This is a genomic window from Streptomyces viridosporus T7A (genome assembly GCF_008704515.1).
In the GTDB taxonomy this organism is placed as follows: Bacteria; Actinomycetota; Actinomycetes; order Streptomycetales; family Streptomycetaceae; genus Streptomyces; species Streptomyces viridosporus.
Map to the genome: position 1 here is coordinate 1939631 of NZ_CP023700.1, position 56481 is coordinate 1996111.

At 71.9% G+C, this 56481-nt stretch carries 52 protein-coding genes, 1 tRNA gene and 1 pseudogene (2 of these 54 only partly in view); 19 read left to right on the plus strand and 35 right to left on the minus strand.

Annotation, left to right across the window (positions count from 1 at the left end):
- The 10 genes from tatC to CP969_RS09165 all read right to left on the minus strand — a co-directional run.
- Nucleotides 1-120, minus strand: the beginning of a protein-coding gene (tatC, locus tag CP969_RS09120) for a twin-arginine translocase subunit TatC (RefSeq protein ID WP_016827004.1). The gene continues 750 nt to the left of window position 1, outside the view; the window shows 120 of its 870 coding nt (coding positions 1-120); the start codon lies at nucleotides 118-120; the stop codon falls past the left edge of the window.
- Between the two features lie 92 nt (nucleotides 121-212).
- Nucleotides 213-494, minus strand: a complete 282-nt coding sequence (gene tatA, locus CP969_RS09125; RefSeq protein WP_004990318.1) for a Sec-independent protein translocase subunit TatA — start codon at nucleotides 492-494, stop codon at nucleotides 213-215.
- Between the two features lie 235 nt (nucleotides 495-729).
- Nucleotides 730-924 (minus strand): hypothetical protein, encoded by a 195-nt coding sequence (locus CP969_RS09130; RefSeq protein ID WP_016827003.1) that lies wholly within the window; start codon nucleotides 922-924, stop codon nucleotides 730-732.
- A 64-nt stretch (nucleotides 925-988) separates the two neighbouring features.
- Nucleotides 989-1282, minus strand: coding sequence for a hypothetical protein (locus tag CP969_RS09135; RefSeq protein ID WP_026085316.1), 294 nt, complete (start codon nucleotides 1280-1282; stop codon nucleotides 989-991).
- Between the two features lie 74 nt (nucleotides 1283-1356).
- Nucleotides 1357-2349: a helix-turn-helix transcriptional regulator gene (locus tag CP969_RS09140; protein ID WP_078495442.1), complete on the minus strand. Its 993-nt coding sequence runs from the start codon at nucleotides 2347-2349 to the stop codon at nucleotides 1357-1359.
- Between the two features lie 17 nt (nucleotides 2350-2366).
- Nucleotides 2367-3320, minus strand: coding sequence for a helix-turn-helix transcriptional regulator (locus tag CP969_RS09145; protein ID WP_016827000.1), 954 nt, complete (start codon nucleotides 3318-3320; stop codon nucleotides 2367-2369).
- A gap of 129 nt (nucleotides 3321-3449) precedes the next feature.
- On the minus strand, nucleotides 3450-3821 hold the full coding sequence (locus tag CP969_RS09150; RefSeq protein WP_004990310.1) for an FKBP-type peptidyl-prolyl cis-trans isomerase: 372 nt from the start codon (nucleotides 3819-3821) through the stop codon (nucleotides 3450-3452).
- Between the two features lie 55 nt (nucleotides 3822-3876).
- A complete protein-coding gene (locus tag CP969_RS09155) occupies nucleotides 3877-4857 on the minus strand; it encodes an FKBP-type peptidyl-prolyl cis-trans isomerase (RefSeq protein WP_004990309.1) in 981 nt (326 codons plus the stop codon).
- A gap of 200 nt (nucleotides 4858-5057) precedes the next feature.
- Nucleotides 5058-6419 (minus strand): Pup--protein ligase, encoded by a 1362-nt coding sequence (pafA, locus tag CP969_RS09160; RefSeq protein ID WP_004990300.1) that lies wholly within the window; start codon nucleotides 6417-6419, stop codon nucleotides 5058-5060.
- Between the two features lie 9 nt (nucleotides 6420-6428).
- Nucleotides 6429-7688: an MFS transporter gene (locus tag CP969_RS09165; RefSeq protein WP_016826997.1), complete on the minus strand. Its 1260-nt coding sequence runs from the start codon at nucleotides 7686-7688 to the stop codon at nucleotides 6429-6431.
- Nucleotides 7689-7752: 64 nt separating this feature from the next.
- On the opposite strand from CP969_RS09165, the gene CP969_RS09170 reads away from it, so the two are divergent.
- Complete coding sequence (locus CP969_RS09170) at nucleotides 7753-8808, plus strand: LacI family DNA-binding transcriptional regulator (protein ID WP_078495441.1); 1056 nt, start codon at nucleotides 7753-7755, stop codon at nucleotides 8806-8808.
- Nucleotides 8809-8925: 117 nt separating this feature from the next.
- Here CP969_RS09170 and prcA read toward each other — a convergent pair whose 3' ends face one another.
- From prcA to arc, 6 genes and pseudogenes are all read right to left on the minus strand, one after another.
- Nucleotides 8926-9690: a proteasome subunit alpha gene (prcA, locus tag CP969_RS09175; protein ID WP_004990295.1), complete on the minus strand. Its 765-nt coding sequence runs from the start codon at nucleotides 9688-9690 to the stop codon at nucleotides 8926-8928.
- A gap of 74 nt (nucleotides 9691-9764) precedes the next feature.
- Nucleotides 9765-10610 (minus strand): proteasome subunit beta, encoded by an 846-nt coding sequence (gene prcB, locus CP969_RS09180; RefSeq protein ID WP_004990293.1) that lies wholly within the window; start codon nucleotides 10608-10610, stop codon nucleotides 9765-9767.
- Nucleotides 10562-10753: pseudogene (locus CP969_RS09185) on the minus strand (endonuclease domain-containing protein); the annotation flags it as partial. The pseudogene CP969_RS09185 and the gene prcB, both read right to left, overlap by 49 nt.
- A 170-nt stretch (nucleotides 10754-10923) precedes the next feature.
- A complete protein-coding gene (locus CP969_RS09190; protein WP_016826993.1) occupies nucleotides 10924-11142 on the minus strand; it encodes a ubiquitin-like protein Pup in 219 nt (72 codons plus the stop codon).
- A 190-nt stretch (nucleotides 11143-11332) separates the two neighbouring features.
- The gene (gene dop / locus CP969_RS09195) at nucleotides 11333-12844 is read right to left on the minus strand and encodes a depupylase/deamidase Dop (protein WP_341865927.1); all 1512 of its coding nucleotides are present in this window, start codon (nucleotides 12842-12844) and stop codon (nucleotides 11333-11335) included.
- 232 nt (nucleotides 12845-13076) lie between these two features.
- Nucleotides 13077-14843 carry a proteasome ATPase gene (arc, locus tag CP969_RS09200; protein WP_004990287.1) on the minus strand — a complete coding sequence of 589 codons (1767 nt, stop codon included), beginning with the start codon at nucleotides 14841-14843 and terminating at the stop codon, nucleotides 13077-13079.
- A 245-nt stretch (nucleotides 14844-15088) separates the two neighbouring features.
- On the opposite strand from arc, the gene CP969_RS09210 reads away from it, so the two are divergent.
- Nucleotides 15089-15394, plus strand: a complete 306-nt coding sequence (locus CP969_RS09210; protein WP_004990281.1) for a ferredoxin — start codon at nucleotides 15089-15091, stop codon at nucleotides 15392-15394.
- Between the two features lie 79 nt (nucleotides 15395-15473).
- Here the strand turns inward: CP969_RS09210 and CP969_RS09215 are convergent, their stop codons facing one another.
- From CP969_RS09215 to CP969_RS09225, 3 genes are all read right to left on the minus strand, one after another.
- On the minus strand, nucleotides 15474-16055 hold the full coding sequence (locus CP969_RS09215; protein ID WP_016826990.1) for a hypothetical protein: 582 nt from the start codon (nucleotides 16053-16055) through the stop codon (nucleotides 15474-15476).
- 220 nt (nucleotides 16056-16275) lie between these two features.
- Entirely contained in the window at nucleotides 16276-17178 is a 903-nt protein-coding gene (locus CP969_RS09220) for a tRNA (adenine-N1)-methyltransferase (RefSeq protein ID WP_004990264.1), read from the minus strand.
- 58 nt (nucleotides 17179-17236) lie between these two features.
- On the minus strand, nucleotides 17237-18937 hold the full coding sequence (locus CP969_RS09225) for a site-2 protease family protein (protein WP_150474910.1): 1701 nt from the start codon (nucleotides 18935-18937) through the stop codon (nucleotides 17237-17239).
- A gap of 279 nt (nucleotides 18938-19216) precedes the next feature.
- Here CP969_RS09225 and CP969_RS09230 point away from each other — a divergent pair, with 279 nt between their 5' ends.
- Together CP969_RS09230 and CP969_RS09235 are read left to right on the plus strand one after the other, a co-directional pair.
- Nucleotides 19217-20188, plus strand: coding sequence for a RecB family exonuclease (locus CP969_RS09230; protein WP_016826988.1), 972 nt, complete (start codon nucleotides 19217-19219; stop codon nucleotides 20186-20188).
- A gap of 157 nt (nucleotides 20189-20345) precedes the next feature.
- A complete protein-coding gene (locus tag CP969_RS09235; protein ID WP_004990257.1) occupies nucleotides 20346-21017 on the plus strand; it encodes a response regulator in 672 nt (223 codons plus the stop codon).
- Between the two features lie 392 nt (nucleotides 21018-21409).
- Here CP969_RS09235 and CP969_RS09240 read toward each other — a convergent pair whose 3' ends face one another.
- The 3 genes from CP969_RS09240 to metH form a co-directional block, all read right to left on the minus strand.
- A complete protein-coding gene (locus CP969_RS09240) occupies nucleotides 21410-23014 on the minus strand; it encodes an ABC transporter substrate-binding protein (protein WP_004990255.1) in 1605 nt (534 codons plus the stop codon).
- A 441-nt stretch (nucleotides 23015-23455) separates the two neighbouring features.
- Complete coding sequence (locus CP969_RS09245) at nucleotides 23456-24196, minus strand: HAD family hydrolase (protein WP_004990252.1); 741 nt, start codon at nucleotides 24194-24196, stop codon at nucleotides 23456-23458.
- A gap of 137 nt (nucleotides 24197-24333) precedes the next feature.
- On the minus strand, nucleotides 24334-27846 hold the full coding sequence (gene metH / locus CP969_RS09250; RefSeq protein ID WP_004990250.1) for a methionine synthase: 3513 nt from the start codon (nucleotides 27844-27846) through the stop codon (nucleotides 24334-24336).
- A gap of 298 nt (nucleotides 27847-28144) precedes the next feature.
- Between metH and CP969_RS09255 the strand changes: the two genes are divergently transcribed.
- The 5 genes from CP969_RS09255 (at nucleotide 28145) to CP969_RS09275 (ending at nucleotide 34555) form a co-directional block, all read left to right on the plus strand.
- Entirely contained in the window at nucleotides 28145-28909 is a 765-nt protein-coding gene (locus CP969_RS09255; RefSeq protein WP_004990246.1) for an IclR family transcriptional regulator, read from the plus strand.
- 348 nt (nucleotides 28910-29257) lie between these two features.
- The gene (locus CP969_RS09260; RefSeq protein ID WP_016826985.1) at nucleotides 29258-30052 is read left to right on the plus strand and encodes an MIP/aquaporin family protein; all 795 of its coding nucleotides are present in this window, start codon (nucleotides 29258-29260) and stop codon (nucleotides 30050-30052) included.
- Nucleotides 30053-30133: 81 nt separating this feature from the next.
- Nucleotides 30134-31672, plus strand: a complete 1539-nt coding sequence (gene glpK / locus CP969_RS09265) for a glycerol kinase GlpK (RefSeq protein ID WP_004990242.1) — start codon at nucleotides 30134-30136, stop codon at nucleotides 31670-31672.
- Nucleotides 31673-31680: 8 nt separating this feature from the next.
- Nucleotides 31681-33297 (plus strand): glycerol-3-phosphate dehydrogenase/oxidase, encoded by a 1617-nt coding sequence (locus CP969_RS09270; RefSeq protein ID WP_016826984.1) that lies wholly within the window; start codon nucleotides 31681-31683, stop codon nucleotides 33295-33297.
- A 259-nt stretch (nucleotides 33298-33556) separates the two neighbouring features.
- Nucleotides 33557-34555, plus strand: a complete 999-nt coding sequence (locus tag CP969_RS09275) for a PAC2 family protein (RefSeq protein WP_004990238.1) — start codon at nucleotides 33557-33559, stop codon at nucleotides 34553-34555.
- Between the two features lie 84 nt (nucleotides 34556-34639).
- On the opposite strand, the gene mshC is transcribed toward CP969_RS09275, so the two are convergent.
- The 4 genes from mshC to CP969_RS09295 form a co-directional block, all read right to left on the minus strand.
- Nucleotides 34640-35869, minus strand: coding sequence for a cysteine--1-D-myo-inosityl 2-amino-2-deoxy-alpha-D-glucopyranoside ligase (mshC, locus tag CP969_RS09280; RefSeq protein WP_004990235.1), 1230 nt, complete (start codon nucleotides 35867-35869; stop codon nucleotides 34640-34642).
- Between the two features lie 104 nt (nucleotides 35870-35973).
- Nucleotides 35974-36807, minus strand: a complete 834-nt coding sequence (locus CP969_RS09285; RefSeq protein WP_078495439.1) for an SCO1664 family protein — start codon at nucleotides 36805-36807, stop codon at nucleotides 35974-35976.
- Nucleotides 36771-37361, minus strand: a complete 591-nt coding sequence (locus CP969_RS09290; protein WP_004990228.1) for a DUF3090 domain-containing protein — start codon at nucleotides 37359-37361, stop codon at nucleotides 36771-36773. Before CP969_RS09290 ends, CP969_RS09285 begins: the two co-directional genes overlap by 37 nt.
- 87 nt (nucleotides 37362-37448) lie before the next feature.
- Nucleotides 37449-38135 carry a histidine phosphatase family protein gene (locus tag CP969_RS09295; protein ID WP_004990226.1) on the minus strand — a complete coding sequence of 229 codons (687 nt, stop codon included), beginning with the start codon at nucleotides 38133-38135 and terminating at the stop codon, nucleotides 37449-37451.
- A gap of 62 nt (nucleotides 38136-38197) precedes the next feature.
- On the opposite strand from CP969_RS09295, the gene corA reads away from it, so the two are divergent.
- A complete protein-coding gene (gene corA, locus CP969_RS09300; RefSeq protein WP_016826981.1) occupies nucleotides 38198-39193 on the plus strand; it encodes a magnesium/cobalt transporter CorA in 996 nt (331 codons plus the stop codon).
- Between the two features lie 24 nt (nucleotides 39194-39217).
- Here corA and CP969_RS09305 read toward each other — a convergent pair whose 3' ends face one another.
- Nucleotides 39218-40006, minus strand: coding sequence for a hypothetical protein (locus tag CP969_RS09305; protein ID WP_004990221.1), 789 nt, complete (start codon nucleotides 40004-40006; stop codon nucleotides 39218-39220).
- Nucleotides 40007-40247: 241 nt separating this feature from the next.
- Nucleotides 40248-41306, minus strand: a complete 1059-nt coding sequence (locus CP969_RS09310) for an LLM class F420-dependent oxidoreductase (protein ID WP_004990220.1) — start codon at nucleotides 41304-41306, stop codon at nucleotides 40248-40250.
- 225 nt (nucleotides 41307-41531) lie between these two features.
- On the opposite strand from CP969_RS09310, the gene CP969_RS09315 reads away from it, so the two are divergent.
- Complete coding sequence (locus CP969_RS09315; RefSeq protein WP_016826980.1) at nucleotides 41532-42518, plus strand: aldo/keto reductase; 987 nt, start codon at nucleotides 41532-41534, stop codon at nucleotides 42516-42518.
- On the plus strand, nucleotides 42515-44608 hold the full coding sequence (locus CP969_RS09320; protein WP_016826979.1) for a helix-hairpin-helix domain-containing protein: 2094 nt from the start codon (nucleotides 42515-42517) through the stop codon (nucleotides 44606-44608). Before CP969_RS09315 ends, CP969_RS09320 begins: the two co-directional genes overlap by 4 nt.
- 59 nt (nucleotides 44609-44667) lie before the next feature.
- Here CP969_RS09320 and CP969_RS09325 read toward each other — a convergent pair whose 3' ends face one another.
- A complete protein-coding gene (locus CP969_RS09325; protein WP_016826978.1) occupies nucleotides 44668-45357 on the minus strand; it encodes a hypothetical protein in 690 nt (229 codons plus the stop codon).
- A 47-nt stretch (nucleotides 45358-45404) separates the two neighbouring features.
- Here CP969_RS09325 and CP969_RS09330 point away from each other — a divergent pair, with 47 nt between their 5' ends.
- A complete protein-coding gene (locus CP969_RS09330; protein ID WP_026085313.1) occupies nucleotides 45405-45593 on the plus strand; it encodes a DUF5703 family protein in 189 nt (62 codons plus the stop codon).
- 74 nt (nucleotides 45594-45667) lie between these two features.
- Here the strand turns inward: CP969_RS09330 and CP969_RS34435 are convergent, their stop codons facing one another.
- The 3 genes from CP969_RS34435 to CP969_RS09345 all read right to left on the minus strand — a co-directional run bounded on the left by CP969_RS34435 (nucleotide 45668) and on the right by CP969_RS09345 (nucleotide 48297).
- Nucleotides 45668-46420 (minus strand): chaplin, encoded by a 753-nt coding sequence (locus CP969_RS34435; RefSeq protein WP_016826976.1) that lies wholly within the window; start codon nucleotides 46418-46420, stop codon nucleotides 45668-45670.
- Nucleotides 46421-46586: 166 nt separating this feature from the next.
- Nucleotides 46587-46820: a chaplin gene (locus CP969_RS09340; RefSeq protein ID WP_004990211.1), complete on the minus strand. Its 234-nt coding sequence runs from the start codon at nucleotides 46818-46820 to the stop codon at nucleotides 46587-46589.
- A 151-nt stretch (nucleotides 46821-46971) separates the two neighbouring features.
- Nucleotides 46972-48297 (minus strand): M20/M25/M40 family metallo-hydrolase, encoded by a 1326-nt coding sequence (locus CP969_RS09345; RefSeq protein WP_004990208.1) that lies wholly within the window; start codon nucleotides 48295-48297, stop codon nucleotides 46972-46974.
- A gap of 195 nt (nucleotides 48298-48492) precedes the next feature.
- Between CP969_RS09345 and CP969_RS09350 the strand changes: the two genes are divergently transcribed.
- Both CP969_RS09350 and CP969_RS09355 read left to right on the plus strand, forming a co-directional pair.
- Nucleotides 48493-48577 (plus strand) — tRNA-Leu (locus tag CP969_RS09350).
- 63 nt (nucleotides 48578-48640) lie between these two features.
- Nucleotides 48641-49033: a YchJ family protein gene (locus CP969_RS09355; protein WP_016826975.1), complete on the plus strand. Its 393-nt coding sequence runs from the start codon at nucleotides 48641-48643 to the stop codon at nucleotides 49031-49033.
- Nucleotides 49034-49039: 6 nt separating this feature from the next.
- Here the strand turns inward: CP969_RS09355 and CP969_RS09360 are convergent, their stop codons facing one another.
- A complete protein-coding gene (locus CP969_RS09360; protein ID WP_004990203.1) occupies nucleotides 49040-49753 on the minus strand; it encodes a FadR/GntR family transcriptional regulator in 714 nt (237 codons plus the stop codon).
- Nucleotides 49754-49889: 136 nt separating this feature from the next.
- Here CP969_RS09360 and CP969_RS09365 point away from each other — a divergent pair, with 136 nt between their 5' ends.
- From CP969_RS09365 to CP969_RS09380, 4 genes are all read left to right on the plus strand, one after another.
- The gene (locus CP969_RS09365; RefSeq protein WP_016826974.1) at nucleotides 49890-50408 is read left to right on the plus strand and encodes a gluconokinase; all 519 of its coding nucleotides are present in this window, start codon (nucleotides 49890-49892) and stop codon (nucleotides 50406-50408) included.
- 171 nt (nucleotides 50409-50579) lie between these two features.
- The gene (locus tag CP969_RS09370) at nucleotides 50580-51977 is read left to right on the plus strand and encodes a GntT/GntP/DsdX family permease (protein WP_004990197.1); all 1398 of its coding nucleotides are present in this window, start codon (nucleotides 50580-50582) and stop codon (nucleotides 51975-51977) included.
- A gap of 12 nt (nucleotides 51978-51989) precedes the next feature.
- The gene (locus CP969_RS09375; protein WP_016826973.1) at nucleotides 51990-52751 is read left to right on the plus strand and encodes an SDR family oxidoreductase; all 762 of its coding nucleotides are present in this window, start codon (nucleotides 51990-51992) and stop codon (nucleotides 52749-52751) included.
- A gap of 14 nt (nucleotides 52752-52765) precedes the next feature.
- Complete coding sequence (locus CP969_RS09380; protein WP_026085312.1) at nucleotides 52766-53791, plus strand: L-idonate 5-dehydrogenase; 1026 nt, start codon at nucleotides 52766-52768, stop codon at nucleotides 53789-53791.
- Nucleotides 53792-53975: 184 nt separating this feature from the next.
- Here the strand turns inward: CP969_RS09380 and CP969_RS09385 are convergent, their stop codons facing one another.
- Both CP969_RS09385 and CP969_RS09390 read right to left on the minus strand, forming a co-directional pair.
- Nucleotides 53976-55517 carry an APC family permease gene (locus CP969_RS09385; protein WP_016826971.1) on the minus strand — a complete coding sequence of 514 codons (1542 nt, stop codon included), beginning with the start codon at nucleotides 55515-55517 and terminating at the stop codon, nucleotides 53976-53978.
- Nucleotides 55518-55581: 64 nt separating this feature from the next.
- On the minus strand, nucleotides 55582-56481 hold the 3' portion of the coding sequence (locus tag CP969_RS09390; RefSeq protein WP_016826970.1) for a hypothetical protein. The gene runs 51 nt beyond the window's last position; the window shows 900 of its 951 coding nt (coding positions 52-951); the start codon falls outside the window, past its right edge — the gene reads right to left on this strand; it ends in the stop codon at nucleotides 55582-55584.

The window sequence follows — 56481 nt, forward strand, 5'->3', positions numbered from 1 at the left end:
CGCGAGGAACTGCATGAGCTGCTCGCTGTAGAACGCGGCCACGATCATCACCAGGACGATCACGACGACGGATTTGGCGAGCCGATTACGCAGTTCACGCAGGTGTTCCACCAGGGGCATCCGCCCCTCGGGATCCTTCTCCTGCTTGCGGGCAGACTTGAGCAACCCACGTTCCCATCTCGTGCGGCGGGCCGGAGATCACCGGCCCTGCGTCAGCGCTTGGTCGTGTCCGTCGGCTCCGTGACCGGGCGGGAGCTGGTCACGTCGCCGGGGGCCGCCTGGATGGTGCGCTGCGCCGGGGGCTGCTCGCCGCCGGCCGGCGGGTCGGCCGGGGCGGAGGACTTGTTCTCCTCCTTCATCGCCTTGGCCTCGCTCTTGAGGATGCGGGCCGACTTGCCGAGCGAGCGCGCCATGTCCGGGAGCTTCTTGGCGCCGAACAACAGGATGATGACGACGAGGATCAGAATGATCTCGGTGGGTCCGAGCCGTCCCATAAGTCTTTACCTTCTCACCGAGGCGGGTGGGTGGGTGGCTGTCCGACCGGTCGGACACGTGCCCGAACGACGGCGCTGGCAGCGATCGTAACGCTCAGAGGTGAACCTCCGGCAATCCCCGTGCGTACTCCCGTCCGCGGTCCGGGCCTCGTTCTCCGGTCCGCCTTGAGCAGCGTACCCGCCGGTTCCGACAACCCGACAGGGCGCAGCGGCGAACCGCCGCCGGGAGGGGTACTCAGAGCGCTTCGGCGGAACGGGCCGCACCGGCCGCCGCGCGCTCCAGGTCCTCGGCGGCCCGGTTGATGCGGTGCGCGGCGTCCGTGACCTGCCTGCCGAGCCGCTGCGCCTCGACGAAGACCCGGACGGCGAACACCCCGAGCACCAAGAGACCCAGGAAACCCACGGCAACCGCGAACATCGGCCAGAACATGGAGGCGAGCCTAGACCGTCCCCGCGGGTGTCCGACGCCGGGCCTCCTTCCCCGTGCCCCGGTGTCAGACGGTCGAGTGCAGCCGCAGCGTGCGCACCCCGCCGCCGGTGAGCAGCTCGACGATCCGCTCCCCGGCCGGCTTGCGGACGGCCGCCCCGCACCCGGGGCAGGTGAAGGAGTAGAAGGTGGTGCGGCTGCTGGCGCCGATGGCCAGGCGCAGCGCGCTCGCGGCGAGCTCGAAGCGCTCCCGGCAGTCCGGGCAGCCCGCGCGGAAGACGACCGGGGCCACGTTCCTCATCCCCGCGAACGCGGACGCCACCGTCAGGCCCCGCACCTCAGACACCGCCGACTCGCTCAAAGCACTCGCTCCCGCCTGTCGTCCTGCCGGTCCCGCACCGCGTTCTGCGCGTGCGTCCCGCACGGCCCCGCCCATCAGGCCGCCTCGTCCCCGTCGTACGCCGCCAGCGCCTCGCGGGCGGCCTGTCGGGCGCTGTCGGCGAGCTCACGCGGCTCGACGATCCGCCCGTCCCGCCCGAGCCTCAGCGCCAGTCGTCTGAGCGAGGCCGGATCGGGGGTGCGCAGGGTGATGCGCAGCCCGCCGTCGGGAAGCTCATCCGCGCTGTCGTGCGGGTAGTACTCGGCGACCCAGCGCCCGCCCGGCCCGACCTCGACCACCACTTCCGGGTCCTCGGCCGCGGGCTGCACCAGTCCTTCCGACAGGTCCCGCAGCTCGACCTCGGGCGGCGCGGAGGGCTCGTCCAGGATCCTGATCTCGGCGACCCGGTCGAGCCGGAAGGTGCGGCGCGCCTCGGAGCGGCGGCACCAGGCCTCGACGTAGGTGTGGCCGACGCTGACCAGCCGGATGGGGTCGATCTCGCGCTCGGTGACCTCGTCGCGCGCGGGCGAGTAGTAGCGGATCCACAGGCGGCGGCGCTCGGCGATGGCCCGGTCGACGTCGGCGAAGACGCCGCCCTCCGACTCGAAGGTCACCGAGAGCCGGGAGCTGGCGCCGGCCGCCTCACCGGCCGCCGCCTCCACCTTCGCCGTGGCCCGCAGCAGCGCCTGCCGGTCGCTCTCGCGCAGTCCGGGCAGCGTGGCCACGGCGCGGGCGGCGACCAGCAGGGCGGTGGCCTCGTCGGCGGCGAGCCGCAGCGGCTCGGCGGCCTCCGCGCCGAGCGCGGCGGGGTTGTGCCACCAGATGCGCTCGCCGTCGGTGTCGATGTCCAGCAGGTCGCCGCCGCGGAAGCTGGTGCCGCACATGGGCAGCACGTCGAGGTCGGAGACCAGTTCGTCCTCGGTGATGCCGAAGGCGCGCGCCACGTCCTCGACACGGGCTCCGGGGCGCTCCCGCAGGTACGTCACCAGGGAGAGCATCCGCCGGGTCTGGTCGATGGCGTTCACGGGCCTGACCGGTTTGCCTGCCACGTTCTCGTCCGCTCTCCTCAGCCCTTGGCCACGGCACGCAGCCGGTCCACCACGTCGGCCCGCAGCTCGGCGGGCTCCAGGACCACCACGTCCGGGCCGAACTCCACCAGCCAGGCATCCAGGCCGTGCCCGTACGGAATCTCCAACTCGTCCCACCCGTCACCGAGTTCCCGCACCGCGGTGGCCTTCGCCCGAAGGGGGTAACCGGCGTTCGAACGCAGCCGGATCCGCGCCGAGCGGTCGGCGGTCTCCCCCGCCCAGCTCGCCACGGTCTCGCGCACGGTGACGACGTCGGGCACCGGCGCGGTGCAGCGGCCGCCGCGCGAGCGCACCTTGCCGGTGATCCGGGAGAGCCGGAAGACCCGCTCGGCCCCCCGGTCCCGGTCCCAGCCGGCCAGGTACCAGTGGCCGCGCCAGCACTCCAGCGCCCACGGCTCGACGTGCCGCTGCTCGGGCTGGGCGGCGCTCGCCTTGCGGTAGTCGAAGACGACCGGCCGGCGGTCGCGGCAGGCCAGCATCAGCGGCTCGAACGCGGCCTCGTGCACGGGGATGCGCGGCTCGAGCGCGCCGTGCGGCCCGTACGGATCGACGTCCTCGGGCAGTCCGGCCGCGCGCAGCTTCTGCAGGGCACCGCTGGCCGCGCCCGCGAGCCGGGCCTGCTGCCACACCTTGGCGGCCAGCCCCAGCGCGGCGGCCTCCTCGGCGTCGAGGGTGATGGGCGGCAGCCGGTTGCTGTCGCGGCGGGCCAGGTAGCCGATCTCGCCGTCGAGGCCCTCGACGGTCTCGATGACCAGTCCGAGCTCGCGCAGATCGTCCTTGTCGCGCTCGAACATCCGGTTGAAGGAGTCGTCGGACCCTGCTTCCAGATAGGCCTCGATGGACTCGCGCAGCTCGCGCTTGCTGAGCGGCCGCCGCGTCCCGAGCAGACACAGCGCCAGATTCATCAGCCGCTCGGCCTTGGCAATGGCCATCGACGCCCTTCGCCTCCCTGTGGTGCTTACGACGGACGACCGTACCGCTCCGCGGTGCCCTGACCAAAGCCGAGGGCCCACGCCCGGACAGGCATGGGCCCCGGATGATCGGGTCCTGTCGTACCGCGGTCAGACCCCGAGCAGGTCGACCACGAAGATCAGGGTCTCGCCGGGCTTGATCGCCGGGGTGGGGCTCTGGTCGCCGTAGGCGAGGTGGGCGGGGATGGTCAGCTGGCGGCGGCCGCCGACCTTCATGCCCTGCACGCCCTGGTCCCAGCCCTGGATGACCCGGCCGGCGCCCAGCGGGAAGCGGAAGGGGGTGCCGCGGTTCCAGCTGGCGTCGAACTCCTCGCCCGTGCTGAAGGCGACCCCGACGTAGTGGACGGTGACGGTCTGGCCCGCCCGCGCCACCTCGCCGTCGCCCTCCCAGATGTCCTTGATCTCGAGGTCCGCCGGGGGCTCGCCGCCCGGGAAGTCGATCTCGGGCTTGTCGATGCTCACTTTTTCTCTCCTTGTCGCGTGACCTGCGTCGCGGACAGTCTCACAGACTTCCGGGTCAGACGGTGCCGAGGATGTCCACCACGAAGACCAGCGTGTTCTTGGCCAGCTCGCTGTCGGGGCTGGCGCCGTAGCCGAGGGAGGGCGGGATCACCAGCAGGACCCGGTCGCCCACGTTCTTGCCGACGAGGCCCTGGTCCCAGCCCGCCACCACGGCACCGGTGCCGATCTGGAAGGCGGTGGCGCCCCCGTGGTCCCAGGAGGAGTCGAACTTCTTGCCGTCCTCCCACTTGACGCCCGTGTACTGGGCGATGAGTCCCTGGCCGGCCTCGACCTTCTTGCCGTCGCCCTTGATCAGCACCTGCTGCTCGAGGTCCTTGGGGGCCTTGACGCCCTTGGGGACGGTGATGGTCGCGGCCTTCTGCGACGGGGCCTTCACCTCCGGCATGCCCTCCTCGGGGGCCGCCTGCTCGCCCTCGGCCTCGGCCTTGGCGTCGACGGGGGCGGCACCGACCGGGTCGACCACCCAGATCAGCACGTCCTTCTCGGTGATGCCGGACGAGGGGTTCAGGTTCTCGCCGATCAGATCGCCCGCGGTGCCCTGGACGAGGATCCGGCTGCCCGGCTTCTTGCCCTTCACGGCGTCCAGGACCTTGACGGGCAGTTGCCGGCTCGGCTTGCCGATCTGCTCCACGGACTGCTGCCGGGGCGTCTTGCCGCCCGTCGAGGGCGCGGCCCAGGTGCCGCCGAGCTCCTGGTCGCCGCCCCACTTCTCGACGGTCCAGTCCAGCCGGACGTAGTCGGAGGCCTTGATCGCGCTCCCGCTGCCTTCCGAGACCGTCTCGACCACGGTCTTCCGGGACGGCTTGCCGTCCTTGGGCACGGAGATCTCGGGCTTCTCCCCGGCCTTCCCGTCGACCTGGGCGACGCCTCCCTTCGCGTCGCCGTTGCTGTCGTCGTCCGACCCGCACGCGGCGGTGAGCAGCAGCGCGGGGACCGCCAGCAGGGCCGCGACGTGTCGTTTCATGTTGTAGTTCATCAGTCCCACTGGGAATCGGGGGTGGGGGGCAATGGCCGCCACTCTACGACGTACGCGCTCCGCACACGGCTCACCCGGGGCACGCCGCCGCCGTGGACGCCGCACGAACACACGGGCAGCGGACGCCGCCGATCCCCTCCCCCGCGGGGGAACGCCCGGTGCCCGGAGACCCCGAGGGGCTCCGGGCACCGGGCGTTCGCTCACATGCCTGCGATCAGCTTCTCCACCCGCTCGTCCACCGAGCGGAACGGGTCCTTGCACAGCACGGTCCGCTGGGCCTGGTCGTTGAGCTTGAGGTGGACCCAGTCGACGGTGAAGTCGCGGCGCTGCTCCTGGGCCCGCCGGATGAAGTCGCCGCGCAGCCGGGCCCGGGTGGTCTGCGGCGGTACCGACTTGCCCTCGAAGATCTTCACGTCGTTGCAGATCCGGGCCGCCTGCCCCCTCTTCTCCAGCAGGTAGTACAGGCCACGACGGCGGTGGATGTCGTGGTAGGCGAGGTCTATCTGCGCGACCCGCGGGTGCGACATGGTCATGTTGTGCTTGGCCCGGTACCGCTCGAGGAGCTTGTACTTCATGACCCAGTCGATCTCGGTGCCGATGCGGTCGAGGTCCTCGGACTCGATCGCGTCCAGCGTGCGGCCCCACAGCTCCAGCACCTGCTCGGTGATGCCGGTGCGGATGCCGCGGCGCTCGCAGAAGTCCAGCGCCTTCTCGTAGTACTCGCGCTGCACCTCCAGCGCGGAGGCCTCCCGGCCGCTGGCCAGGCGCACCTTGCGCCGTCCGGTGATGTCGTGGCTGACCTCGCGGATCGCCCGGATCGGGTTCTCCAGGGTGAGGTCGCGCATCACGGTGCCCGCCTCGATCATGCGCAGCACCAGGTCGGTGGCCCCGACCTTGAGCAGCATGGTCGTCTCGGACATGTTCGAGTCGCCCACGATGACGTGCAGGCGCCGGTAGCGCTCGGCGTCCGCGTGCGGCTCGTCCCGCGTGTTGATGATCGGCCGGGAGCGGGTCGTCGCCGAGGAGACGCCCTCCCAGATGTGCTCGGCCCGCTGGCTGACGCAGTACACGGCGCCGCGCGGCGTCTGCAGCACCTTGCCGGCACCGCACAGCAGCTGGCGCGTGACCAGGAACGGGATGAGGATGTCCGCGAGTCGGGAGAACTCCCCGTGCCGGGCCACCAGGTAGTTCTCGTGGCACCCGTAGGAGTTGCCCGCCGAGTCGGTGTTGTTCTTGAAGAGGTAGACGTCGCCCGCGATGCCCTCCTCGTGCAGGCGTCGTTCCGCGTCCACCAGGAGTCCTTCGAGAATGCGCTCGCCGGCCTTGTCGTGGGTGACCAGCTCGGTCACGTTGTCACATTCGGGTGTGGCGTATTCCGGATGTGACCCCACGTCGAGATAGAGGCGGGCGCCGTTCCGCAGAAAGACGTTGCTGCTTCGGCCCCATGACACAACACGGCGGAAGAGGTACCGCGCCACCTCGTCAGGAGACAGGCGCCGCTGTCCCCTGAACGTGCACGTGACGCCGTACTCGTTCTCCAGCCCGAAAATGCGGCGGTCCATGCTGGAACATTACGCCTGATCCCCCGAACTGAAACGGGGTTCGAGGGCACGGTTCGGATCATTTTCCGAACGAGCCGCAACTACCGCACTTTCGGCCGGAACTTGCAATACCCGTCCGGTGGCGATCAAAACCAGTAGCGACACACCGCCCGCGACGCCCGGTACGACGAACCCCCACAGGGCACCGCCCGCCTCGACGACCGGGCCCGTGAGTCCCGTTCCGACCGACGCGCCCACGGTGAACGTCGTCACCAGCCAGGAGAACGCCTCCGTGACCGTCCCGCGCGGCGCGTGCCGGTCGACCAGGACGAAGGCGCAGGCGATGACCGGGGCGAGGAAGAGACCGGCGACCACGGTGAGCAACGTCATGGCCACCGCGCCCGGCATCAGGGTCAGCGGCAGGTAACACGCCGCCAGGAGGGCCACCAGCACCCGCAGTCGCCTCGCGGGCGCGCCGCTCCACTGCCGCGCCCCGTACACCGCACCGCCGACGAGCGCACCGAGGCCCAGGCCCGCCATCAGCCAGCCGTACACCCGGTCGCCGCCGTGCCCGTCCGCGTACGACACCGCCGCCACGGTGATGGATCCCAGCGCGATCCCCACGAACAGGAAGGCGCCCAGCAGCGCGAGCAGCCCCGGCGAGCGCAACGCGCCCAGCCAGTGCGCCTCGCGCGGCGCCGACCGCCACGCGCGCGAGGGCGGCGAGAGGACCACCGACAGCGCGCCCAGCACTCCGACGACGTTCAGCACGAGCAGCGCGGCCCGGGCCGACCACAGCGAGGTGCACACCGTCACCAGCAGCGGCCCGACGGTGAACATCACCTCCTGCGCCACGGCGTCCAGGGCGTACGCCCGGTGCACCTGGTCCTCCTTGGGCAGCACCGAGGGCCACAGCGCCCGCAGCCCGCCCTCGAGGGGCGGTGTGAAGAGCCCCGCGGCGGCCACGGCGGTCCAGGCCACCACCGCCTGCCCGGTCCCCGTGAAGGCGAACACGGCCATCGCCAGCGCCGACAGCACGGCGGCGGGCAACTGCACCGCCGGCTGCCCCCTCAGGTCCACCAGCCGTCCCAGCACCGGCTGCCCCACGGCGTTGGCGGCCCCGTACACCGCGGCCAGCGCACCGGCCAGGCTGTACGTACCGCCTTCCGCACGCACGAACAGCACGATCGCGATGGCTGCGGTCGCGTTGGGCAGCCGTCCCACCAGGGTGCCCGCGAGCAGCCGGGCGGCGTGCCGTGCCCGGAGGAGCTCCAGGTATCCCGTGGCCATGCCGAGCCCCCCACTCATGTCACCCATCGAGGTTTTACGTATAACGGAACCGTTCATACGTACCATGTCCGCTGTTCACCAGTCCAGACGAAGGAGTGGCCCGACGGTGGCACGAGCCAGCACCCGCCCCACGAGCAGGGACGTGGCCCAGGCCGCCGGCGTCTCCCAGGCCGCGGTCTCCCTGGTCCTCGGCGACAAGTGGCGCGGCCGGGTCTCCGAGGCCACGGCCCAGCGCGTCCGCGAGGCCGCCCGCACCCTGGGGTACCGGCCCAACCTCGCCGCCCGCAACCTCCGCCTCGGCCGCACCCGCACGGTCCTCCTGGTCGTCCCCGCCCTCACCACGGAGTTCTTCGCGGGCGTCTACACGGGAGCCGCCCGGGTCGCCTCCCGGCACGGCTTCGGCGTGGTCCTCTACCCCTCACCCGAGGGCATCGGCCCCGCCCGCGACCCCTTCGCCTCCGCCCAGGCCGCCCTGGACGGCGTCATCGCCTCCTCCATGGCCGCCGAAGCCCTCACCGCGATCCGCGGCGACCAGCTCCCCCTGGTGATGCTGGACAGCGACCCCGACGGCACCACGGGCGCGGCCACGGTCAACCTCGACATCGCCGACGGCGTCCGCCGGGTCACCGACCACCTGCTCGCCCTGGGCCACCGCCGCTTCCTCCACCTGGCCGCGGACGTGGCCTCCTGGACCTTCGAGGTACGCGCCCGCGAACTCGCGGCCCGGCTGCGGAAGGTCCCCGGCACGTCCCTCCGCACGACGGGGTCCCCGATCTCCATCAAGGGCGCCGAGGCCGCGGCGCACACCGCGCTCCGCGGTCCCGACCGTCCCACCGCCGTGGTCTGCGACGACGACCAGCTGGCGGCCGGCGTCTACAAGGCGGCCCGCCGCCTGGGCCTGCGCATCCCCGACGACCTCTCCGTCACCGGCCTGGACGACCTGGCCCTGGCCACCGCGATCGACCCGGAGCTCACCACGGTCCGCCTGGACGCGGAGCTCTTCGGCGAACGCGGCATGCAGGCCCTCCTCGCCGTCCTGGACGACCGCGCCCCCGAAGCGGGCGACATCCCGGTCGAGCTGGTGGTGAGGGGCTCGACCGGGCCGGCACGGTCCCACTGAGCCGAGGGGCCTGCCCGCGGCCGCACGCCCCCGCCCCGCTCGGCCCGCCGCGGACACACGCCGCGCGCCCCGACCGACCGGTCGGGGCGCGCGGCGAAACCTCGGACGCGGCCGGGACTACTCCACGTCCCCTCCGGACTCGGTCCCCGCGTCCGTTCCCGCCTCCGACGCCGTCGCCGCGCTCCCGGCCTCCAGCAGCCGCGACAACTGCCGTCCGCCGATCCGCCGGAACTTGCGCTTCTGGGGCCGCGTACGGTCCAGCACCGCCACCTCCAGCCGCTCCGCGGGAATCTCCCGCTCACTGCCGTTGGTGTCCCGCGACAACGACTGGACGGCCAGCTTCAGCGCCTCCGCCAGCGTCATCCCGTCCCGGTGCCGCTGGTCCAGGTACCCGCTGATCTGCTCCGCGTTGCCCCCCACCGCCACCGAGCCGTGCTCGTCCACGATGGAGCCGTCGTGCGGCAGCCGGTAGATCTGGTCCTGCTCCGGGGTCTCCCCGACCTCGGCCACCACCAGCTCCACCTCGTACGGCTTCTCCCCCACGCTGGAGAAGATCGTGCCCAGCGTCTGCGCGTACACGTTCGCCAGGCCCCGGGCCGTCACATCGGCCCGGTCGTAGGTGTAACCCCGCAGGTCGGCGTAGCGCACGCCCCCGATCCGCAGGTTCTCGTACTCGTTGTACTTGCCGGCCGCGGCGAAGCCGATCCGGTCGTAGATCTCGCTGAACTTGTGCAGCGCACGGGACGGGTTCTCACCGACGAACACGATGCCGTCGGCGTACTGCAGCACAACCAGGCTGCGGCCACGGGCGATGCCTTTGCGGGCGTACTCCGCCCGGTCGGCCATCGCCTGCTGGGGTGAGACATAGAACGGCGTCGACACCGGTTATCCGTCCCTTTCTGTCGAAGTCACTGGACCACCCTGGACCCTGAACCAACAAACCGCCCGCGCCGCCTCTACAGCAGCGCCGCCCGCGGACCGTCCGGCTGCTCCAGCCGCCGCTCCAGCACGGACCGGGCGATCCCGGACGCCTCCTCCTCGGAGAGCCGGCGGAAACCGTCCTCGGTGATCACGGTGACGATCGGATAGATCCGGCGGGCGACATCGGGACCACCGGTCGCCGAGTCGTCGTCTGCCGCGTCGTACAGGGCCTGCACCACCAGCGTGGTGGCCTCGGCCTCGCTCAGGTCGTCCCGGAACAGCTTCTTCATCGCCCCGCGCGCGAAGATCGACCCGGAACCGGTGGCCGCGTACCCCTGTTCCTCCGAACGCCCGCCCGTGACGTCGTAGGAGAAGATCCGCCCCTGGTCCCGGTCCACGTCGTACCCGGCGAACAGCGGCACCACGGCCAGCCCCTGCATGGCCATGCCCAGGTTCGAACGGATCATCGTCGACAGCCGGTTCGCCTTGCCCTCCAGCGACAGCTGGGCGCCCTCGACCTTCTCGAAGTGCTCCAGCTCCAGCTGGAACAGCTTCACCATCTCCACGGCCAGCCCCGCCGTACCGGCGATGCCCACCGCCGAGTACTCGTCGGCGGGGAACACCTTCTCGATGTCCCGCTGCGCGATGACGTTGCCCATGGTGGCCCGCCGGTCACCGGCGAGCACGACCCCGCCCGGGAAGGTCACGGCCACGATCGTGGTGCCGTGCGGCGCCTCGATCGCGCCCTGGACGGGCGGCAACTTCCTCTTCCCGGGCAGCAGTTCCGGCTGGTGCTCGGAGAGGAAGTCCATGAAGGAGGAGGATCCTGGCGTCAGGAAGGCAGCAGGGAGACGCCCGGTGCTACGAGTGTTGGCTTCCACGCGATTCCTTCCACGTATGCGGCAGCCCGCCTTATGGCATCGGGCCGTTCCTTGAACCGCCCCAGCCCGGCACGGCGGCTGAAGCACAGTACGCCACGGACCCTACCCGCCTTGCGGCGGTGATCCACATGCGCCGCGGGAGACGTCGGACCTGCGCGGCGGTGGGTCCGCGGCCCGCCGGAGCGGGCCGCCTCGCCACCGGCGAGGACTGCCCGCGGCCCGGACGTCCCGAACCGCGAGCAGTGCTTCGCCCTCTGCGCTTTCTGCGCCCACGACCCCCGCATACGACCTTCGATCCGAAGGTCGCAGCGGCCTACTGGCCACCCTTTTGAACGAATGACCTCACGAAGTCCTCGGCGTTGGCCTCGAGGACGTCGTCGATCTCGTCGAGGACGTCGTCCACGTCGTCGCTCAGCTTCTCGTGACGCTCCTTGAGGTCCTCCGAAGCCTGCGCCTCCTGCGCCTGCTCCTCGACCTCCTCGGTGGACCGGGTGGCCTTCTGCTGTCCGCCGCCGGTGTCCTTGGTCGCCATCACCCTCACCCCGCTCGGTTCGCCCGACACAGTTGCTCGGTCAGGATCCGACCCTACAAGCCGGGTCCGACCGCGCCCCCGTAGTTGCTCCAACGTACGGGGACCATCTCGATGATTCCCGGACCTGGGATTTTCCACCCTGTCCGGCCGCCCCTTCCCGGGTACCCGTGGATACCCGCTCAGCCCCGGCTCAACCCCCGGACAACACCCTGACCAGGTCTTCCGCCGTGCGGCAGCGGTCCAGGAGGGCCTTGACGTGATTACGCGTTCCGCGAAGCGGCTCCAGGGTGGGGACCCGCTGGAGCGAGTCCCGGCCCGGCAGATCGAAGATCACCGAGTCCCAGGAGGCCGCCGCGACGTCGTCCGCGTACTGCTCCAGGCACCGTCCGCGGAAGTACGCGCGGGTGTCCTCAGGAGGCGCCGTACGGGCCCGCTCGACCTCCGCCTCGTCCAGCAGCCGCTTCATCCTGCCCCGGGCCACCAGACGGTTGTACAGGCCCTTGTCGGGGCGTACGTCGGCGTACTGGAGGTCCACCAGGTGCAGCCGGGCGGCGTCCCAGTCCAGGGCGTCCCTGCGCCGGTAGCCCTCCATGAGTTCCCGCTTGGCGACCCAGTCCAGCTCGCCGGCCAGGCTCATCGGGTCGTTCTCCAGACGGCTGAGGGTGTCCTCCCAACGCGCCAGGACGTCCTTGGTCTGCTCGTCGGCGTCCGCCCCGAACCGCTCCTCCACGTACTTGCGGGACAGCTCGAAGTACTCCATCTGGAGCTGGACCGCGGTGAGCGTCCGCCCGCTGCGGAGCGTGACGAGCCGCTTCAGCGACGGATCGTGCGAGACCTGGTGCAGGGTGCGGACCGGCTGGTCCACCGCCAGGTCCACCGCGATGAAGCCGTCCTCGATCATGGACAGGACCAGTGCCGTCGTCCCCAGCTTCAGGTACGTCGAGATCTCCGACAGGTTGGCGTCGCCGATGATCACGTGCAGCCGGCGGTACTTCTCGGCGTCGGCGTGCGGCTCGTCGCGGGTGTTGATGATCGGGCGCTTCAGCGTGGTCTCCAGGCCCACCTCGACCTCGAAGTAGTCCGCGCGCTGGCTGAGCTGGAAACCGTGCTCGTGGCCGTCCTGGCCGATGCCGACGCGGCCGGCCCCGGCGAAGACCTGGCGGGAGACGAAGAACGGCGTCAGGTGGCGCACGATGTCCGAGAAGGGGGTCTCCCGCTTCATCAGGTAGTTCTCGTGCGTGCCGTAGGAGGCGCCCTTGTTGTCGGTGTTGTTCTTGTAGAGGTGGATCGGCTGGGCCCCCGGCAGCTGGGCGGCCCGTTCCGCCGCCTCGGCCATGATCCGCTCGCCGGCCTTGTCCCACAGGACGGCGTCGCGCGGGTTGGTGACCTCGGGGGCGCTGTACTCGGGATGGGCGTGGTCGACGTAGAGCCGCGCACCGTTGGTGAGGATCACATTGGCCAGGCCGATGTCCTCGTCGGTGAGCTGGCTGGCGTCGGCGGCCTCGCGGGCCAGGTCGAAGCCTCGCGCGTCCCGCAGCGGGTTCTCCTCCTCGAAATCCCAGCGGGCCCGGCGGGCCCGGTGCATCGCGGCCGCGTAGGCGTTCACGATCTGGGACGAGGTGAGCATGGCATTGGCGTTGGGGTGACCGGGGACGGAGATCCCGTACTCCGTCTCGATGCCCATTACTCGCCGTACGGTCATGCGGCCCTCCTTGCCCGGCGGCGTCCCCGGTCGGAGACGCTGCTGCTCCGCCGGCGCTCCGGTGCGTGTGCGGTGCCCGTCCCCGCACTGCGCGACTCGGCGGTACCGACGAGCCTAGAACGCCTTTGCGCTGGTGGGGAGATCATTTGCGTCATTGCTGTGCTCCAGCCGTGGCCCCGAAAAGCAGTCGGCTGCGGGTACCCGTCGGAGGCACCCGCAGCCGCCCTGGCTTTTACAGGTACTGACCGGTGTTCGCCACCGTGTCGATGGAGCGTCCGGTGTCCGCACCCTGCTTTCCGGTGATGAGGGTACGGATGTAAACGATCCGCTCGCCCTTCTTTCCGGAGATGCGGGCCCAGTCGTCCGGGTTGGTGGTGTTGGGCAGGTCCTCGTTCTCCTTGAACTCGTCCACACAGGCCTGGAGCAGGTGGGAGACGCGGAGGCCCTTCTGGTTCTTCTCGAGGAAGTCCTTGATCGCCATCTTCTTGGCGCGGCCCACGATGTTCTCGATCATGGCGCCGGAATTGAAGTCCTTGAAGTAGAGGACTTCCTTGTCGCCGTTCGCGTAGGTGACTTCCAGGAAGCGGTTCTCCTCGGATTCGGCGTACATCTGTTCCACGGCGGTCTGGATCATGCTCTGGACCGTCATGCCCTTGTCGCCGCCGTGCTCGGTGAGGTCGTCGCCGTGCAGGGGGAGGCGCTCGGTGAGGTACTTGCCGAAGATGTCCTTGGCCGCCTCGGCGTCCGGACGCTCGATCTTGATCTTCACGTCCAGCCGGCCGGGCCGCAGGATGGCGGGGTCGATCATGTCCTCGCGGTTGGAGGCACCGATCACGACCACGTTCTGCAGGCCCTCCACGCCGTCGATCTCGGCGAGGAGCTGCGGGACGATGGTGTTCTCCACGTCGGAGCTGACGCCGGAGCCGCGGGTGCGGAAGAGGGACTCCATCTCGTCGAAGAAGACGATCACGGGAGTGCCCTCGCTGGCCTTCTCCCGGGCCCGCTGGAAGACGAGGCGGATCTGCCGCTCGGTCTCGCCGACGTACTTGTTCAGCAGCTCGGGGCCCTTGATGTTGAGGAAGAAGCTCTTGCCGGCGGCCTGGCCGGTGACCTCGGCGACCTTCTTGGCCAGCGAGTTGGCGACGGCCTTGGCGATGAGCGTCTTGCCGCATCCGGGGGGCCCGTAGAGCAGCACGCCCTTGGGCGGCCGCAGTTCGTGCTCCTTGAACAGGTCGGGGTAGAGGTACGGCAACTCGACCGCGTCGCGGATGGCCTCGATCTGGTTGCCGAGGCCGCCGATCTGCTCGTAGCCGATGTCGGGGACCTCTTCGAGGACGAGTTCCTCGACCTCGCTCTTGGGCACGACCTCGTAGACGTACCCGGAGCGGGGCTCCAGCAGCAGGGCGTCCCCGGGGCGGATGGTGACGCCCAGCAGCGGCTCGGCGAGCCGTACCACCCGCTCCTCGTCGGTGTGCCCGAGCACCAGGGCCCGCTCGCCGTCCTCCAGGATCTCCTTGAGGGTGACGATGTCGCCGACACGCTCGAACTCCATGGCCTCGACCACGTTGAGCGCTTCGTTGAGCATCACTTCCTGGCCGCGCCGGAGCTCGTCGAGCTCGACGCTGGGACTGACGTTCACCCGGAGCTTGCGGCCGCCGGTGAAGATGTCGGCCGTGCCGTCCTCGTTCGCCGTGAGGAAGACCCCGAAGCCGGCCGGCGGCTGTGCCAGCCGGTCGACCTCCTCCTTGAGGGCCACGATCTGGTCACGGGCCTCACGGAGCGTGCCGGCGAGTCGTTCGTTCTGGGCGGACACGCCGGCCAGGTTGGTCTGCAGCTCGACGATCCGCTCTTCGAGAATCCTCGTGTGTCGCGGAGAGTCGGCGAGCTTGCGTCGCAGGACGGCGATCTCCTGCTCAAGGTAGGCAATCTGCCCGGCCGGGTCGTCGGACCCGCGTCCCGGGCGGATGCCGCGGTTCATGTCGTCGTCGTGGGCTGCCACGGTCCTCACCTCCTCCAAGGGGAGCTGGACGCTTCCAGACCCTACCTGGGCGGGTGTCGATTGAAACCCCTAGATCACAAAGACGGTCGGGGTGTGTCCGATCTTCACCCTTGCGCTCTCCCTCACGCCAGGGGAATACCCACGGAAAATGATCGGAACCCAGTCACAGGTAGGGTCGACATGTTCAACACCCGTCGGAGCTGGCCGGATTCCCGTCCGGTTCGACGCAGGAAACGGCAGGAGAGATGAGCGTGCAGCAGGAGGCCGGAGTCGACGGCGAGGCCCTGGAGGTCTGGATCGACCAGGACCTGTGTACCGGTGACGGCATCTGCGCCCAGTACGCGCCCGAGGTGTTCGAGCTGGACATCGACGGCCTGGCCTACGTGAAGGGTCCGCAGGACGAACTGCTGCAGGACAGGGGTGCGGCAACACCCGTACCGCTGCCGCTCCTCACCGACGTGATCGACTCCGCCAAGGAGTGCCCGGGCGAGTGCATCCACGTGCGTCGCGTTTCGGACGGCGTCGAGGTGCACGGACCGGACGCCGAGTGAGGAACATGACACGACGCGTCACGATGGTCTGATTTCCCGCACTCCGGGGTACGCGCCCCGACGCACGCCCGCGCGCGGGTCACACACGCTTGGCGTCGGACGGGGCGGACCGCACGAACGCGCCGTTCTCCCACCGCCACTTCACGTCCTCGCGCACATCGGGGCAGCAACTGGGGACGGCGTCCGACGAGTAACCGAGGAGCGTGGCGGTGACGTCACCGTCACGCACGGCGAAGTCCTCGACGTTCGTGCGGTCCTCGGGGTCGACGAGGGTGGCGACCACGCGCGGTGCGCCGCTCCCCGCGGCCCCGGTGAGGACGTACACGCCGTCGGGCGGGGTGCCCATCGGGGCGTCGCAGTGGACGACCGCCACCGTCTCCGGGCGTCCGTCGCCGTCGAGGTCGCCGGACGCCTCCTTCTTCACCACGAGGCCCACCGTGCCGCACGCGAGCGGGAACTCGGCGGCCGCCGGGTCGGGCGGGGCGACGGGGGCCGGGGCGCTCTTCGTCTGCGGTCCGGGTGCCTGGGCCGCGGTCGCGGCGTCGGGCTGCAGGACCGAGGAGAGGGCCACGACACCGGCGACGGCCATGGCGGTGGCGACCCAGTGGATCGGGCGGGTGCGCGTGTGGGCGAGCTCCGGGACGGCGGAAGAAGACTGCACGAGGAGTGTCTCCTGTGAGGGCTGTGCCGGTGGGGGTGGCCAGCATCGTGCCACACGTCACAGGGCGGGGGAACGCCGGGGTGCGCGGTTCCCGGGCGGGGCGACCGGAACGGGGCGCGGTTCCCGCCCCGTGTCAACGCGAAAGCGCCGTGGCGCAGTTCCCGGCAAGCTCCGGGAACTGCGCCACGGCGTCCATGCGTTGTGAGGACGGCGGACCGTCTCAGCGGGCGGCGCCCTGGTCGGCGTTGGGTCCCGTGTAGTCCTCGCCGTAGGCGCCCTTGGCCGGGCGGCGCCGGCGCATGGGCGGCTCGACGCCGTCGGCGAGGCGGCGGGCGGTGAGCAGGAAGCCGGTGTGGCCGATCATCCGGTGGTCCGGGCGGACGGCCAGGCCCTCGATGTGCCAGTTGCGGATCATCGTCTCCCAGGCGGTCGGCTCGTTGAAACAGCCGATCTCGCGGATGGACTCGACGGTCCGGGCGAGCTGGGTGGTGGTCGCGACGTAGCAGCACAGGATGCCGCCGGGGACGAGCGCCTTGGAGACGGCCTCCAGGCACTCCCAGGGGGCCAGCATGTCGAGGATGACGCGGTCGACGTCGGTGTCGGACAGGTTGTCCTGCAGGTCGCCGACGGTCAGCTGCCAGGCCGGGTGCGGGCCGCCGAAGTAGCGCTCGACGTTCTGCCGGGCGATGTCGGCGAAGTCCTCGCGGCGTTCGTAGCTGTGCAGCATGCCCTGGTCGCCGATGGCGCGCAGCAGGAAGCTGCTGAGCGAGCCGGAGCCGACGCCGGCCTCCACGACGCGTGCGCCGGGGAAGATGTCGGCGAAGGCGAGGATCTGCCCCGCGTCCTTGGGGTAGACGACGGCTGCCCCGCGGGGCATGGACAGGACGTAGTCGGGGAGCAGGGGGCGCAGCGCGAGGTAGGCGACGTTCCCGGTGGTGCGGACAACGCTGCCCTCGGGAGCGCCGATCAGTTCGTCGTGCGGGAAGGAACCCTTGTGGGTGTGGAAGTTCTTCCCGGCCTCGAGCGTGAACGTGTAGTGGCGGCCCTTGGGGTCGGTCAGCTGAACCTGGTCCCCGACCTTGAAGGGCCCGCGCCTGCGGGCGGCACCGGTCGGTTCGGACATGTGACCAGCCTACCGGTCCTCACGGGGGCCGCCGACCACGCCGGCCCGCTCCCCGGCACTACGAGGGGCGGGCCATGGCCTTGACGAAGGCGCGCTCGACGTCGGCGGCGGACAGGACGCCGTAGATCTCGCCGGTCTCCTCGACCACCAGGTACTCGGTGGCGGGGGTGGCGCGCAGGGCGTCCAGGAGCGCCTCCCCCGCGAGCTCGGCGGAGACGCGCATGCCGTCGGTGAGGTCCTGGGCGAGTCCGCCGACCGGCACCCAGGGGCGGCGGTGCTCGGGCACGCCGACGATGGCGGCCTCACGGACCAGGGAGAGGGGGACGCCGTCGGCGTCGACCACGACCAGGGCGCGGGCGCCGGCGGCGTTGGCCCGGCGCAGGGCCTCGGAGAGCGGGGTGTCGGTCTCGACGGGGACGGCGCGGCGGGTGAGGGTGCGGGCGCGCAGTTCGGGCAGGTGCTCGCGCAGGCGGGCCATGCGCAGGCTGTTGCCGGCACCGGTCCAGATGATCGCGGCGAGGATGGCCGCGAGCAGCGCGTCCAGGACGGTGTCCATGCCGACGTTGTCCACGGCGTCGGAGCCGAGGGCTCCGGACTGGGTGAGCAGCGGGAGGCCGATCAGGACGGAGAGGGCGAGGGCGCGGCCGACCCAGGCGGCGGCGATGGTGCCGGTCATCGGCTTGCCGCTGAGTTTCCAGACCACGGCGCGGAGCATGCGGCCGCCGTCGAGGGGGAGGCCGGGCAGGAGGTTGAAGGCGGCCACGATCAGGTTGGAGATCATCAGCCCGGCCAGCAGGACGCCGGGCACGGAGCCGGGGTCCACGGCCAGCAGACCGAGGTAGAACACGCCGGACAGGACGAGGGAGAGCAGCGGGCCGACGAAGGCGAGGACGAATTCGCGGCCGGGTGTCTCGGCCTCCTTCTCGATCTCGGAGACGCCGCCGAAGAACTGGAGCTGGATCCGGCGGACCGGGAGCTTGAAGCGGAGGGCGGCCAGGGTGTGGGCGAGCTCGTGGACCAGCACGGAGGCGTAGAAGGCGACCGCGAAGAACAGGGAGACCAGGTAGCTGGCGGCTCCGAGCTCGGGCAGCACGCGGTCGATCTGCCCGCCGAACACCCAGGTGATGAGGATGGCGACGAGGAACCAGCTGGGCGCGACGTACACCGGCACCCCGAACGGCCGCCCCATCAGCAGGCCGCGCTGCTTCTCCTGGGGGCGCTGCGGCGCGGGCGTCCCGCCGGTGCCGGAGTGGGCGTGCGCGCGGTCGGGGTGCTGGTCGGACGAGGGGGCGCCGACCGGGTGTCCGCCTGCGGAGGTGCCCGCCCGGTCGGCCCCGGTACCGGCCGGGCGTCGGTCGGCAGCGGGGTCCTCGGGCCGGGGTCCGGGGGCCTGGGCGGGGCCCCGGTCCGCGGGGGCGCCGACCCCGTTCCCGTCGTTCTCGCCGTTCTCGCCGTTCTCGCCGTTTCCGCCGTTCTCGCCGTCCCGGCCGGTCCCGGCGGCGCCGTCGGCCGCGGAGGTCCGTCCGGCGGCGGGCCCGCCGGCTGCCGGGAGGTCGTCGGGCCGGTCGTCGGAGCGGCGGCTCGTCCGCTCGTCGTCGACCCGGTCCGCGGTGGTCTCGTCCTCGGCCCGGTCCGCGGTGGTGGAGCGGTCACCGCCCTCGTGGCGGGCGTCGTCGGCGGCCGGGGCCTGGGCCCCCGTGTGCTCGGCCGACTCGTCGTTGCCGGACTGCGGCCGCCCGCGCCCGCCGCTTACATCCACCGGTGTCCCTTCGTTCGCTGCGTCCCCCGCTCCTGCCGGGCGGGAGGGTCTCGACTCGATGGTATGCGGCCTTCGCCGCCCGTTTCGCCCCGGCACCCCTGTCACTTCCCGTCCGTCGTCACGTCTCCTGCTCCCCTCCTTCCCCTTCCCTTCCTCCGGTCACTCCGGTCACCCCGGTCAGCCCTCGTCGCGCGGACCGTCCTCGGTTCGCCCCCGCTCCGTCCACAGGCCCCGGCCGGGTGTGGATCGCTGTCGGCACCGGGCCGTAAGGTCTGGGACATGGAGACGAGCACCGAGGGCGCGACGCGCCCCGACAGCCGCCCGGTCGCGGCGGCCGGTCCGCCGGCCACGGCCGGTCCGGCGGCAGTGGCGGACACGGTCGTGACGACCGGGGCCCCCGCCGTGCCGCCCGCCTCGCTGTCCCCCTCGCGTGCGAGCGACTTCATGCAGTGCCCGCTGCTGTACCGCTTCCGGGTCATCGACCGGCTGCCGGAGAAGCCGAGCGAGGCGGCGACCAGGGGCACACTGGTGCACTCGGTGCTGGAGCGCCTCTTCGACGCCCCGGCGGCCGAGCGCACCGCGCCGCGCGCGAAGGCGCTGGTCCCGGGGCAGTGGGAGCGGCTGCGGGAGTCCCGGCCGGAGGTCGCGGAGCTGTTCGCCGACGATCCGGAGGGCGAGCGGCTGGCGCGCTGGCTGGCGGAGGCGGAGCGGCTGGTCGAGCGCTGGTTCACGCTCGAGGACCCGAGCCGGCTGGAGCCCGCCGAGCGGGAGCTGTTCGTCGAGGCCGAGCTGGACTCGGGGCTGAGGCTGCGCGGCATCATCGACCGGGTCGACGTGGCGCCCACCGGCGAGGTGCGCATCGTCGACTACAAGACGGGCAAGGCTCCCCGGCCGGAGTACGCCGAGGGCGCGCTGTTCCAGATGAAGTTCTACGCCCTGGTGGTGTGGCGGCTGAAGAAGGTGGTCCCGCGCCGGCTCCAGCTCGTGTACCTGGGCAGCGGCGACGTGCTGACGTACGACCCCGTCCCCGCCGATCTGGAGCGGGTCGAGCGCAAGCTGCTCGCCCTGTGGGACGCGATCCGGACGGCGACCGGGACGGGCGACTGGCGGCCGCGCCCCAGCAAGCTGTGCGGCTGGTGCGACCACCAGGCGCACTGCCCGGAGTTCGGCGGCACTCCCCCGCCGTATCCGCTGCCGGTGAGGGCGGCTGAGTCCGGCGGGGGTCAACAGGGCAGAATGGGGCCGGACTAGGGCCTGTCCGGCGGAACAAGTCGGAGGAGACCAACGGCACCTGGTCAACGCTGGTGAGCGGGGGCCGACGCGTCCGGCTGCGAGGCCGCAGAGGGGCGTGCCGGGACCCGTGTCTCCGGCACGAACCGCCGGGCAGGCCCCAACGAAGGAGACTCACGTGGCCATCCGCGTCCTCTTGGTCGACGACCAGCCGCTGCTGCGTACGGGCTTCCGGATGATTCTGGAGGCGGAGCAGGACATCGCGGTCGTCGGCGAGGCCGGGGACGGCCTCCAGGCCCTGGACCAGGTGCGGGCGCTGCAGCCCGATGTGGTGCTGATGGACATCCGCATGCCGCGGATGGACGGGGTGGAGGCGACCCGGCAGATCACCGGTCCCGAGCGGGACGGCCCGGCGAAGGTGCTGGTGCTCACCACGTTCGATCTGGACGAGTACGTGGTGGAGGCGCTGAGGGCGGGTGCCAGCGGCTTCCTGCTGAAGGACGCCCCGGCCAACGAGCTGGTGCAGGCGATCCGCGTGGTGGCCGCCGGGGAGGCGATGCTCGCGCCGAGCATCACGCGCCGGCTGCTCGACAAGTACGCCACGCATCTGCCGTCCGGTGACGAGCCGGTGCCGGACACGCTGCACACGCTGACCGAGCGCGAGGTCGAGGTGCTGAAGCTGGTGGCGCGCGGGTTGTCCAACGCGGAGATCGCCGCCGATCTGTTCGTCAGCGAGACCACCGTCAAGACGCACGTCGGGCATGTCCTGACCAAGCTGGGGCTGCGCGACCGGGTGCAGGCCGCGGTGTACGCCTACGAGAGCGGGCTGGTGCGCCCCGGCGCGCAGTGACGCGGTCCGCCCGGCCGCCGTACGGGACGTGACGACGAGAGGGCGCCTCCTTCCGCGGAAGGGGGCGCCCTCTCGTGGGTGCGGCGGGTTCCGCTCCTGCTCGGCGCGCGGAGGCGGAACGCGGTCGAGGCGTCGAGGCCCCGAGGCGTCGGGGCGGCACCCGGGCCGTGGACGCCGTCACGGACGAGCGCGTACCGCTCGGTCCGCCGGACGGGAGCAGCGGCGGTTCCTCCGGCGTCGAACTGCTCGGCGGCCGCGGCCGGTCGGCAGGCCGACGGCCGGCCCGCCACGATCGGCGGGACCGGCCGCTGGTCGCACGGGTTCCCGTGCGTGTCCTGCCTCCGGTGCGACGGTCCCGGGCCGCCCTCTCCGGCCCGGGACCGGACGGGTCGTCAGTCGCTCACGCCTCGGCCGAGCTCCCACAGCTGGAGAGTGGCGGAGGAGTTGAGGGCGTAGGCGGTGCCCGTGACGTCGTCGCGTGCGGCGACGTACTGCTTGCCCTGCCACAGCGGCAGCACGGGGACGTCGTCCGCCACGATGTCCTGAATGTTCGTCAGGCTGCCGGAGGCGGACAGCCGGTCAGCCTGGCGGCGGGACTGCGGGATCAGGTCCTTGCGGATCTTGCTGTTGGCGTACGGCGAACCGAGGAAGTTGTCGGCGTCCAGGAACGGGGCGAGGAAGTTGTCGGCGTCCGGGAAGTCGGGGAACCAACCCATGCCGTAGACGTCGTACTCGCCCTTCTGCCCGGCCGGACGGAAGGTCGACCAGGGGGTGCCCTCGATGTCGACGTCGAACAGGCCGCTGTCGTTGAACTGCTTCTGGAGCTGCTCGAACTCGCTCTTGGTGGCCGGGCCGTAGTGGTCGGTGGTGTAGTGCAGCGTCACCTTCACCGGGGTGCTGACCCCGGCCTCCTGCAGCAGGGCGCTGGCCTTGGCGGTGCTGGGGTCGCCGTACGTGTTGAAGAACGAGTTGGAGTGGCCGGTGACGCTCGCCGGGACCAGCGAGTACAGCGGCTCGGCCTGGGAGCCGTAGACCTTGGAGACCAGTTCGCTGCGGTTGATGATCTGGGCCATCGCCTTGCGGACCGCCTTGTCCTCCACGCTCTCGGCGGCGGTGTTGAAGGCCAGGTAGCGGATCTCCAGACCGGGCATCTCGACCAGGTCGACGTCGTCCTCGGCGTTGCCCGCGAGCTCGCGGATCTGCTCCGGCGACATGCTGCGGGTCATGAGGTCGATGTCGCCCTTCTCCAGCGCGTCGCCCATGGCGTCGGCGCCCTCGAAGGAGACGATCTCGACCTTGTCGTTGTTCACCTTCAACGACCCCTTGTAGGAGGGGTTCCTGGTGAACGTCGCCCGGACCAGCTCGTCGCCCTCGACCGTCGCGTCCAGGGTGTACGGACCCGAGCCGTCGACCTCGAAGCCGTCGCGCAGCTTGCCCTTCTCGTAGTCGTCCGGGTTGACGATCCCGGCGACCGGAGTGGACAGCTTGTACGGGAAGGTGGCGTCGGCGGTCTTGAGGTGGAAGATCACCTCGCGGTCGCCCTGCGTCTCGACGGTGTCGATGCCGGACAGCAGCGCGAACACACCGCTCTCGGCCTCGAGCGAGAGAGCGCGGTCGATGGAGTACTTCACGTCGGCGGCGGTCACCTTGTCGCCGTTCGCGAACTTCAGGCCGTCGCGCAGCGTGCAGCTGTACCGCTCGTTGCCGGCGTCGGTGAAGCCGCAGGACTCGGCCGCCTCGGGCACCGGATCGCCCTCGCCCCGCGGCTGGACCATCAGGGTCTGCACGGTCTGGCGCAGGATGTTCCAGGTGCCGACGTCGTAGGCGGAGGCCGGGTCGAGGGGCGCGGGGTCGTCCTTCGAGGCGGTGAACCGGTCCGTGGTGCCGACGACGATCGCGTCGCCGCTGCTGCTTCCGCCCCCGGTGTCACCACAGGCAGCGAGCACCGGTGCGAGCAGGCCCATCGCGGCCGCCAGCACCAAAGTCTTGCGGTTCATGCTCGAGTTTCTCCAGGACTGTCGACTCCGTGTACCCGGCACGCAGGGTGTCGCAACGGTTCACGGGGTAGGGGTGATGTTCTCGCGATGAGATTAGTCCGCGCCCGCAGGAAGGCCCGCAGCCAGTGGAGTTGAGGTGCCATCACGCAGTGGAACCGGGTGTGAACGCACCGGAAGATGTGACCGGGGAAGGATTAGTGCAGCGTCCCCCCAATCAGGACACAAGGGCACGCCGACGACCACCGATAAGGGGCGGACAGCACGTGCCGCCCTCCCTGTCGACCCCCCGCGGGGTGTCGAACCTCACATGTGAAAACGAGCTCGGTGGCGCCGGAATTCAGCCATCGGCAACGGAGCGAATTCCCTCGGACACGGGCCGGTGGACCCGGGCACCGACGGCGGGAATTCCGCCCCTAACCTTTTTGCACCCTGGGTGAACGCCTAGAGCATTTCCGTCATCAGACCGCGCAGAAATGTCAGGTCCACGACTTCCAGGGAGGGGACGACGGTGCGTCGGACGGCCGGGGCGATCGGGGCCACGGAGGGCACCGCCACGACCTGGCAGCCCGCGGCCTCGGCGGCGGCGACCCCGGTCGCGGTGTCCTCGACGACGGCGCACCGCAGGGGGTCCACGCCGAGCCCGGAGGCGGCCGCCAGATACGGGTCGGGGTGCGGCTTGGTGCGCGGGACCTCGTCGCCGGCGACCGACAGCGCGAAGTGCTGCGGGCCCAGCCTGGTCAGCACCCGGTCGATGATGCGCCGGTGCGAGGCGGAGACGAGGGCGGTGGGGATCCGGTGCTCGGCCAGCTCGGCGAGCAGCCGCTCGGCGCCCGGCATCAGCGGCAGGGCGCCGTCGATGCGCTCCTCGAAGCCGTCGTTCAGCAGCACCGTCAGCTCGGCCAGGTCGATGTCGGCCCCGGTCGCCTCGATCAGGAACCCCGCGCTGCGGGTCATGGGGCCGCCGACCACGACATGGCGCCAGGAGTCGTCGAGGGTGTGGCCGAGGGAGGCGAAGACCTCGACCTCGACGTCCCACCAGAAGCCCTCGGTGTCCACCAGGGTCCCGTCCATGTCGAGGAGCACGGCCTGCAGGGCCGCGCCCCCGGTCGTCGGGCTCTGCCCCGTCCGGACGGTGCCGAGGGCCTGGGAAGCGGTTTCGGGCACAGGTACCGTACTGGTCATCCACATACCTCCTTGAGGGACGATCAGGCCGGTTCCCGTGCGGGGAACCGGCCTGCGGTGGACCGACCAGTGTACGTCGTGCGCGCCGCACCTGCCTCCTGACGCACACGGGCCCCGTGGCGGGGCCCTCCACGGCCTCAGCGGGCGTTGAAGTACTTGGCCTCCGGGTGGTGGATCACGATGGCGTCGGTGGACTGCTCGGGGTGCAGCTGGAACTCCTCGGACAGCTCCACGCCGATGCGCCCGGGCTCGAGCAGGTCGGCGATCTTGGCGCGGTCCTCCAGGTCCGGGCAGGCGCCGTAGCCGAGGGAGAAGCGGGCGCCCCGGTACTTGAGGGCGAACATGTCCTCCATCGCGGCCGGGTCCTCACCGGCGAAGCCGAGCTCGCCGCGCACGCGCGCGTGCCAGTACTCGGCGAGGGCCTCGGCGAGCTGTACGGACAGCCCGTGGAGCTCGAGGTAGTCCCGGTAGGCGTTGGCCGCGAACATCCGGGCGGTCTCCTCGCCGATCCGGGAGCCGACGGTGACCACCTGGAGGCCGACGACGTCGGTCTCGCCGGACTCCTCCGGGCGGAAGAAGTCCGCCAGGCACAGGCGCCGGCCGCGGCGCTGGCGCGGGAAGGTGAAACGGGTGCGTTCGTTGCCGGCCTCGTCGAGGATGATGAGGTCGTCGTCCTTGGAGACGCACGGGAAGTAGCCGTAGACGACGGCCGCCTCCAGCAGGTTCTCCGTCTGGAGCCGCTCCAGCAGTCCGCGCAGCCGCGGCCGGCCCTCGGTCTCGACGAGCTCCTCGTAGGTCGGCCCCTCGCCGGTGCGGGCCTGCTTCAGGCCCCACTGGCCCTTGAACAGCGCGCCTTCGTCCAGCCAGCTCGCGTACTCCTTGAGCTGGATGCCCTTGATGACGCGGGTGCCCCAGAACGGCGGGGCGGGGACCGGGTTGTCGGTGGCGACGTCGGAGCGCACGTGCCCGGTCTCGGGCCGCTCCTCGATCTCCACCGTGGCCGCACGGACCCGGCGCTGCCTCAGCTCGGGCAGCTTCGCACCGGGCACCCCGCGCTTGATGCCGATGAGCGCGTCCATCAGGCGCAGGCCTTCGAAGGCGTCGCGGGCGTAGCGGACCTCGCCCTGGTAGATCTCGTGCAGGTCCTGCTCGACGTAGGCGCGGGTCAGCGCCGCGCCGCCGAGGATGACCGGGTAGTCGGCGGCCAGTCCCCGCTGGTTGAGCTCCTCCAGGTTCTCCTTCATGATCACCGTGGACTTCACCAGCAGTCCGGACATGCCGATCACGTCCGCCCGGTGCTCCTCGGCGGCCTCCAGGATCGCCGAGACGGGCTGCTTGATGCCCAGGTTGACCACGTTGTAGCCGTTGTTCGACAGGATGATGTCGACGAGGTTCTTGCCGATGTCGTGCACGTCGCCGCGCACGGTGGCCAGCACGATGGTGCCCTTGCCCGCCTCGTCGGTCTTCTCCATGTACGGCTCGAGGTGGGCCACGGCCGCCTTCATCACCTCGGCGGACTGGAGGACGAACGGCAGCTGCATCTGGCCGGAGCCGAACAGCTCGCCGACCACCTTCATGCCGTCGAGGAGGGTGTCGTTGACGATGTCGAGGGCCTTGCGGGTCTCGAGGGCCTCGTCCAGGTCGGCCTCCAGGCCGTTGCGCTCGCCGTCGATGATGCGCCGCTTGAGCCGCTCCTCCAGCGGCAGCGCGGCCAGCTCCTCGGCCTTGCCCGCCTTCAGCGACTTGGCGGTGGCGCCCTCGAACAGCTGCATCAGCTTCTGCAGCGGGTCGTAGCCCTCGCTGCGGCGGTCGTGGATCAGGTCCAGTGCGGTTCGGACCTCTTCCTCGCTGAACCGGGCGATCGGCAGGATCTTGGAGGCGTGCACGATCGCCGAGTCCAGGCCCGCCTTGACGCACTCGTCCAGGAAGACGGAGTTCAGCAGGATCCGCGCGGCCGGGTTCAGGCCGAAGGAGATGTTCGACAGTCCCAGCGTGGTCTGCACGCGCGGACGGCGCCTCTTCAGCTCGCGGATGCCCTCGATGGTGGCCAGACCGTCCTTGCGGGACTCCTCCTGGCCGGTGCAGATGGTGAACGTCAGGCAGTCGACGAGGATGTCCTCCTCGCGGATGCCCCAGTTGCCGGTCAGGTCGTCGATCAGCCGCTCGGCGATCTCGACCTTCTTCTCCGCGGTGCGGGCCTGGCCCTCCTCGTCGATGGTCAGCGCGACCAGCGCCGCCCCGTGGTCCCTCGCCAGCCGGGCCACCCGCGCGAACCGGGACTCCGGGCCGTCGCCGTCCTCGTAGTTCACCGAGTTGATGACCGCCCGGCCGCCCAGCTTCTCCAGGCCCGCGCGGATCACGTCGACCTCGGTGGAGTCCAGCACGATCGGCAGCGTGGAGGCGGTGGCGAAGCGGCCGGCCAGCTCCTCCATGTCCGCCACACCGTCGCGGCCGACGTAGTCCACGCACAGGTCCAGCATGTGCGCGCCCTCGCGGATCTGCTCCCGCGCCATCTCCACGCAGTCGTCCCAGCGGCCCTCCAGCATGGCCTCGCGGAACTTCTTGGACCCGTTGGCGTTGGTCCGCTCGCCGATCGCCAGGTAGGAGGTGTCCTGGCGGAACGGCACGCTCTGGTAGAGGGAGGCGGCGCCCGGCTCCGGCCGGGGGTCGCGCTCGGGCGGGGTCACGTCCCGGACCCGCTCCACGAGCCGGCGCAGGTGCTCGGGCGTGGTCCCGCAGCAGCCGCCGACCAGGCTCAGGCCGTAGTCCCGGACGAAGGTCTCCTGGGCGTCGGCCAGCTCCCCGGGCGTCAGCGGGTAGTGCGCGCCGTCGGCCGTCAGGACCGGCAGGCCCGCGTTCGGCATGCACGACAGCGGTACGCGCGCGTGGCGGGCCAGGTAGCGCAGGTGCTCGCTCATCTCGGCCGGGCCGGTCGCGCAGTTCAGGCCGATCATGTCGATGCCCAGCGGTTCCAGCGCGGTCAGCGCCGCGCCGATCTCCGAGCCGAGCAGCATGGTGCCGGTCGTCTCGACCGTCACCGAGACGACCAGGGGCACCTCGTGCCCGGTGGCCTCCATGGCCCGGCGGGCCGCGATGACGGAGGCCTTGGTCTGCAGCAGGTCCTGCGTGGTCTCCACGAGCAGCGCGTCGGCGCCGCCGGCCAGCAGGCCCTCCGCGTTCTGCTGGTAGGCGTCGCGGATGGCGGCGAAGGTGGTGTGGCCGAGGGTGGGGAGCTTGGTGCCGGGCCCCATGGAGCCGAGGACCCATCGCTGGCGGCCGTCCCGGGCGCCGAACTCGTCGGCGACCTCACGGGCGATGCGGGCGCCGGCCTCGGAGAGCTCCATGACGCGTTCGGCGATGTCGTACTCGCCGAGGGCGGTGAGGTTGGCGCCGAAGGTGTTGGTCTCGACGCAGTCGACACCGGCGTCGAAGTACTCGCGGTGGACCGAACGGACGATGTCCGGGCGGGTCAGGTTCAAGATCTCGTTGCAGCCCTCGAGGTTCTCGAAGTCCTCGAGCGTGGGGTCCTGGGCCTGGAGCATGGTGCCCATCGCTCCGTCGGCGACCACCACACGGGTGGCGAGCGCCTCGCGGAGGGCGGACACACGGGTCCGGCTGTCGGCGGAAGGGGTCAGCGGCAACGAGGCCATGGAAAGGGCTCCCTCAGGTGCGACGGCTGTCGGCTTTGCGGCTGCCCGGAAGGTCCGGTCGTGGAGGTCTTCCGGCAGGACACACGACGTCAGGGTATCCGGGACCGCGCCCTGATGTTCGGGCAGTCCACGAGGCGGACGATGATGGCCGGGAGCCGACGTACGGAGTGCGGGCGGCGCAACGCGCCACGGCCGACCGTTGGCGGGAGGTCGGCATGGACCGGTAGTGTTCGGCATTGCCGAACAGCGGCAGCGGCGTCGCGGGCCGGCGGTCGAAGGGGACGGAGGCAGTACGGCGATGGCACGGAACATCCAGTCGCTCGAACGGGCGGCAGCGATGCTGCGGTTGCTCGCGGGCGGCGAGCGGCGGCTCGGCCTGTCGGACATCGCCTCGTCCCTGGGCCTCGCCAAGGGCACCGCCCACGGCATACTGCGCACCCTCCAGCACGAGGGGTTCGTGGAGCAGGACGACGCCTCCGGCCGCTACCAGCTGGGCGCCGAGCTGCTGCGGCTGGGCACCACCTACCTCGACGTGCACGAGCTGCGGGCGCGCGCCCTGGTGTGGACGGACGACCTGGCCCGCTCCAGCGGCGAGAGCGTCTACCTGGGCGTGCTGCACCAGCAGGGCGTGCTGATCGTGCACCACGTCTTCCGGCCCGACGACAGCCGGCAGGTCCTGGAGATAGGAGCCATGCAGCCGCTGCACTCCACGGCCCTGGGCAAGGTGCTGTCGGCCTACGACCCGGTGGCGCACAGCGAGGCCCTGGAGAACGAGCGCAAGGCGTTCACCGACCGCACGGTGTGCGAGGCGGACGCCTTCGAGCACCTCCTCGACCTCACGCGCGCGCGTGGTTACGCGGCGGACGTCGAGGAGACCTGGGAGGGCGTGGCCTCCGTGGCGGCCCCCATCCACGACCGGCGGCGCATGCCGGTGGGCGCGGTGGGCGTCACGGGCGCGGTGGAGCGGCTGCGCCGGGACGGCGAGCTGCGCCCCGAGCTGATCGCGGCGGTACGGGACTGCGCCCGCGCGGTGTCGCGGGACCTGGGCGCCGGACGGTTCTGAGCCCCGCGCGGGGCTCTGCCGCACGAGTGAGGGCCGGGGCGCCGTACGGCGCCCCGGCCCCAGCCGTGCCCCGAAACGGTCATATAGCCCGTTAGAGTGACAAAACAGATCCGGGATCGACCACCCGCGACGGTCAGTAACGATCGCGCTTTCGACAACCAAACTCTTGACGCACGTGGGACGCCCCGCGAGACTCCCGTCCATCGGTCGGCATTGTCGAACACTTACCGGCAATACGCGTTAGAGTGTGACAACGCCAAGGGCCGGCATCGCTCTCACCCCTGAGGGCGCCGATCCCCGGTGGGACCCGGGGTTCGGCTCTCTGGACGAAGGACAAAGGAGTCGCGGGTGTCCAGCTCCGACATCTTCATCGGCGAGACCATCGGTACCGCCGTACTCATCCTGCTCGGCGGCGGTGTGTGCGCCGCCGTGACCCTGAAGGCCTCCAAAGCGCGCAACGCCGGCTGGCTCGCCATCGCCTTCGGGTGGGGCTTCGCCGTCATGACGGCGGTGTACATCGCCGGTCCGCTCTCCGGCGCCCACCTCAACCCGGCCGTGACCGTGGCGCTCGCCGTCAAGGACGGCGACTGGAGCAACGTTCCGACCTACTTCGCCGGAGAGTTCCTCGGCGCGATGATCGGCGCGGCTCTGGTCTGGCTCGCCTACTACGGCCAGTTCCAGGCGCACCTGACCGACAAGGAGATCGTCGGCGGCCCGGGCGCGCAGGCCACCACCGCCAAGGCGGTCGAGGCCCGGGAGAAGGGCGCCGGCCCCGTCCTCGGCGTCTTCTCCACCGGTCCGGAGATCCGGAACACGGTGCAGAACCTCACGACGGAGATCATCGGCACCGTCGTCCTGCTGCTCGCCGTGCTCACCCAGGGCCTGAACGACGCGGGCAACGGCCTCGGGGTACTGGGCGGCCTGATCACGGCGCTCGTGGTCGTCTCCATCGGTCTGTCGCTGGGCGGCCCGACCGGTTACGCCATCAACCCGGCCCGCGACCTCGGTCCGCGCATCGTGCACGCCCTGCTGCCCCTGCCCAACAAGGGCGGCTCCGACTGGGCCTACGCCTGGGTCCCGGTGGTCGGTCCGCTGATCGGCGGCGCCCTCGCGGCCGGCATCTACAACGTCGCCTTCGCCTAGGCGACCGGTTCGCCCCGGACCCCGCATCCCGCAGAAGCGCCGTACGCACAGCCCCCAACCAAGGAACTCCAGGAGCACACCGTGACCGACGCCCACACCGCCGGCCCCTTCATCGCCGCCATCGACCAGGGCACCACCTCCTCCCGCTGCATCGTCTTCGACCGCGACGGGCGCATCGTCTCCGTCGACCAGAAGGAGCACGAGCAGATCTTCCCCAGGCCGGGCTGGGTCGAGCACGACGCCACCGAGATCTGGACCAACGTCCAGGAGGTCGTCGCCGGGGCCGTCGAGAAGGCCGGCATCACCCGCGACGACATCAAGGCCATCGGCATCACCAACCAGCGCGAGACCACCGTGCTGTGGGACCGGAACACCGGTGAGCCGGTCCACAACGCCATCGTCTGGCAGGACACCCGCACCGACACCCTCTGCCGCGAGCTCGCCCGCAACGTCGGCCAGGACCGCTTCCGCCGCGAGACCGGCCTCCCCCTCGCCTCCTACTTCGCCGGCCCCAAGGCCCGCTGGCTGCTCGACAACGTCGACGGCCTCAAGGAGCGCGCCGAGGCGGGCGACATCCTCTTCGGCACCATGGACACATGGGTCATCTGGAACCTGACCGGCGGCACCGACGGCGGCCACCACGTCACGGACGTCACCAACGCCTCCCGCACCCTGCTGATGAACCTGCACACCATGCAGTGGGACGAGAGGATCGCCGAGTCCATCGGCGTTCCCACCGCGATGCTGCCGGAGATCCGCTCCTCCGCCGAGGTCTACGGCGAGATCAAGGGCGGCAAGCTGGGCGACCTGCTCGGCGGCATCCCGGTCGCCTCCGCGCTCGGCGACCAGCAGGCGGCCCTGTTCGGCCAGACCTGCTTCTCCGAGGGCGAGACCAAGTCGACGTACGGCACCGGCACCTTCATGGTGATGAACACCGGCGACAAGGTCATCAACTCCTACAGCGGGCTGCTGACCACCGTCGGCTACCAGATCGGCGGCCAGAAGCCGGTCTACGCCCTGGAGGGCTCGATCGCCGTCACCGGCGCGCTGGTGCAGTGGATGCGCGACCAGATGGGCCTGATCTCCACCGCCGCCGAGATCGAGACGCTCGCGCTCTCGGTCGAGGACAACGGCGGCGCCTACTTCGTGCCGGCCTTCTCCGGCCTGTTCGCCCCGTACTGGCGCTCCGACGCCCGCGGTGTGATCGCCGGCCTGACCCGGTACGTCACCAAGGCGCACCTCGCGCGCGCCGTCCTGGAGGCCACCGCCTGGCAGACGCGGGAGATCGCGGACGCCATGATGAAGGACTCCGGCGTGGAGCTGACCGCCCTCAAGGTCGACGGCGGCATGACCTCCAACAACCTGCTGATGCAGACGCTCGCCGACTTCCTGGACGCCCCCGTGGTGCGCCCGATGGTCGCCGAGACCACCTGCCTCGGCGCCGCCTACGCCGCCGGCCTCGCCGTCGGCTTCTGGAGCAGCACCGACGACCTGCGCGCCAACTGGCGCCGGGCCGCCGAGTGGACCCCCCGCATGGACGCGGAGATCCGCGACCGTGAGTACAAGAACTGGCTCAAGGCCGTCGAGCGGACCATGGGCTGGCTCGAGGACGAGGAGTAAGACCCGACATGACCACTCAGTCCACCCTGCAGTCCGTGCCTGCCCTGGGGACGCACCCGGCGTCCGGCTCCAACCCGAGCCGCGCCGAGACCCGGGAGCAGCTTTCCAAGGCGTCGTACGACCTTCTCGTGATCGGCGGCGGCATCCTGGGCATCTCCACCGCCTGGCACGCCGCGCAGTCCGGCCTCAGGGTGGCTCTGGTGGACGCCGGCGACTTCGCCGGCGCCACCTCCTCCGCCTCCTCCAAACTGCTCCACGGCGGTCTGCGCTACCTGCAGACCGGTGCGGTGAAGCTGGTGGCGGAGAACCACTTCGAGCGCCGTGCGGTCTCCCGGCAGGTGGCCCCCCACCTGGCGAACCCGCTCACGTTCTACCTCCCCGTGTACAAGGGCGGGCCGCACGGCGCGGCGAAGCTCGGGGCCGGCGTCTTCGCGTACTCGATGCTGTCGGCCTTCGGCGACGGCGTCGGGCACCTGCTCTCCCCCGCCAAGGCGCAGGCGGACGTGCCGGAGCTGCGCACCGAGAACCTGAAGGCCGTGGCCGTGTACGGCGACGACCAGATGAACGACGCGCGCATGGCGCTGATGACGGTCCGCGCGGCCGTCGACGCGGGCGCGACCGTCCTCAACCACGCCGAGGTGACGGGGCTGCGCTTCACCAGGGGCCGGGTCACCGGTGCCGAGCTGCGCGACCGCCTCTCGGGCGAGGAGTTCGGCGTCAACGCCCGCCTGGTGCTGAACGCGACCGGACCGTGGGTCGACCACCTGCGCCGCATGGAGGACCCGGACGCGGCGCCGTCCATCCGGCTGTCGAAGGGCGCGCACCTGGTCCTGAAGCGGACCTCCCCGTGGAAGGCCGCGCTGGCCACGCCGATCGACAAGTACCGGATCACCTTCGCCCTCCCCTGGGAGGACATGCTGCTGCTCGGCACGACCGACGAGGAGTTCGAGGGCGACCCGGCGGACGTCGCGGTCAACGACGGGGACATATCCCAGATCCTCGACGAGGCCGCGTTCTCCATCCGCGACCAGCAGCTCGACCGCGATCTGATCACCTACGCCTTCGCGGGTCTGCGGGTGCTGCCGGGCGGCCCCGGGGACACGGCGAAGGCGAGGCGGGAGACGGTCGTCACCGAGGGCCGGGGCGGGATGCTGTCCGTCGCGGGCGGCAAGTGGACCACCTTCCGCCACATCGGCCGCACGGTGATGAAGAAGCTGGAGTCCCTGCCGGGCCACCCGCTGGGCGACGGCTTCGAGCCGGTCTCCTCGCTGCCGAAGAAGCTGCCGCTGCCGGGTGTCGCCAACCCCCGCGCGGTCGCCCACCGGCTGCTGGTCGACGGCCCCGCGCCCGGCCCGCGCATGGCCGCGGACACCGCCAGGCACCTGGCCACCCACTACGGTTCGCTGGCCTTCGACATCGCCCGCCTGGCGAACGAGGACCCGGCGCTGGCCCGGCGCGTCCACCCGGACGCCCCGGAGATCCGGGCACAGGTCGTCTGGGCCCGCGACCACGAGTGGGCCGAGACCGTCGACGACGTGCTGCGCCGCCGCACCACCCTGACGATCAGGGGCCTCGCCACGGACGAGGTCCGGGCGGACGTCCAGGGGCTGCTCGACGGGAAGTGACCGCGAGGGTCCCGGCTCCCCCGCACGGCAGCAGGTACGGGGAGATGCGGGGAGAGGGGCGGCTCCGCGCCGACGGAGCCGCCCCTCTCCCCTGCGCGCCCCGAGCCGCGGGCCCTCGGCGGCCCGGATCACCGGGGGTGTTTCCCGGTGCCCGGCGGGGCAGTGTTGGGGCACTCCCCCTGCGAGGGGGCTGCGGACGCCCCCCGGGAACGCCGTAAGGTTGGGACGTACGCGAGGGCACGTCGGAAGGAGGCGCTGGGTGATCGAGCTCGAGGGGGTTCCCGAGCTGATCGACCCGGTCATGGTGGCCGCGTTCGAGGGCTGGAACGACGCCGGGGACGCCGCCTCCACCGCGGTCGCGCACCTGGACAGGGAGTGGAAGGGCCAGGTGTTCGCGGCGCTGGACGCCGAGGACTACTACGACTTCCAGGTGAACCGGCCCACGGTGTTCATGGACGGCGGGGTGCGCAAGGTCACCTGGCCGACGACGCGGCTGTCGGTGGTCCGGGTCGGTGGCGAGAAGCCGCGCGACCTGGTGCTGGTCCGCGGCATCGAACCGTCCATGCGGTGGCGCTCGTTCTGCAACGAACTCCTCGGCTTCGCGCACGAACTCGGCGTGGAACTGGTGGTCGTCCTGGGCGCTCTGCTCGGGGACACCCCGCACACCCGTCCGGTTCCGATCAGCGGGACCACGTCCGACCCCGACCTGGCCCGCCGCATGGATCTGGAGGAGACCAAGTACGAGGGCCCCACGGGCATCGTCGGCATCCTCCAGGAGGCGTGCACCCACGCCGGCGTCCCGGCGGTGTCGCTGTGGGCGGCGGTCCCGCACTACGTGTCGCAGCCGCCCAACCCGAAGGCCACCCTGGCCCTCCTCAACCGCCTCGAGGACCTGATCGACGTGCGCATCCCGCTGGGCGAGCTGCCCGAGGACGCGCGCGCCTGGCAGGTGGGCGTGGACCAACTGGCCGCGGAGGACAGCGAGGTCGCCGAGTACGTCCAGACGCTGGAGGAGGCCCGGGACACCGCCGAGCTGCCGGAGGCGTCGGGCGAGGCGATCGCCCGCGAGTTCGAGCGCTACCTGCGGCGCCGTGACGGGGCGTCGGGCCCGCCCGGCGGGCACGCCACGGCCGACGGCGGCGACGGCACCTCGTACCTGCGGGACAACCCGGGTCCGCGGGACGGCCCGGGCGGCCGTTCCCGGCCGCCGCGGCCCCCGAAACCGGACAAGGGCGACGAGGACCCGTCGGAGGACTGAAGCGCCGGCCCGGCGGGGACAGGACCGAAGGAACAGGGGCGCCCCCTCCGAGGAGGGGGCGCCCCTGTCGTGGTCGCGGGCGGTCTACAGCGCGACGCCGAGCAGCGCGTCCACCGCGCGGGAGACGACGCCGGTGGCGCCCGGGTCCGTGCCGCCGCTCTCCTCCTGGAGCAGGACCCAGCGGTCGACGGCGGCCAGCGCGGCCGGGGCGTCCAGGTCGTTCGCGAGCGCCTCGCGGATCTCCTCGACCAGCGCCTCGGCGGGCGGGCCGTCGGGGCGGGAGACGGCGGCCCGCCAGTGTCCGAGGCGGGTCACGGCGTCCTGGAGGACCTGATCGGTCCACTCCCAGTCGGCGCGGTAGTGGTGGGCGAGCAGCGCCAGCCGGATGGCGGCCGGGTCGACGCCGTCGCGCCGCAGCCGGGAGACGAAGACCAGGTTGCCCTTGGACTTGGACATCTTCTCGCCGTGCAGGGCGACCATGCCGGCGTGGACGTACGCCTTGGCCATGGGGAACTCGCCGGTGAGCACCTGGGCGTGGGAGGCGCCCATCTCGTGGTGCGGGAAGATCAGGTCGGAGCCGCCGCCCTGGACGTCGAAGCCCATGCCGAGGTGCTCGAGGGCGATGGCCACGCACTCGATGTGCCAGCCGGGCCGGCCCCGGCCGAGCGAACCGCCGTCCCAGCTCGGCTCGCCCTCGCGGGCGGCCATCCAGAGCATCGGGTCGACGGGGTTCTTCTTGCCCGGACGGTCCGGGTCACCGCCGCGCTCGGCGGACAGCAGCCGCATGGCGGCGGCGTCGAGGTGCGAGACCTGGCCGAAGTGCGGATCGGACTCGACGGAGAAGTAGATGTCGCCCTCGAGCTCGTAGGCCGCGCCGAGGTCGCGCAGCCGTTCGACGAGCGGGACGATGCCGGGTATGGCCTCCACGGCGCCCGTGTAGTGCCGCGGCGGCAGCATCCGCAGGGCGGTCATGTCCTCGCGGAAGAGCGCGGTCTCCTGCTCCGCGAGGGCGGCCCAGTCGAGGCCGTCCCGCTCGGCCCGCTCCAGCAGCGGATCGTCGACGTCGGTGACGTTCTGGACGTAGTGCACCTGCCGCTTGGTGTCGAGCCACACGCGCTGCACGAGATCGAACGCGTTGTAGGTCGCCGCGTGTCCGATGTGGGTGGCGTCGTACGGCGTGATGCCGCAGACGTAGATACGGGCGACGGGACCGGGGGCGAGGGTGACCGGGCCACCGGTCGCGGTGTCGTGGATCCTCAGGTCGCGGCCCTGACCAGGCAGGGCGGGGACCTCGGAAGCGGGCCAGGCATGCATGCCTCGAGCCTAACCGGACCGCGGTTCGGTATACGAACCGGAGCGGGCCGGTTGACCGGGAAGGCGCTCTTGCGCGGCGCCGCCCGGTGTGCTCACCGGTCCGGTCAGACCGGCGGCCAGGGGATCGCCGGCCACTGTCCGCCGGGTTCCGGATGGGTGCCGGTGGCGATCAGCGACTCGACCCGCGCGCGGGTGGCGTCGATCTCCGCGGGGGTGATCAGCGCGCCCAGCCGGGCGGCGAGCGCGCCACCGTCCGTGAGAGCCTTCCTGAGGCCCTTGAGGACGTCGAGCGCCTCCTCCGTCAGCGGCTCCCCCGCCCAGCCCCACAGCAGGGTGCGCAGCTTGTCCTCGACGTTGAAGGTGACCCCGTGGTCGATGCCGTACAGCCGGTCCCCCGCGGCGGGCAGCAGGTGCCCGCCCTTGCGGTCGGCGTTGTTGATCACCGCGTCCAGCACGGCCAGCCGGCGCAGCCGTTCGTCGTCGGCGTGCACGAGCAGCGCGGTGCGGCCCTCACCGACCTCCGCGAGCCCGATCGCCCTCCAGCCCGGCCCGGGCTCCTCCCCGTCCACCAGGGCGAGCAGCTCCGCGCCCGGCACCGTCTCGACCCACAGCTGGCACATGCCCTCGCCGTACGGGCCGTCGCGCAGCACGGTGGGGGGCACCAGCCCCCAGCCGGTCGCCTCGGAGACCTCGTACGCGGCGACCTCGCGCCCGGCGAGCGTGCCGTCGGGGAAGTCCCACAGGGGCCGCTCCCCGGCGACCGGTTTGTAGACGCACGCGGCCTCGCGGCCCCCGTGCGTCACGGTGCAGTACAGCGCCGCGTTCGACGCCTCACGGATGCGTCCGCGCACGGTCAGTTCGCCCTCGGCGAGCAGGGTGGCGGCAGCCGGGTCGGTGGCCGTCACGCTCCGCGGCGGTATCCGTTCTGGCGCGGACATACGTGTCCTTCCGGATCGAGCGGGAGGCTGCACAGCGGGCACGGCGGCCGCCCGGCGTTGACGACGTCGAGGGCGCGCTTGGCGAAGGCCCGGGCCTGCGCGCCGGTGAGCCGGACGCGGAGCATCGGGGGCCCGTTCTCCTCGTCCTGGAGCAGCCGTTCCTCGGCCTCGGCGAGGTCCTCCTCGGATTCGGCGTCCAGTTCGACGAGGGCCTGGGCCTCGACGATCATGCGCTGGTCCTCACCGTCCCAGGCGAGCGCCATGGTGCCGACGCGGAACTCCTCCTCCACGGGGGTGTCCAGCGGGGCGGTGTCGGTGATCTCGGTCGGTGCCATGGCGGGGACCGCGGCGCTGCCGCCGCTGCGGCGCACGACCTCGTCGAGCAGTTCGTCCATGCGCTCGGCGAGTGCCGCTACCTGGGTCTTCTCCAGGGCCACGCTGGTCACCCGGGAGCCGGCGGAGGCCTGGAGGAAGAACGTACGGCGCCCTGGCAGTCCGACCGTACCGGCCACGAAACGTTCCGGTTGGTCGTAGAGGAACACCTGACGGGACACGTCCTGATCTCCATTGAGAGTCGTGGGAACGGGCTGTTCGAACGGGGGCGCGCTGCTGCGACCGCTTCACCCTACTGCGGCAGACGATCACGGTGCGCCCGCGTCGCCCCCGACCGTGGCTTCGTCGGCGGGCGGTTCCTCGCTCGGCGCCAGGGACGCGAAGTCGCCGGTGTCGCCGAGACGGACGAGAAAGGGCCGCAACCGTGTGTAACGGATCACGGTGATGGAACACGGTTCCACAGAAATCCGCTGGAAGAGGTCGAGATGAAGTCCGAGTGCGTCCGCGACGAGGGACTTGATGATGTCCCCGTGCGAGCACATGAGGTACACGGCGTCGGCGCCGTGATCGCGCTCCACGCGCGCGTTCCACTCGCGCACCGCCTCGGCGGCGCGGGTCTGCATCGCGCGCATGGACTCCCCGCCGGGGAACGCCGCCGCCGACGGGTGGGCCTGCACCACCTCCATCAGGGGCTCGTCCTTGAGCTCGGCGAGCTTGCGTCCGGTCCAGTCGCCGTAGTGGCACTCCCCGATCCGTTCGTCGGTGTGCGCGCTCAGGCCGGGGTGGGCGTCGAGCAGCGGCCGGACGGTCTCCTGGCAGCGCTGCAGCGGGCTGACGACGATCTCGCTGAGCGGCAGCTCGGCGAGCCGTCCGGGCAGTGCGGCGGCCTGCGCGGCCCCGCGGTCGTCGAGGGCGACGCCGGGCGTCCAGCCGGCGAGCAGTCCCTCGGTGTTGGCGGTGGAACGTCCGTGCCGGACCAGGAGCAATGTGGGCATGCGGCCCAGGGTAGGCGCACTCGCACGTGCGGTGTCCGTCATACGAAGGGAGATCACGCTCCGTGATAGTCGACTGTGCCATTTATCGGGAGGGACACCGGTCGGAGGGGCCCGAGGACTTCTCCGACGCGCTGGCGGAGGCGCGGTCGGCGGGGGGTTTCGTCTGGATCGGGCTGCACGAGCCCACGGAGGACGAGTTCGCCCTGGTCTCGCAGGAGTTCGCGCTGCACCCGCTGGCGGTCGAGGACGCCCTCAAGGCGCACCAGCGGCCCAAGCTGGAGGTGTACGACGACTCGCTGTTCCTGGTGCTCAAGCCGGTGGAGTACGAGCCGAACAGCGACACCGTGTCCTCCGGCGAGATCATGGTCTTCCTCGGGGACGCGTTCGTGGTGACCGTCCGGCACAGCGGGGGCGCGCCGCTCAAGGCCGTGCGGAGCAGGCTGGAGCGGGAGCCGGAGCTGCTGGGCAAGGGGCCGACGTCGGTGCTGTACGCGATCGCCGACGCCGCCGTCGACCACTACCTGGAGGTGGCGACCGAGCTGCAGAACGACCTGGAGGAACTGGAGGCCGAGGTCTTCTCCCCCGACGGGGGCGGCTCGCGGCACACCGCGTCCCGGATCTACAACTTCAAGCGGCAGATCCTGGAGTTCCGCCGCGCGACCGGACCGCTGGCGCTGCCGATGACGCGGCTGGCGGGAGTGGGCACGTTCGGGATGCACGTGCCCTTCGTGGAGGAGAAGGCACAGCCCTTCTTCCGTGACGTGCACGACCACCTCACCCGCGTCAACGAGTCCGTGGAAGGGCTGGACCGGCTGGTCTCCGACATCCTCTCGGCGCACCTGGCGCAGATGAGCGTGCGGCAGAACGACGACATGCGGAAGATCTCCGCGTGGGCGGCCATGGCCGCGGTCCCCACGATGCTCGCGGGGATCTACGGCATGAACTTCGCCCACATGCCGGAGCTGCGGTGGGTGTGGTCGTATCCGGCGGTGATCGCGGTGATGGCCGTGCTGGAGGTGCTGCTGTACCGGTTGTTCAAGCGGCGGGGGTGGATGTAGCCGGCCGCGCGTCCGGCGGTGGCGTCAGGCGAACTCCGGGGCCGCGCTCGCGGGGCCCCCGAGCGCGTCGCGGCGCTCGGGCGTCCTGAGCGAGACCATGCGGCGCCAGCCGCCCAGGCGCTCGTAGGCGTACACCGCGTGGATGCCCGCCGCGAGGACCGCCGCCCTGGCCCTGGACCAGCCGAGGATGCGGCCCATGCGGGCCATCACCGCGAGGCTGACGTCGCGGTGGACGCGGATCTCCGCGAGCGCGCACGCCCGCAGGGTGCGCTGGATGGCGCGCCCGTGCCCGGCGTGCGCGAGGCGCAGGAGTTCCTCGTGGCAGTAGGCGAGGTGGTTGTCCTCGTCGTGGGAGATCATTTTGACCGCGCGGCCGAGTTCGGGGTGGTCGGCGAAGTGCTTGCGCAGGAGTTCCATCTGCTCGGAGGCGCGCTGTTCGGTGACCCTGCTGTGCGCGAGGTAGGTGACGATGTCCTGCACGGTGAGGGGTTCGTCGCGCTGGAGCCGGCCGTGGGCCAGGCCGATGCCGCCCCGTTCCAGGAGCATCGTGTAGTCGGTCTCGGGCGGGACCGGAACGGGCTCCAGACCGCGCTTGCTCATCAGGGCGTTGAAGATGCGGCCGTGCTTGTCCTCGTCGGCGCCGTGCCTGGCGATCTTGGGGGCGAGTGCGCGCTGGGCCTCGGGGACGAGCGCGGCGATGCGGGCGTTCTCCCAGCCGCCCTGGGACTCGCCGCTCGCGGCGATGGAGCAGAACAGGGCGAAGGACTCGTCGTGGTCGAGGATCTCCTGGAACAGGCTCTTGGCCGAAAGCATGGTGGGCACCCTCTCCGCAGGCTTCCGCGTGCCGCTGGCTCCGCACGTTCGCAAAGAACGAGTCAAGTGCGAGGAGGGGGGCGCTGCAACAGGTACGCCGGACGACTCCGCCGAAAGGGGGACCCGCGGGGGGACCCGGAGGCGTACGCGGGGCGGGCGTAACCCCGGGGGCCGGTCCGCGTTGTGCTGCGTGACGGCCGTGGCGGGGAGGACCCCCGAGCCCCCACCACGGCCGCGGACGTCACTGGGCGAGACCGGCGCGTTCCAGGGCCTCGGTGCCGGCGCGGAGGGAGGCGAGGCGCTCGTCGAGCGTGAAGCCGGCCGGGGCGAGGGTGAGGGTGGTGACCCCGGCGGCGGCGTAGGCCTTCATCCGGTCGGCGATGCGGTCGACCGAGCCGAGGAGGGTGGTGGAGTCGATCAGGTCGTGCGGTACGGCGGCCGCCGCGCCCTGCTTGTCGCCGGACAGGTACTTGTCCTGGATCTCGGCGGCCTCCCGCTCGTAGCCCATGCGCCCGGCGAGCTGGTTGTAGAAGTTCTGCTTGCGGCTGCCCATGCCGCCGACGTACAGCGCGGTGTAGGGGCGGAAGGTGTCGGCGAGCGCGGTGACGTCCTTGTCGTCGCCGACGGCGAGGGGGACGGTGGGGCAGATGTCGAAGCCGTCGAGGGTCTTGCCGGCCTTCTCGCGGCCCGCGCGCAGGTGCTTGACGGCGGTGTCCTCGAGGTGGTCGGCGGAGGGGAAGATCAGCAGGGCGCCGTCGGCGATCTCACCGGTCTGTTCGAGGTTCTTGGGGCCGATCGCGGCGATGTAGAGCGGGATGTGCTCGCGCTGCGGGTGCACGGTGAGCTTGAGGGGCTTGCCGGGGCCGCCCGGCAGGGGGAGGGTCCAGTGCTCGCCCTCGTGGGAGAGGCGCTCACGGGTCATGGCCTTGCGGACGATCTCGACGTACTCGCGGGTGCGGGCGAGGGGCTTGTCGAACTTGACGCCGTACCAGCCCTCCGAGACCTGCGGGCCGGAGACGCCGAGGCCGAGGCGGAAGCGGCCGCCGGAGAGGGAGTCGAGGGTGGCGGCGGTCATCGCGGTCATCGCGGGCTGGCGGGCGGGGATCTGGAAGATGGCCGAACCGACGTCGATGCGCTCGGTCCGGGCGGCGACCCAGGCGAGCACGGTGGCGGCGTCGGACCCGTAGGCCTCGGCGGCCCAGCAGACCGCGTAGCCGAGGCGGTCCGCCTCCTGCGCCACGGCGAGGTTGTCCGCGTCCATCCCGGCGCCCCAGTAGCCGAGGTTGATCCCGAGCTGCATGGCCGTCTCCTCTTACCGATCAGTAACGTCGCTTGTGCGCAGACCCTATACCTCCGGCCGCCGGGCGGGGACGCGCGCGGGGCGCCCGCGGTGCGGCGGGGGCGCGCGGAGCGCCCGCGGCCCCGTCGCGGGCCGGGGCCGGCGCGGCCGGTCACCGCCGCACCTCGGAAATCCGTTGTCCACAGGCCCCCCTGTTCCGGGGCCCGGCCAGTAATCTCGGCGTTCATGGAGCAGAGGCATCTCGGCCGTACCGGCCTGCGCGTGTCCCGGATCGGGCTGGGGACCCTGACCTGGGGGCGGGACACCGACGAGCACGACGCCGCGGACCTCTTGAAGACGTTCTGGGAGGCCGGCGGGACCCTCGTCGACACCGCGGACGTGTACGGCGACGGGGAGGCCGAGTACCTGCTCGGGAGGCTGATGGAGGGGCTGGTGCCGCGCCGGGACCTGGTGATCTCGACGAAGGCCGGGAGCGTGCCGGATCCGGACCGCCGGTTCGACGGCTCGCGCGGGCATCTGCTCTCCGCGCTGGACGCCTCGCTGGCGCGGCTCGGCACCGACCACGTCGACTTGTGGCATGTCCACGCCTATGATCCCGACACCCCGCTGGAGGAGACGCTCCAGGCCCTGGACATCGCGGTCGGCAGCGGACGGGCCCGCTACGCCGGTGTGTCCAACTTCTGCGGGTGGCAGCTGGCCAAGGCGGCGACCTGGCAGCTGGCCGCGCCGGGGGCGCGGGCCCGGCTGGCGAGCACGCAGATGGAGTACTCGCTGCTGCAGCGGGGGGTGGAGCGGGAGGTGCTGCCCGCCGCGCTCGACCTGGGGATCGGGCTGCTGCCGTCCTCGCCGCTCGGGCGGGGCGTGCTGACCGGCAAGTACCGGGGCGACACCACTCCGTCGGACTCGCGCGGCGCCTCGGAGCACCTGGCGCCGTTCGTCGCGCCGTACCTCGACGACCCGGCGAGCCGGATTGTGGACGCGGTGACGACGGCGGCGGACGGACTCGCCGTGACCGCGCTGCAGGTGGCGCTCGCCTGGGTCCGGGACCGGCCCGGCGTGGCCGCCCCCATCGTCGGCGCGCGCAACGCGCAGCAGCTCACGGCGGCGTTGTCGGTGGAGGCCCTTAGTCTTCCTGACGAGATCTGCCGGGCGCTCGACGACGTGTCGGCGCCCGTGCACCGCTATCCCGATCACGACTGGAGCACGCTGTGAGCACGGAGCCGTCCGAGAACCCCGAGGCCACGGAGGACGCCGAGCCGGGGACGCCGGGCGCGGACGAAGCCTCCGACGAGGGTGCGCAGGTGTCCGAGGCCGAGGCCGAGCTGCGCGCCCAGCAGCTCGAGCGGGAGCGCATCGAGCGGCGGAAGGCCGAGAAGCAGGGGCCGATCGAGGCCGGCGGCAAGCTGAGCGGCAGGGCGGCCGACCTCCTCGCCGCCGTGCGGGCCGTGGAGAGCGGGGGGAGGCCGGCCGCCGCGGTGTTCGAGGAGGCGCCCGCGGCGCCGCGCCGGCCCGCTCCCGAGCCGGTGCGGCGGGCGCCGGAGGTTTCCGGCGAGGCGGTTCCCGCCCCCGGCGTCGTCGCGGGGGTGCGGGAGGTGCTGGCGCAGGGGGGTGCACCCGAGGGGCTCGCCGTTCAGGCCGCCGGTGTGCTGGGCGAGGAGGGCGCAGCGGTGCTGCGCGCCGACCCCTGGCAGTTGCTGCGGGTGGCCGGTGTGCGTCCCGGGCAGGCCGACGGGTTCGCGCGGGCGCTGCTCGGCGCCGGGGCCGGGCCGGACGACGAGCGCCGGGGGCGGGCGGTCACCGTGTGGCTGCTGGAGCAGGCGGCGCTGGCCGGGCACACCGCCCTGGAGATGTCCGCCCTGCTGGAGGCGCTGGAGCGGCAGGGAGTGCCGGATCCCGAGGGGACCGTGCAGAACGCCCTCTCGGAAGGGGACGTCCTCGTCTTCCAGGACGCGGTGGCGGAAGCCGGGGCTCCGGCTCCGCAGGGGGCTCCCGCTCCGCAGGAGGAGGACGCGGAGCGGCCGGTCCGGGTGCTGGTGGGGCTGGAGCGGTACGCGCTGGCCGAGGAGAGCCTCGCCGACGGTCTGGCCCGGCTGATCGTCTCCGCGCCCGGGCGGGACGGCTCGGACGAGGACTGGGAGCGGGCCGCCGCCGCGGCGCAGGGGTCCGCCGCCGAGCTGGTCCGGGCGGTCGCCGGGCACGGGCTCGTGCTGCACACCGGTGGGGATGCCTCGCTGGCCGAGCCGGCGGCGCTGCTGGACGCCGCGCACGGCATGGGGCTGCGCGCCTGGGCCGCCACGCACGGTCCGATCGGGCGGGCGCGGTTCGCGGCGCTGGTGGAGGGGCCGGGGGTCGCCACCGTCGCCGGGCTGCTGTCCGGTGCCGAGGGGCCGGGCCGGGACGCCGACGGGGCGCTCGACGTGGACCTGCTCGTCGTGCTGGACGCCCCGCAGCTGGACGTCGAGACGGCCGCCCTGGTCACGGAGTCGCTGCCGGACGGTGCCCGGCTGGTGCTGGCCGGCGATCCGGGGGTGCTCTGGTCCGTGGGTGCGGGGCGGGTCTTCGCGGACCTGCTCGCGGCGCGGCTCTGCCCGCAGGTCGCCTCCCGGCGGCCGGATCCCGGGCCGCTGGGCGAGCTGGTCTCCGGGATCGGCGTCGGCGAGCTGAACCAGGTGGAGGCGCCCGGCAAGGAGGTCGTGATCGTGCCGGTGCGGGACGCGGGAGAGGCGGTGCACCGGACCGTGCAGCTCGTGGCGGACTCGGTGCCGCGGGCGATCGGCGTGCCGGCCGAGGAGACGCAGGTGATCACGCCGGGGCACGGCGGTGCGGTGGGCACGCGTGTGCTGAACGCGGCGCTGAAGGAGCGGCTCAATCCGGGGCCGGGGCGGTTCGGCGGATTCGACCCGGGCGACCGGGTCGCCCACTCCCCCGCTCCGGGGCGTACGCTGCCGGGCCGTGTGGTGAAGGCCGACGGCGAGGGGCTGCACCTGCTGTGCGGGGACGAGCGGATCGTCGTGCCGAGGGAGCGGGTGGAGCAGACCGTGCGGCACGGGTGGGCGCTGACCGCGCACCAGGCGGTGGGCTGCCGGTGGCCCGCGGTCGTCGTGGTGCTCCCCGGTGACGCCGTTCCCGCGCTGAGCCGGCCCTGGGTGTACACGGCGTTCGGCCGGGCCGACCGGCACCTGTCCGTGGTGCACGGTGTGGAGCAGGCCCTGCCGCGTGCCGTGGCCGAGGTGGCGGCGAAACCGCGGACGACCCGGCTGCCGGTGCTGCTGGCGCCGCAGGTTCCGGCGGCGGACGGCTGAGCCCGGGCCGCCGGGTGCGGCGGTGACACCCGCGTGCCACCGCCGCCGGGAGGACGTGGTCAGCGGTCCGCGTCGAGCGGCTCCAGGTCCTCGTCCTCGTCCAGCACCGGATCCAGTGCGTCCTCGAGATCGTCGTCGGTGTCGTCGTCGAGGTCGTCGTCGAAGACCGCGCTGACGTCGAAGCGGCAGACGACCCGCTGCGGGTCCACCTCCTCGAAGGGCGCCTCCAGCCACTCACCGGGTTCGGCGGGTTCGTCCGATGCCGTCACCCAGAGCGTGGAGTCGCCCTCCTCCAGGCCGAACTCCTTGTGGCGGGAGGCGATCTCGTCCGGTTCGTACTCGCCGAACAGCAGGCCGAGCGCGCCGTGGACGGTGCCGGAGGCCACCGCGTCCTCGTCGTCCGCCGCCTCGATCCGCTGGGCGTGGGCGAGCAGCCGCTGCGGCTCGGCGACGGCGTAGTCGCGGCGGATCAGGACACTGAGCGCGCTCGGTTCCTCGGGGCCGGTGTAGGGCGGCAGCTCGTCCTCCCCGCCGGGGATCTCGAAGGGCGTGACCTCGTCATAGCGGTCGTAGAGCAGTTCGTCGTACGCCTCCGCGGCCGCGGCGAGCCGGTTGAACGCCTCGTGGACGGCCGGGTCGTCCTCCCCCGACCTGCGCTCGACCGCGGCCAGGTGGCGGTCGAGCGCGGTCTTGACCGCCTCGGCGGCGGCGCGTACCTCGGCAGCGGTGGGCTGCTCAGCATCAGACATAGTGCAGACGCTATCCGTACCGGGGGCCGGACCGCACAATAGATGCGATGCCGGAATACGAATTTGTCGACGTGCACGTGCCGCGCGGGGTCTCCCGCAAGGAGACGGCACGTCTGCTGACGGACCACGCAGAGTACGGTCACTGGGAGTTGTACCGCCTGACGCTGATGCGTGACGGCAGCCGCAGGGTGCGGCTGCGGCGGCGGATCATCCGCCAGGTGCGCGCCACCTGGTGAGTCCGGGCGACCCGAGAAGGATCACGGAACGGAGCGGGCCCCGCGGTCGCGGGGCCCGCTCCGTGTGTCCCGCGTCACGCAGCGGCCCGCGCCTTGCGGTAGAGGACCGCGCCGGCGAGCAGCGCGCCCGCGCCGACCGGCAGGACCAGGCCCACGGGCAGCTCGCTGCCGGTCTGTGCGAGCTGGACGTCGGTCCGGGGGGCGGAGTGGGCGATCGGCCGGTTGCCCTCCGGGGTCCGGTCGCCCGGTGCGGCCGGCTCGTCGCCGGGGCGCTCGGGGCTGCCCGGCTCGGCGGGGGCCTCCGGCTCGGCGGGCTGTCCGGGCGTCTCCTGGCCGGGGCCGTTCGCGCAGTCGTTGCCCACGGCGGCATTGCCGACGCCGATGAGGTCGACGCTGTTGCCGCAGACGTTCACCGGGACGTGCACCGGTACCTGGACGTGGTTGCCGGAGGCCACACCGGGTGAGCCGGTGGCGTGTCCGCCGGCGTACGCCCCGTCGTGGTCACCGGTGTGCGCTCCTCCCTGATCACCGGCGTGCGCCCCGCCGCGGTCGCCGGAGCCGCCGTGTCCGTCCGCCGGGGAGCCGCCCTGGTTGGCACAGGCGTTGCCCACGGACGGGTTGAGGACGCCGACGACGTCGACCGTGTTGCCGCACACGTTGACGGGCACGTGCACCGGAGCCTGCACCGAGTTCCCGGAGAGCACGCCGGGCGAGCCCGCGGCGGTGCCCTGCGCGCCGGAGTCGGCGTGGGCGATCCCGCCCGCGGCGGCGAGCACGCCGGTGGCGGCCGCCATGGTCATCAGACCCTTGCGGGTGACCTGTCGCATTGCTGAAATCCCTGCCTTCGACCTGGTGCCGGGAATTCCGTTCCGGCGGATTCCCGGTGTTCCGACGTTCTTCAAGAACCGGCCGACCCCGGAGCGCATGGCGCGCGCTCCGGGGCCGACGGGCTCAAACCCTCAGAGGGCATGCCCTAAAGGGCGAGGCACAACGTCACTGGTTGATGCAGGTGTTGCCGAAGGTGGGGTTCAGCAGCCCGATCACGGAGATCGTGTTGCCACAGGCGTTCACGGGGACGTGGATGGGGGCCTGAATCACGTTGCCGGACACGACGCCCGGGGAGTGCACGGCGGCACCCTGGGCACCCGAGTCGGCGGCGGCCAGACCCGCGCCCGCGAGAACCAGTCCACCGGTGGCAGCCGCGACCGCGACGACCTTCTTGATCATTGTTCCTCCTTATTCGCAAGGCGATCCCGAGCTGAGGATCACACCACGGGTAACGAGGAGGGACTAATGAGGCTACGAGCTTATGGTCGCATTCACCCTTCCCAGTCAACTCCGCACGCCTGCACGATTATGGGAATGCGCGGGGCGCCGTTCAGGACGCGTCCAGGAAACGGTCGAGCACGCGCACGCCGAACTTCAGGCCGTCCACCGGCACCCGCTCGTCGACGCCGTGGAACATGCCCGCGAAGTCCAGCTCCGGGGGCAGCTTCAGCGGCGCGAAGCCGAAGCAGCGGATGCCGAGGTCGTCGAAGGACTTGGCGTCGGTGCCGCCGGAGAGCATGTACGGCACGGCCCGCGCGATGGGGTCCTCGGCGCTCAGCGCGCTCTGCATGGCGTCGACGAGCCGGCCGTCGAAGTCGGTCTCCAGCGCCTTGTCGGCGTGCACGTCCTCCCGCTTCACGCGCGGGCCGAGGATCCGGTCGAGGTCGGCGAGGAACTCCTCCTCGTAGCCGGGCAGGAAGCGGCCGTCGACGTGGGCGGTGGCCTGGCCGGGGATGACGTTGACCTTGTAGCCGGCGCCGAGCATGGTGGGCGCCGCCGAGTTGCGCAGCGTGGTGCCGATCATGCGGGCGATGCCGCCGAGCTTGGCGAGGGTCTCGTCCATGTTCTCGGGGTCGAGTTCGGTGCCGAGCGCGTCGGAGAGCTCGTCCAGGAAGGCCCGCACGGTCTTGGTGACCCGCACCGGCCACTGGTGCCGGCCGAGGCGGGCCACGGCCTCGCACAGCTCGGTGATCGCGTTGTCGTCGTTGGTCATCGAGCCGTGGCCGGCCGTGCCGTCGACGGTGAGCCGCATCCAGTGCATGCCCTTCTCGGCGGTCTCGACGAGGTAGAGGCGCAGCTTCTCGTTGACGGTGAAGGAGAAGCCGCCGACCTCGCCGATCGCCTCGGTGACGCCCTCGAACAGCTCGGGGTGCTCGCGGACGAGGTACTTGGCGCCGTAGGTGCCGCCGGCCTCCTCGTCGGCGAGGAAGGCGAGGACGACGTCGCGCGGGGGCTTGCGCCCGCTGCGCAGCCGGTCGCGGACGACCGCGAGGGTCATCGCGTCCATGTCCTTCATGTCGACGGCCCCGCGCCCCCACACGCATCCGTCGGCGATCTCGCCGGAGAAGGGGTGGTGGGTCCAGTCGTCGGCGTTGGCCGGTACGACGTCGGTGTGGCCGTGGATCAGCAGCGCGGGCCGGGAGGGGTCCTCCCCCTCGATCCGGGCCACCGTGGAGGCGCGCCCCTTGTGCGACTCGAAGATCTTCGGTTCGAGCCCCACCTCGGCGAGCTTCTCGGCGACGTACTCGGCCGCCTCGCGCTCGCCGGGGCCCGAGTGGTCGCCGTAGTTGCTGGTGTCGATCCGGATCAGCTCGCGACAGAGGTCCACGACCTCGTCCTCACCGGTGACGCTCCTGGCCGGGTCCGTCTCGCTCACGTGCTTCCTCCCGCTGTCACTGCTGGTGGGTCCCCCTCATCCTCCCTCCCCGCGGCGCGGGCCCCAAGACCCGGCCCGGGCCGCCACGCGGTGTGCACGCGGAGACCGGCGGGGACGGGGTGATCGAGTCACCCCGGAACACCTGGTAATGTTTACTTCGTCGCCGCGGGGGGAAACCCGCGCGACAGACACCTTGTCCGGGTGGCGGAATGGCAGACGCGCTAGCTTGAGGTGCTAGTGCCCTTTATCGGGCGTGGGGGTTCAAGTCCCCCCTCGGACACATGAGGCGCGAGGGCCGCGACCGCGAGGTCGCGGCCCTCGGGCGTTGTCGCGAAGGGTGACCATGACCACGCGGACCCCACGGACCACCCGTTCCTGCCCCTGCGGGCTCCCCGAGGCGTACGAGGCCTGCTGCGGGCGCTTTCACTCCGGGGCCGCCGCCGCGCCCACCGCCGAGCGGCTGATGCGGTCGCGGTACTGCGCGTTCGTGCGGCAGGACGCCGGTTACCTGATGCGGACCTGGCACCCCCGGACCCGGCCGGAGCGGATCGACCTCGACCCGCGGATGCGGTGGACCGGGCTGGAGATCCTGGACACGGCCGGCGGGTCCGCCTTCCACTCCACCGGGACGGTGACCTTCCGGGCGTCCTACCGGGGCGGTGCGCTGCACGAGCGCAGCCGGTTCGAGCGGGTCGACGGGGCGTGGGCGTACGTCGACGGGGACTTCCTGGACTAGGTCCGCTCAGGACTCCACCCGGGGCGCCAGGATGTCCAGTTCCTGGAGGGCGCCCACGGTGATCTGACGGGTCAACTCCTCCGCGCGGACGGCGTCGCGCTCGCGGACCGCCTCGGCCACCTGGACGTGGAGGGTGACGGCGGCCGGGTCGGGGTCGTCGAACATCACGTCGTGGTGCGTGCGGCCGGCCAGCACCTCGGCGACGACGTCGCCGAGGCGGGCGAACATCTCGTTGCCGGAGGCGGTCAGGACCACGCGGTGGAAGGCCATGTCGTGGACGAGGTACGCCTCCAACTGCTGACCGCGTGAGTGGGCGACCATGCCGAGGGCGCACTCGGTGAGTTCGGCGCACTGCTCGGCGGTGGCGTTGCGCGCGGCCAGGCCGGCCGCGACGGGTTCGATCGCCGAGCGGAGCACGGTGAGGGAGCGCAACTGCCGGGGGCGGTCCGCGCCGGCCAGGCGCCAGCGGATGACCTGGGGGTCGTAGACGTTCCACTCGCAGATCGGCAGGACCGTCACGCCCACGCGGCGCCGGGACTCGACCAGGCGCATGGACTCCAGCACGCGCACCACTTCCCGCATCACGGAGCGTGACACGTCGAACCGGTGGGCGAGTTCGTCGGTGCGCAGCACGCTGCCGGGAGGGTATTCCCCCGCGGTGATTTCGGGGCCGAGGATGTCCAGTACATGACCGTGCAGCCCGCGGCCCTGTGTGCTCATGCACTCAGCGTAGGGGACGGATCACCGGAAGAAAAAGTCAGACTTATACATCACACACTCTTGAAAACGTCTTACTAATGGGCTTCAGTTACGTCGACATCACGTGTCAACGAAGACAGCAGACAGTGAGGCAGCGATGAACACCTCCCATGTCGTCGTGGTCATGGGCGTCGCGGGCACCGGCAAAACCACCGTCGGTCCCCTGCTCGCGACCCGGCTCGGCGTCCCGTACGCCGAGGCCGACGACTTCCACCCGCAGGCCAACATCGACAAGATGTCGGCCGGTGTTCCCCTCACCGACGAGGACCGGCTGCCCTGGCTGGACGCGATCGGTGGCTGGGCGCACGAGCGGGCGGGCCTCGGCGGCGTGGTCAGCTGCTCGGCACTGAAGCGGTCGTACCGCGACCGGCTGCGGGCCGCCGCGCCCGACGTGGTCTTCCTGCACCTCACGGGTGACCGCGCGCTCATCGAGGACCGAATGGCCCACCGGAAGGGCCACTTCATGCCCACGGCCCTGCTCGACTCCCAGTTCGCCACGCTCCAGCCGCTGGAGCCGGACGAGACCGGAGTCGCCGTGGACGTGACCGGCACCCCGGAGGAGATCACCGGGCAGGCGGTCGCCTCCCTCGCGGCGCTCCTCGAGCCGGCTCCTTAAGTCCCCGGCCGGAAGACCCCCCTGGGTTCCCGGCCTGAAGACCCCTCAATTCCCCGGCCGGAAGGCCCCCTCGTCCCTCCCCCCGCACCGAGGTTGCCTTCCGAACCGCAGTCCCCGGGGCGTCCCCACCACCCCGTTCTCCCCAACCCCCGTAATCACAAGGGATCCACCGTGACCAGACTCAGTGTCGAGATGCTGGCAGCGGACGTACCCGAGCCGATCACCTCGGCCGGCCACGCTCAGCTGGGCATCGCCGTCCTGGCGGGCATCGCCGTCATCGTCCTGCTCATCACCAAGTACAAGTTGCACGCCTTCCTGGCGCTGACCATCGGGTCGCTGGCGCTCGGCGCGTTCGCAGGGGCGCCCCTCGACAAGGCGATAAGCAGCTTCAGCGCCGGTCTCGGCTCCACCGTCGCCGGTGTCGGCGTGCTCATCGCCCTCGGGGCGATCCTGGGCAAGATGCTCGCCGACTCCGGCGGCGCCGACCAGATCGTCGACACCATCCTCGCCAAGGCGAAGGGCCGCACCATGCCCTGGGCCATGGTGCTGATCGCCTCGGTGATCGGTCTGCCGCTGTTCTTCGAGGTCGGCGTCGTCCTGCTGATCCCCGTCGTGCTGATGGTCGCCAAGCGCGGCAACTTCTCCCTGATGCGCATCGGCATCCCGGCGCTCGCCGGTCTGTCCGTGATGCACGGTCTGGTCCCGCCGCACCCCGGCCCGCTGGTCGCCATCGACGCGCTCAGCGCCAACCTCGGCGTGACGCTGGCGCTCGGCGTGCTCGTCGCCGTCCCGACGGTGGTCATCGCCGGTCCGCTGTTCGCCAAGTACGCCGACCGCTGGGTGGACGCCCAGGTCCCCGACCGGATGATCCCGCAGCGCGCCTCCGAGGAACTGGAGAAGCGCCCCGGCTTCGGTCCGACCCTGTTCACCATCCTGCTGCCGGTCGTGCTGATGCTGGGCAAGGCCCTGGTCGAGATCGTCATCGACGACCCGGAGAACGGCGTCCAGCGCGTCTTCAACGTCATCGGCTCCCCGATGATGGCCCTGCTCGCCTCCGTGCTCGTCGGCATCTTCACGCTGGGCGTGCCCGCCGGATTCAGCAAGGAGCGGATCTCGCAGCTGGTCGAGAAGGGGCTCGCCCCGATCGCGGGCATGCTGCTGATCGTCGGCGCGGGCGGCGGCTTCAAGCAGACGCTGATCGACTCCGGCGTGGGCCAGATGATCATGGAGATCTCCAAGGACTGGTCGATCCCGACGCTGCTGCTGGGCTGGCTGATCGCGGTGGCGATCCGGCTGGCGACCGGTTCGGCGACCGTGGCCACCATCTCGGCGGCCGGCCTGGTGGCGCCGCTCGCGGCCGACCTGTCGACCACGCACGCCGCCCTGCTGGTCCTCGCCATCGGCGCCGGCTCGATCTTCTTCAGCCACGTCAACGACGCCGGCTTCTGGCTGGTGAAGGAGTACTTCGGCCTGAGCGTCGGCCAGACCATCAAGACGTGGTCGGTCATGGAGACGATCATCTCGGTGGTCGCCGGCGGTCTGGTCCTGCTGCTCTCGCTGGTCATATAGGGGTACGGAAAGATGACGGCTCATTCCCTGTTCGACATCAGCGGCCGTACGGCCCTGGTGACCGGCTCCAGCCGGGGCATCGGACTCGCCCTGGCCCGCGGACTGCTCGAGGCGGGCTGCAGGGTCGTGCTCAACGGGCGGGACGGCGAGCGCCTCGCGAAGGTCGCGGCCGAACTCCCTGGCGACGTCCACACGGCCGTGTTCGACGTGACCGACAGCGCCTCGGTGGCCGCGGGGATCGCGGACGTGGAGGAGCGGGTGGGCCCGCTCGACGTCCTGGTCAACAACGCGGGCATGCAACTGCGCGCCCCGCTGCTGGAGTTCACCGACGCCGACTGGCACCGCGTCCTCGACACCAACCTCACCAGCGCGTTCCTGGTCGGCCGGGAGGTCGCCCGCGGGATGACGGAACGCGGCCACGGGAAGATCATCAACATCTGCTCGCTGCAGAGCGAGGTGGTCCGCCCCGGCATCGCGCCGTACGCGGCCACCAAGGGCGCGCTGAAGATGCTCACCAAGGGCATGTGCGCGGACTGGGGCCCGTACGGGGTCCAGGTCAACGGGCTCGGCCCCGGCTACATCGAGACCGAGCTGACCGAACCGCTGGTGAGGAACGAGGAGTTCAGCGCCTGGGTGCGGGGGCGGACGCCCGCCGGGCGCTGGGGGCGTACCGAGGACCTGGTGGGCGGGGTGCTGTTCCTCGCCTCCCCCGCGGCCGACTTCGTCGGCGGACAGGTGCTGTACGTCGACGGCGGCATGACGAGCGTGCTGTGAAAGGGGTGGCGGAGATGCTCGGTTGTGTGATCCACGGCCAGGGTGACCTGCGGGTCGAGGAGCAGGCGGTGCCGTCCCCCGGTCCGGGGCAGGCGCTGGTCGCCGTCCGGTACGGCGGGGTGTGCGGGTCCGACCTGCACTACTGGCGGCACGGCGGGGTGGGCGACTTCCGGCTCCGGGAGCCGATGCTGCTCGGGCACGAGGTCGTCGGCACCGTCGTCTCGTACGGTGACGGGGCCTCGGGTCCGGCCGCCGGTACGGCCGTCGCCGTGCACCCGGCGACCCCGTGCGGGGTGTGCCCCGAGTGCGCGGACGGGCGACGCAACGTGTGCCGGGACACCCGGTACCTGGGCAGCGCGGCGCGCTTCCCGCACGTGCAGGGCGGTTTCGCGGCGCGGATCGTCGTCCCCGCCGAGCAGCTGCGCCCGCTTCCCGCCGGGCTGGAGCTGCGGCGGGCGGCTCTCGCCGAGCCGCTGTCCGTCGCCCTGCACGCGGTGCGGCGGGCCGGGGAGGTGGCCGGCCGGCACGTGCTGGTCACCGGGGCCGGGCCCATCGGCTGCCTGGTCGTGGCGGCGGCGAAGGCGGCCGGGGCGGCGGAGGTGACCGTCACCGATCTGCTGCCGAAGGCGCTGGAGTACGCGCGGGCCGCGGGCGCCGACACCCTCGTGCGCGCCGACGACCCGGACGACGCCGGATGGCCGGCGGAGGTCGACGTGGCGATCGAGGCGTCCGGCGTGGCCGCGGGGCTGGAAGCCTGTCTGCAGCGCGTGCGGCGAAGCGGAGTCGTCGTGCAGCTCGGCATGCTCCCGCCGGGGCAGAGCCCGTTCGCGGGCAACCTGGTGGTGAGCCGGGAGATCGAGCTGCGCGGGGCGTTCCGCTTCGACACCGAGTTCGACGCGGCGCTCGAACTGCTCGCGGCCCAGCCGGCCTTCGACGGGCTGGTCAGCGCGGTCGTCCCGGTGCGGGACGCGGAGTCGGCGTTCGTGCTCGCCGCGGACCGGAGCCGGTCCTGCAAGGTCCTGCTGGACTTCGGTTCCTGAGCCGCTGCGCCGCTTCTCGGCCCCGGCGGGTCTCCACCCGCCGGGGCCGACGCGTTCACCACGGTCTTCGGCGGGGAACGCCGACGGCTGTCCGGCGTTCGGGCCCCCTCCCGTTCGAACGGCCGCGCCCCGGCCGGGGCGGGCCGGGGCGCGCGTGCCGCCGGGCTCGCGCGAACGCCGCTCCCTACGGGGTGCGCTCGGCTTCCTTCTCCAGCTGGAACGCCTCGTTGCCGAGCCCGATGCGGGCGTGCGTCTCGGGGGCCCGGGCGCGCAGGACCGCGCCCTGGACCAGTCCGACGACGAGGGCGAGGCCGATGACGCCGGGCAGGATCCAGCTCAGGGAGGAGCCGGGGCCCGCGCCGACCAGGACGTCGAAGTCCTTCACCGTGTAGCAGGCGATCACCACCAGGGCGATGCCCGCCAGCGTGGAGGTGACCAGCCGCCAGGCCTGGGCGCCCGCGGCACCGCGCCGGACGAAGAAGACGACGACGGACAGGGAGGCGATCGCCATCAGCACGATCACGCCGAGCGCGCCGATGTTGCCGAACCAGGTGAACAGGCGCAGGACGGGCGCGGTCGGGTCACCGGTCGGCTTGTCGTCGGTGAGCGCGAAGGCGAGGACGAACACGACGGCGACGGCGGTCTGGAGCAGGGAGCCGGTGCCGGGGGCGCCGCTGGTGCCGGTGGTGCGGCCGAAGGCGGCGGGCAGCAGGCCCTCGCGGCCCATGGCGAAGGCGTAGCGGGCGACGACGTTGTGGAAGCTGAGCATCGCCGCGAACATGCCGGTCACGAAGAGGACGTGCAGGACGTCGGTGAAGGTGCCGCCGAGCCGGTCCTCGGTGAGGGAGAACAGCAGCCCCGCGCTCTGCTCCTGCGCGGTGCCGACGATCGCGGACGGGCCGGTGGCGACGGTGAGCGCCCAGCTGCTGATGGCGAAGAAGACGGCGACGCCGGTCACCGCGAGGAACATCACGCGCGGCACCAGGACGTGCGGCCTGCTGGTCTCCTCCGCGTAGACGGGGGCCTGCTCGAAGCCGAGGAAGGCCGCGATGCAGAAGCACAGGGCGGTGCCCACGCCGGCGCCGGTGAGCGTGTCCGGGTTGAAGGCGTGCAGCGACAGGCCCTCCCTGCCCGGGTCGGCGATGGCCGCGACGTCGAAGACCACGACGAGCAGCACCTCGATGACGAGCAGGACACCGAGCACGCGCGCGTTGACGTCGATCTTCAGCCAGCCGAGCACGCCGACGGCGGCCGCGGCCACGAGCGCCGGTATCCACCAGGCGACCTCGAGGCCGGCGTAGGTGGCGAAGAGGCTGGAGACCTCGAAGCCGAAGATGCCGTAGATGCCGACCTGGAGGGCGTTGTAGGCGACGAGCGCGACCAGGGCCGCGCCCGCTCCGGCGGTGCCGCCCAGACCGCGGGAGATGTAGGCGTAGAAGGCGCCGGCGTTGTGGACGTGCCGGCTCATCTCGGCGTACCCGAGGCTGAACAGCACCAGCACGGTGCCGAGGACCACGAAGAGCAGCGGCTGGCCGACGATGCCCATCACCGCGAATGTGGTGGGCATGACACCGGCGACCACCATGAGGGGCGCGGTCGCGGCGAGGACGGAGAGCAGCAGGCCTCCCGTGCCGAGGCGGTCGGCGCGCAGGGCGCGCTCCTGCCCCTTGAAGGTGCTGATGCTCTCGGCCGCGGATCTGCTCGTGCGCGAACTGTCCGTCGTCATCGGGAGACCGTCCTTGGGTCGGGTGTGGTTGCGGCGGCTGGGCCGGATGGGCCGGGGGCCGGGGTCAGGTCGCGCCCAGGGCGGTGGCGCGGGCGGTGCGGAAGGCGGTGAGGGGATCGCGTTCGGGGTACGACCAGGGGGCCGGGGTGGCGTGGTCGCCGATGCGGTGGAACAGGGCGGCCGCCTCGGCGCCCCGGCCCTCGCAGACCTTGGCGTGGGCGAGGAAGTTCAGGTCGACCAGGCGGCGCGGATGGCCTTCGTGCTCCCACTCCAGCCACCAGTCGAAGGCCGCCTTCATCACCTGCCGGGCGCGGCGGCCGGTCCAGTGACCGGAGGCGACGGGGTCGGCGGGTTCGTGCCCGGCGGCGGCCAGCGCGCGGTACCGCTCGGCGTGCGCGATGACCGGGAGGACCGCCAGCGGCGAGTCGGCGGGTGCCTGTTCGGCGGCCCAGTTGGCGAAGTCGTACACCTCGTGCAGCGGGTCCGCGCCCGCGTCCACGCGGCGCTCGGCGAGCCAGGCGACCACCAGGTGGTGGGCGTGGTGGTGGTCCGCGTACCGGGTGCGGACCTGCTCGAAGAGCCGGACCACGTCCCCCTCGGCGTCCCGGGCGCACTCCAGCAGGAGCAGGCCGAGCCACGGGGTGGGGTCGGCGGGCGCGAGCTCCGCGGCCTTCCGGCAGGCCTCGCGGGCGCGGGCCGGTTTGTCCTTGCCGTGCAGGGCGCGCCGGACCTGGGCCAGGGCCAGCAGCACGGACGCGTCGCCGGACCCGGGATCGGCGAGCAGCCACTCCCGGGCCCAGGCGGCACAGGAGGGCTCCCGGGCGAGCACCGTGATCCGGTGGCCGCGGCGGTCCCAGTCGTCCCCCGTGCGGACCAATAACGAGCGGGTGTTCTGCCAGCGGCCCTGCGCCAGTGCGGCGCGCGCGGCGACGAGCTCGGCGTCGTCGAGTGCCTCGTCGAAGGC

What these genes read in the sequence shown, in the direction of transcription:
- CP969_RS09380 (WP_026085312.1), top strand. Translation starts at nt 52,766, where the DNA reads ATGCTCGGTTGTGTGATCCACGGCCAGGGTGACCTGCGGGTCGAGGAG.
- CP969_RS09325 (WP_016826978.1), bottom strand. Translation starts at nt 45,357, where the DNA reads ATGTCTGATGCTGAGCAGCCCACCGCTGCCGAGGTACGCGCCGCCGCC.
- CP969_RS09285 (WP_078495439.1), bottom strand. Translation starts at nt 36,807, where the DNA reads ATGTCCGCGCCAGAACGGATACCGCCGCGGAGCGTGACGGCCACCGAC.
- CP969_RS09170 (WP_078495441.1), top strand. Translation starts at nt 7,753, where the DNA reads ATGTCCGCTGTTCACCAGTCCAGACGAAGGAGTGGCCCGACGGTGGCA.
- CP969_RS09310 (WP_004990220.1), bottom strand. Translation starts at nt 41,306, where the DNA reads ATGCAGCTCGGGATCAACCTCGGCTACTGGGGCGCCGGGATGGACGCG.
- CP969_RS09295 (WP_004990226.1), bottom strand. Translation starts at nt 38,135, where the DNA reads ATGCCCACATTGCTCCTGGTCCGGCACGGACGTTCCACCGCCAACACC.
- CP969_RS09165 (WP_016826997.1), bottom strand. Translation starts at nt 7,688, where the DNA reads ATGGCCACGGGATACCTGGAGCTCCTCCGGGCACGGCACGCCGCCCGG.
- CP969_RS09360 (WP_004990203.1), bottom strand. Translation starts at nt 49,753, where the DNA reads ATGAGCACACAGGGCCGCGGGCTGCACGGTCATGTACTGGACATCCTC.
- CP969_RS09155 (WP_004990309.1), bottom strand. Translation starts at nt 4,857, where the DNA reads ATGAACTACAACATGAAACGACACGTCGCGGCCCTGCTGGCGGTCCCC.
- CP969_RS09270 (WP_016826984.1), top strand. Translation starts at nt 31,681, where the DNA reads ATGACCACTCAGTCCACCCTGCAGTCCGTGCCTGCCCTGGGGACGCAC.
- CP969_RS09315 (WP_016826980.1), top strand. Translation starts at nt 41,532, where the DNA reads ATGGAGCAGAGGCATCTCGGCCGTACCGGCCTGCGCGTGTCCCGGATC.
- CP969_RS09190 (WP_016826993.1), bottom strand. Translation starts at nt 11,142, where the DNA reads ATGGCGACCAAGGACACCGGCGGCGGACAGCAGAAGGCCACCCGGTCC.
- CP969_RS09255 (WP_004990246.1), top strand. Translation starts at nt 28,145, where the DNA reads ATGGCACGGAACATCCAGTCGCTCGAACGGGCGGCAGCGATGCTGCGG.
- CP969_RS09340 (WP_004990211.1), bottom strand. Translation starts at nt 46,820, where the DNA reads ATGATCAAGAAGGTCGTCGCGGTCGCGGCTGCCACCGGTGGACTGGTT.
- CP969_RS09145 (WP_016827000.1), bottom strand. Translation starts at nt 3,320, where the DNA reads ATGGCCATTGCCAAGGCCGAGCGGCTGATGAATCTGGCGCTGTGTCTG.
- CP969_RS09355 (WP_016826975.1), top strand. Translation starts at nt 48,641, where the DNA reads ATGACCACGCGGACCCCACGGACCACCCGTTCCTGCCCCTGCGGGCTC.
- metH (WP_004990250.1), bottom strand. Translation starts at nt 27,846, where the DNA reads ATGGCCTCGTTGCCGCTGACCCCTTCCGCCGACAGCCGGACCCGTGTG.
- mshC (WP_004990235.1), bottom strand. Translation starts at nt 35,869, where the DNA reads ATGCATGCCTGGCCCGCTTCCGAGGTCCCCGCCCTGCCTGGTCAGGGC.
- CP969_RS09330 (WP_026085313.1), top strand. Translation starts at nt 45,405, where the DNA reads ATGCCGGAATACGAATTTGTCGACGTGCACGTGCCGCGCGGGGTCTCC.
- CP969_RS34435 (WP_016826976.1), bottom strand. Translation starts at nt 46,420, where the DNA reads ATGCGACAGGTCACCCGCAAGGGTCTGATGACCATGGCGGCCGCCACC.
- CP969_RS09130 (WP_016827003.1), bottom strand. Translation starts at nt 924, where the DNA reads ATGTTCTGGCCGATGTTCGCGGTTGCCGTGGGTTTCCTGGGTCTCTTG.
- CP969_RS09220 (WP_004990264.1), bottom strand. Translation starts at nt 17,178, where the DNA reads ATGTCCGAACCGACCGGTGCCGCCCGCAGGCGCGGGCCCTTCAAGGTC.
- tatA (WP_004990318.1), bottom strand. Translation starts at nt 494, where the DNA reads ATGGGACGGCTCGGACCCACCGAGATCATTCTGATCCTCGTCGTCATC.
- CP969_RS09245 (WP_004990252.1), bottom strand. Translation starts at nt 24,196, where the DNA reads ATGACCAGTACGGTACCTGTGCCCGAAACCGCTTCCCAGGCCCTCGGC.
- CP969_RS09375 (WP_016826973.1), top strand. Translation starts at nt 51,990, where the DNA reads ATGACGGCTCATTCCCTGTTCGACATCAGCGGCCGTACGGCCCTGGTG.
- pafA (WP_004990300.1), bottom strand. Translation starts at nt 6,419, where the DNA reads ATGGACCGCCGCATTTTCGGGCTGGAGAACGAGTACGGCGTCACGTGC.
- CP969_RS09210 (WP_004990281.1), top strand. Translation starts at nt 15,089, where the DNA reads ATGAGCGTGCAGCAGGAGGCCGGAGTCGACGGCGAGGCCCTGGAGGTC.
- CP969_RS09230 (WP_016826988.1), top strand. Translation starts at nt 19,217, where the DNA reads ATGGAGACGAGCACCGAGGGCGCGACGCGCCCCGACAGCCGCCCGGTC.
- CP969_RS09365 (WP_016826974.1), top strand. Translation starts at nt 49,890, where the DNA reads ATGAACACCTCCCATGTCGTCGTGGTCATGGGCGTCGCGGGCACCGGC.
- dop (WP_341865927.1), bottom strand. Translation starts at nt 12,844, where the DNA reads ATGACCGTACGGCGAGTAATGGGCATCGAGACGGAGTACGGGATCTCC.
- CP969_RS09305 (WP_004990221.1), bottom strand. Translation starts at nt 40,006, where the DNA reads ATGCTTTCGGCCAAGAGCCTGTTCCAGGAGATCCTCGACCACGACGAG.
- CP969_RS09385 (WP_016826971.1), bottom strand. Translation starts at nt 55,517, where the DNA reads ATGACGACGGACAGTTCGCGCACGAGCAGATCCGCGGCCGAGAGCATC.
- CP969_RS09240 (WP_004990255.1), bottom strand. Translation starts at nt 23,014, where the DNA reads ATGAACCGCAAGACTTTGGTGCTGGCGGCCGCGATGGGCCTGCTCGCA.